Consider the following 47,561-nt stretch of genomic DNA (forward strand, 5'->3'; position numbering starts at 1 on the left):
GCACCCCGAAATGAGGGCTCGCGAACAGCGGTGTCCACTCCGTGCCGGTCAGGAACTCGACCGGGCTGACCCGGGTGAAGAACTGCACCGTGGGCACGGCCAGCGCCACCACGATCCCGATGGTGGTGGCCACCGACAGCAGCGCCGCCGCCATCAGCACCCGCCGGACCAGTCCCTCCCGCAGCCGCCGGGAGGACCAGCCGATCCCGGTCGCCATGGAGACGTCGAAGTCGTGCGGGTCCGCGGCCATGTCAGGACCGCCCCGGTGCCGGTGTGGACGGCCGGCCCGACGCGACCACGTCGGCGAGGGCCTTCTGGTTGACGGCGACCTGCGCCGACGTCAGCGGGATGAACAGCGCCTGTCGCGCGATCGCGGTCGAGTTCTCGACGTAGTAGTCCACGAAGTCGACGAGCGCCGGCCGCGCGAGCGACGTCCTTTTGACGTAGATGAACAGGGGCCGCGCCAGTGGCCGGTAGCTGCCGTCCTGCACGGACCCGACGCTCGGCGCCACGCATCCGTCTCCGTCGTCGACCGCGAGAGCTCTCAGCCGATCGGTGTTCTCCTCGAAGTAGCCGTACCCGATGTACCCGAGCCCGCCCCGGCTGCCCTCCACCCCGGCGATGATCACGTTGTCGTCCTCGGATGCCTGGTAGTCCGTGCGGCTCCTGCCACCCTTGCCGTTGATCGCGCTCGTGAAGTAGTCGAACGTGCCGGAGTCGGTGCCCGGGCCGAAGAGCAGCAGCGGTTCGTCCGGAAACTTCGGGTCGACCTGGTTCCAGTTCTCGATCGGCGAGCGCACGTCCCAGATCCGCCGCAGCTGCGCGGCCGTGAGGCACGTCGCCCAGGCGTTCTCCTTGTTCACGATGACCGTGACCGCGTCGTTCGCCACCTGGAAGTCGACGTAGTCGATGCCGGCGCGCGTGCAGGCCTCCCGCTCCGCCTGCGTGATCGACCTGGACGCGTCGGAGATGTCGGTCTCGCCCCGGCAGAACTTCTCGAACCCTCCTCCGGTGCCAGAGGTCCCAACCGTGATCTGGATGCCCGGGTTGTGCTCGCGGAAGAGGTCGGCCGCCGCCTCGGTCAGCGGCGCGACCGTGCTGGAGCCGTCGATGCCGATGCTCTTGGCGGTCTGACCCGACCCACCGCACCCGCCGCCGGTCGACACGGCGGTGACGACGACCGCGACGACAGCCGTGCTCAGGCGGGACTGGCTACTCGCGCGGGACCGCCCCGCCGGCCGACCCGGGAGCAGGATCATCGTGGCTCCCCCGCCCTGTCACGGGAGGGCGCCGAACCATCCGCCGCCGACCGCCCTGGCGAGGACACCTCCGGCGAGAGCGGTCCCGGCGGGAGCGGTCCCGACGAGGACGGCGCGGCACAGCACGCGCCGCGGGCCACGGCGGGCGCGACGCCGCGGCCCGGCTGCCCGCCCCCAGGGCGCCGCCGCCTCGTCCGAAGCGCCCGCGCCACCCGCACCGCCCACCGGCCGAGCCGGACAAGCACATAGATCATCCCGGCCGCCGGCAACGCGACCAGCACCATGCCGACGGCCCCAGCGAGCGCCGTGACCAGTTCCCCGCCAGCCAGGGCCCGACTCGCCCGGCCGAACTGGTCGCGCACCGCCACGGCCGTCCGGGGCAGCACGAAAGGCGCGTAGACCACCAACATGACGATGTTCACGGCAAGCATCGGCGCGGCGCACAGCGCCCACGCAGTCACCATGAGCCGGGCCCGCCGGGTCAACCCGGCCAGCCGCGGATCCAGCGCCGATCCCGTGTCCACCCGAGCCCGCCGCCGAGACGGGAACACCAGCGCCGCCGCACGCCCGGCCGACCGCACAGCCGGACCCATGCGACTGAACAGGTCCGGCACCCCAACGAGATCACTGACAATGTAGTAGCCGTCAAACCGGACGAACGGCGCGAGCTGCCGCAACGCGTCCACGTGGACGAGGACCACCGCCGTCACCAACACCTCGGCCCGGGTGAAAGCAAAGGTCCCGATCACCAGCAGCGCGAACAGCCCATTGAAGTAGATCCCCCCCAGGTCGGTGCGCAGCCGCCCCCAACGGCTCAACCGATAGGAGTCAGTGACATCAGTGAAGAAGGCCGGCCAGACGAGATACATACCGACACCGATCACCCCCGGCCGCGCGCCGCCGTAACGGCAGGCCGCCGCATGACCACACTCATGAACCAGCGCACCGACGAGCGTGAGGCCGACTAGCACCAGGATCATCGACGGAGTGGCCAGCACCATCGCGGCGCTGTCCCGCACGCTGTGCCGACCAAACAACCAGACATCGGCGGCCAGCAACACAGCCAGCAACACAGCCACGACCACTGGCCGGAAGAACACCGCGAACACCCCGCTGATCCGGTGCACGACCGACGCGGGCAGCAGAGTACGCCGACCAGCGAGCGTGAACAGCGACCCCGCCCGCGGCGCCGGCGTCACACCAGTCGGGGCAGCGATCAGGCCGAGCGGCATGAGCTGATGAGTCAACAGATATACGACGTCGGCGCCGCTCACCACGCGGCCGCAGCGCCGCCCGACGTAGTCAGCGATCGCGGCGACATCGCGGGTACCGTCCGCGGCCTCGACGATCCCCGCAAGCAGCTCGGTGAGTGCCGCGACCTGACCATCAGCACGACGCGCCAAAAAAACAGGACGCGCCAAACCCGACCCGGCGAACTCGCCGAGCAACGCCAAGCCGTCAGCCCGGCTGGGGCGGACGGGCAGCTCGACGCCACTCGGCTCGACGGCGCCCGGCCCAGCACCACGTGGCTCAACGCGGGCCAACGCGACGCGGCCGGGCGCCCCGGTATCGTCCGGCAACTGGATGGGACTAGGGGCGGGGGCCTGAGGGGCCTGCGTCCGCACTGGCCACGCGGGCTCCGTCATCGAACGTCCCCTCCCTTTCGGCGCCTCCTCTCGGGGGCCTCATCGATCTACCTGGCCAGCCGCCCCGCAGAGCCGGCCGCCCCGCCGAGGGCAGGCGTACCGCGTGCGCCGCACCTGGCTGGCATGCCGCCTCGGCGTCAGGCCGCCAAGATCCTGGATCATCACGCCGATCCACATGGGACTGGCGCATCCACCCGGCACATCCATGCCGCGGCGGGCTCGACGCCGGCCCGCGGCGGCCCTAGCCCTTGTCGAGCCCATCGCCGACCTTTGGGTCGGCCGTCGACCCATCGTCGGCGTGGTGCCCAAAGCCGAGAAAGTCGAGAAAGTCGAGGTCTGACTTCTGGACTATGATGTTGATACTCGGTGCCAGCGTGAGCACGATCGGCATGAAGCCGCCATTGACCTGTGATTCTGCATGGGCGTCGATCGCCCCGTTGCTCGACCACGGAGAGCCGACCGGGAAGTTAGTGGGGTCGAACTCCTTCCGGCCGATCTCGACCGCTGCCAGGGTGGTCCGATCAGGAAGGAGCTCCACCCTTTCCTGGACAGTTCCGGTCGCTCGTCCCGTCACTTCGCGCTGGCGTCGCTCATTTTCCATCTCCCAGTTCGGTGCTTCCACGACCTCTTTCAGCGTGGATGCTAGCCGTACTGGGAGGCGGCTCAGAGTATTTCCGCGGGGGCGTCGCCGCGGCCAGAAAAAACGTCGGTCCCATTCGATGCGCAGCCCTGGAACGAAAGATCCGGCCGGCCGGCGGACGAATTCAGCCCGCCCGGTCCACGACTCGGGGATCCCTCGAAGAATGTCGGGAAACGCGGCCGACGACGGCTGGAAAAGCGGCTCGAGCGGGCGGAGCGACAGACGGAGGAAGCCTGCGCCCGCCGCGGTTCCGCCCGCCCGATGGTTACCACTTGTCGATGAAGCTCTGGCTGTTGACGATCGACTGGATGAGCGAACCATTGCCATTGACCGTCTGCGACTCCGCGTGGTTGTCGAGAGCGGCGTTGTTACTACCCGGCGAGTTGACCGCGTAGTTCTGCGGGTCGAACTCCTGCCGGTTGTACTCGATCGCCGCCAGCGTCATGCGTTCGGGCAGCAGCTCGGCCTGCTCCGCCGCCAGCCCGGCGATATCTATTCCTGGGCGAGCCGTTCCCACCAGGTCAATTCCCACACCATCCCCCATGGCTCGTTCCCGTTTCCGTCTCCCGGACGCCACCCGCGATGACGTATCCTCGGGATACCAGTCGGTGGCTTACGAAGGGTTGTGACACGCGAACATTCGGCCGGCGGTGCAGGCTTCACGGCTGAGGCCAGCTGAGTCAGTTCAGTACCGAGCGGGACCTTCATCGCCCGCCGCATCCGGTAGGTACATCTGAACCCTAGGACGGTCCATGACGGACCGCAACGCGATGTTGACCGTCGCGATAGTGCGATGTTGACCGTCGCGATATCGAACGCCTCGGCAGGCGTATCAGGCGCCGCTCGGCTGCGCCCGGAATGCGAGCACCGTCGCGACCAGCGTGGCGGCGGCGGCTATGGTCCAGCCGACCGGCCCAAGCGGCGTACAGCCGAAGAACTGGCTGATCCCCGGCGTCTGGACAACCACGGCCAGGACGACCACGGAGGCGGCCGTCGTCAGCAGCAGCCCCCCGCGGAGACGGCCGACCAACAGGGTCTGGCTGAGCTGCGAGCCGACGAGGGCGACAAGGCCGACCGTGTCCGCGTGCCGGCGCCGGCCGGTCAGCCGCGCGGCGAGCCACCCGGCGCCAGCCGCGCCGGCCGTGGCGGTCGCCCGGACCGCGATCTCCCGGTTCAGCGCGGCGCCGAGGGAACGTTCGGGACCTTCCCGCAGGAGTCCGCCAGCTTCCGCCCGGTCCGGTTCGCGCAGCGCGACGGCCAACGCCGGCGCGAGATCGGTGAGCAGGTTCACCAGCAACAGCTGACGCGCCGACAGCGGAGAACGTCCCGTCGCGACCGAACCGAGCAGTGTGAAGGCGATCTCGCCGAGGTTCCCGCCCACCAGGATGCCCATCGCCTTGCGGACAGACCCCCACATCGACCTGCCTTCGATGAGCACCTCGATGATCGTCTCGATGCGGTCGTCGGTCACGACGACGTCGGCGGCCGCGCGGGCCGCCGGGGTGCCCCGCTTTCCCAGCGCGATCCCCACGTCGGCGAGTCGGATCGCGGGCGCGTCGTTGGCCCCGTCCCCCGTCATCGCGACCGTCTTTCCCAGTCGCTGGTACGCCTCCACCACCCGCGTCTTGTGCGCGGGGGTGCCGCGCGCGACGACGGTCACCCGGGGCAGCAGCGCGTCGAGCTCCCCGTCGTCGAACTCGTCCAGCTCCGCGCCGGTCACCAGGATCTCGTCGCCACCGAGCAGGCCCAGCTCGGTGGCGACGGCCCCGGCGGTGGCGGGATGATCACCGGTGATCATGAGTATCTGGACGCCGGCCGCCCGCAGCTGGTCGAGCGACGCCCCGGCGGTGGACCGCAGCGGGTCGGCCAACGCGAGAAAGCCCAGGAAGGTCAGGTCGGCGACGTGGTCGTCGGTCAGCTCCCCCGGCCCCGGAGCCGACACCGGGTCCAGCTCCCGCTCGGCGACCGCCAGGATGCGAAAACCCTGCCCGGCCAGCCCGCCGTACTCCTTGGTGAGCCGCGCCAGGTCGCGCTCGTCGAGGGCGAGCACCCCCTCGGGGGCCCGGCGGCGTACGCACCTGGGCAGCACGACCTCGGGCGCTCCCTTGACGTTCACCAGCACTGCGCCGGGTGCCCCCTGTCCGTCCGCCCCGGCCGGTGCGCCCGTCCCGCCCACCGTCGCGTGGTACGCCCGGCCAGGTTCGAACGGGAGCCTGGCGACCAGCGACCACGACGCGACGCCGTGCTCACGGGTCACCCCCGCCGCGGCGGCGCCCTTGTGCACCGCACGATCGGTCGGGTGCGGCAACTTGCGCCCCCGCCGGCGCGGCGTGGCGCGCAGCCCGGCGGCGAGCACGTACCGGTGCGGCCCGTCGAGCTCGTCGGCGGCGGCGGTGCGCAGGCCGTCGGAGACGGCGCGCAGGCGGATGCGGCCCTCGGTGAGCGTGCCGGTCTTGTCGAAGCAGAGCACGTCGACGCGGCCGAGCGTCTCGATCGTGCGGGGGTTGCGTACCAGCGCGCCCTTCGCGGACAGTCGCCGGGCGGCGGCGAGCTGGGCCGCGGTGGCGAGGAAGGGCAGTCCCTCGGGCACAGCGGCGACGGCGAGCGCCACGCCGGCGCTGAGGGTGTCCGCAAGGGGCCGGTTGTGCAGCACTCCGGACAACAGCAGTGCGCCTGAGGCACCCAGGGTGACAGGAAGGGTGAGACTGGTGATGTCCGCGAGTCGGGCCTGGACCCCTACCAGCCGGGTGGGACCGACGGTAGCCGCCATCGTGCGGCCCGCCTCGGTCGCCGTCCCGGTGGCCACCACCAGCCCGACGCCCCGCCCGCCGGCCACGGTCGTACCCTCGTAGATCATCGATGTCCGCTCCGCCAGGTAGGCGGCGGCGACGGGTTCCGGCGACTTCGCGACCGGCAGCGACTCGCCGGTCAGCGAGGACTCGTCGACCTCGAGCGACTCGGCCGCCAGCAGCCGGCAGTCGGCCGGGACGACGTCCCCGGCCGCGAGCGTGATCACGTCACCGGGCACCAGGTCGTCGGCGGTCAGCTTCAGCTCCTCGCCGTCCCGGCGCACCCGGGCCGGGACCGCCGAGGCAGCGAACAGCCGGGCGAGCGACCGGTCGACACGGCCCCGCTGCGCGGCGCCGAGGACCGCCGACCCGAGCGACACGCTCAGGATCAGAGCGGCGTCCACCACCGAGCCAGCGGCCACCGACAGCGCCGCGCCTCCGAGCAGAATCGGCGTGAGCGGGTTCGCGAGCTCGACCGCCACCGCCCGGACGAAGCCGGGCGCGGCCATCCGGCCCGGGGGCGCCTCGCCGCGCCGCTGGACGGCCTGCTCGCCGGTCAACCCGCTCGGGGCGCTGCCGAGCCGCTCCAGGCAGGTCTCCGCGGGCAGCACATGCCAGGGGGTGCGTGGGACGGCCGGCGGCGGTGGCCTGCGGCCCAGCTCGCCGGCCCGCCAGATCCCGTCGCAGAGGGCCGCGACGGCCGCCCCGTTGACCATGACCAGGCCACGCGCGGCCGTCCGCGCGCCCGCGCCGCCGAGCGCCGTGAGCGCGCCGGCGGCCGAGCCGATCTCCGCCAGCCGGACGGCGTCCCGGCTGGCCCGGACCGCCTCGGGGACCGCCTCGACGACCAGGGCGGCGGTGGCCAGCTCATGGCCGACCAGGATGTGCGCCCCCCACGCGGGTGAGCCGTCAGGACCGTCCACGCCGACGCCGACGTCCGCCGCGCCCATCGCGGCCCGCCGCGCGGACACCACCAGCACGCCGCCGCGGTCCTCCGCCTGCAACTGCCGGACGGTCGCGGCCAGTCCGTTCCCCCCGGGGACAGGAGTGAAGCCGGGGGCCGGGTTGACACCGACATCCGCGGTCGACGGACCGAGGTCGCCCGCGGCCGCGGGCTCACCGGCCAGGAACAGGGCGCAGCCGGCCCGCCGGCAGGCCGCGAGCAGGAGCTCGGCCCCCTGGGCGGGCTCGGGCGCGACAGACACGACGGCCATCAGCCGGCTGCCGCGGGCGAGACCGAGAACGGGGCCGGTGCTGGAACGAGCGAGCTCGCGCCGTTCCCGGGCGCCCGTCCGGCCCCGAAGTGCGAGGCGTTCCACCGGACCGAGGGTCCAGCCGTCCACGGTGACCAGGGCGGCGCAGTCCCGCGCGCGGAACAGGGCGTTCGCCCGAACCGCGACCTCGCCCGGGTCGGCGCCGGTCAACGGCACCACGTCGGCGAGCAGGTACTGGTCGCCACGCAGCACGTCGGCGTCGAGGACGATCGTGTCGATCCTGTCGAGCAGCCGCAGCGCCGCGAGATCCAGCACATGCGCGCCGCGACGGGCCAGGACACGGGTGAGCTGGGCGGCGAAGCCCTCCCGGCCGAGTCGCGCCGGCCGGGGCAGCGCGGCGACGGCCACCCCGGCGGCGCGCCGCGGCGCACCGGTCAACGCGGTCAGACCCACGAACCCGCCGAGCCCCGCCGCCAGGGACCGATCGGCGTGCCGCTCGACCGGCCCGGGCGGCAACGGCCGCGGGCGGCTGGAGGCGAGGAACTCGGCGACCACTCGCTCGTTCTCCCAGTCGCGCCGAGGGCGGCCGGCCAGGTCGTCCCGAGCGGCCTCGAAGGCCGCCCGACGGGTCAGCGCCTCGGCCAGCCCGGCCGACCGGTGGAGGGCGTCCACCGCGATCCCGGTGTTGCCCTGCGCCAGCGCGAGCGCACCGGCGTTGGCCAGCGCCAGCACAAGGTCCGCCCTGCCGGCGCCGAGCGCGCGTTCCAGCTGACGGCGCAGCCGTGGTTGGGTGTCGACGAGCGTGACCAGCGAGGCGACCTCGATCGGCACCGGGACCAGGCGGGCGAGCCGCCCCGCGGAGGCGAGGGTGAGCGCGACCCCGTCGGCGGCCAGCGCCACGCCCGCCCGTCGGATCGGCGCCGCGAAAGCGGCGGGCAGCCAGCGGTCCGGTCCAGGCAGGGGCGCCGCGGTCGGCGGTGCCGTCGCCGGCCGCGCCTTGGTCGACCGCGCTGTGGTCGACCGCGCTGTGGTCGACCGCGCTGTGGTCGACCGCGGCGCGGTTGGCGCCGCCGTGGTCGGCGGCCGCGTGGTCGACCGAGCCGCGGCTGCCTGCCGTGTCCCGGCGGAACGCGGGCGACGATCCGAGCGGGCGGGACCGACACCGGGCAGGGGAAGTAGGTCCAGACCGGCCGCCATGGGCGCGACGAGCGTCCCGACGAGCGCGGCGGGGATCCGACAGACCGCGTGGACTCCCGTCAGGCGCATCGGCCGATCTCCTCCGCGTCTACCGCAGGCGTGGATATCGCGACAGGTCATTGACCGCGACAGCGCACAGTAACCCACCTTGACGTAGCGTGCCTCTGTGCTCACTATCCGGTGAGTACGGTCGCCATGATCCCGCCGCGGGTCCTGACCCGGCTAAACGCGGACCCCGCGTTCGACTCAGGGCCACTCGCCATCGTGATCGAGGATCCGCCGCCCATCGCGATCTACATGAGGCGGCGCAGCTCCTCACGTCGTGAGGCCCAGCCGCCGACAACCGCGGCCGACCGGGACCGGAGCGGTCGGCGCGGCCTGACGCACATCCGGTCAGGAGAGCGGCAACGCGGTCGGCCGCCCGACAGTCCCATACCAATCCCGACGAGCCACCGACAGCGACCGCGGTTCGGCCGTCCGCGGATCGATCATGAACCTGGGGCGCCGGGACGTCACGGGACGATTACAATTGGTAGTCAACTGCAGGCTTCTCGTGTCCGAGGAGGGATCCACGATGCCGCCGACAGCGCGCTCAAGCACGACAACCACCAGGCAGCGGCAGACCGAGGTGCGTTCCCCGGCCCAGGCCGACCGGTCGCAGCCGGTGGCAGCCAAGGAGGACGCGGACCGGTCGCGAACCCGGACGGCCACGGTCCGACTGCCGTTCCTCTCCGCCCGGTTCGAAGTGCCCGCTCCGCCCACCGGTGAGGGCTGGCGGATGGGCCCGGTGAGCTTCCCTTCACCCGCCAAGACCGCCTACTACCTGGGCCTCGGGACACTTGCCGTGGTGGACGTCGTCGAATGGCCGGTGGCCCTGGCGATCGCCGCGGGTACCTTCGTGGGCCAGCACACCCGCGGCCAGGCGACCGCCATCCCGCAAACGGGGTCAGCTCACCACGACGGGCACCAGCGGCCTTCCTCCGGCAGCTGACACCGGTGCCGCAGCTGCCGGTCGTCGGACGACCGCGTCAGACCGCGGGGTTTCCGGTGGGCACGCCGATCCAGCGGCGCAGTAGCGCCGCCACCAGCATGACGACGACCGCACCGGCCACCTCGACCAGGACGGCACCCAGCAGACTGGCCATGGCGCGACCCCCGTTCCTTGCTCGTACCGGCTGGACGTCCTCACATTCCGAGCCGAAGGTTAACGTTGCGCATCTACAGACCGTCGGTCATGCGTCCGCCTGGTAACGGATGTGGAGCCGGGTGAGGTGAGCCGGGAGACATGGCACGGCGGCGTGTCTTCGAGCCAGACCGTCTGCCAGATCCCCGACCGGGCGAACGCGCAGAACGTCGCGCTGCTCGACGAGTTCGACGCGGCCATGCGCAAGGACCGAAGGCCCGGCCGACCGTTGCCGAGCTCTACAGCCTGCTGCCCGGCGCGTCCGTGCCCGTCGCGCTGTCCGGCGTCCTCGCCGACACTGCGCCATACACCTCCTAGCGGTCGCGGATGGTCATGCCGTCGGGGTTCCAGGGAAGCGCCCAGCCGTAGTGGGCGGCGGCCTCGGCCTGGGTGCCGTCGAAGAACGCGTTCTCGCGGCGGATTACTAGGTCGTCCTGCGCCACGTGGAACGAAGCGATGACGCAGGTCCGCGCGGTCGGCGGGGCGTCTCCGAGAGGGATGTCGAGGTGCTCGCCTGTGCGCGCGCCGACCGTGAGCTCCCCGCGCAGCAGATTCCACTGCGGGGCGCTGCGCAGGCCGTAGGCGAAGACGAAGAAGCGCTTGAACGTCTCCAGCGCCCGCAGGTCGACGAAGATCTTCTGCCCTTCGTGCTCGTCGCGGGGAGCAAGCGCCAGGACCTGCCGGCCCGCGCCGCGGCCGGGGGCGCTCGTCGCGCCGCCGAGCGTCTGCAGGACTCCGGCCGACCCGTCGAGCGCCTGCCAGAGGCAGCCGAGGTACAGGTCGCTCGGCCGCGGCAGCCCGGTCCTGGTGGTCAACGGAGCCCAGGTCAGCGTGATCGTCATCGAGCCGGAGCCGCGCTTTTCGGCGGTCCAGGCGGTGGCCGGATGGTCGTCGTCCAGCTCGGTGACGTGCTCCAGACGCTGCCGGTACCGCGACGACCGTTCGCCGAAGAGCGCCGGGCCGGCCGGCCGGCGACCAGCGTCACCGGCCGCCCCGTCCGCGGGCCGAGCCGGCGCGGACGCAGACACGGTGCTGGGAGACGCAGTGCCGGGAGACGCGGTGCTGGGAGACGCGGTGCTGGGAGACGCGGTGCTGGGAGCCACTGCGCCGGGTGGCGCGGCGGGCGGCGGCGCCAGGTGGCGCGGCGCGGCGCCGGGCGACTCGTCGGCATCGAGGTCGAGCGGCGAGCGCCCCGCCCGCGGGGCGGCGGGAGCGGCGGGCGCGCCGTCGTGGTCGTCCAGGTCCAGGGGAGAGCGCGCCCCGGTCGGCTTCCCTGGCGTCGGCGAGGCCGCCGCGGTGGGCGGCGGCGCCGCTACGCGTGCCGGCGGCTCGTGGGAGTCACCGCTCAGGTCGAGTGGCGAACGCGCCGCGGGTCTCGCCGGCGCGGGTGGCGCGGGTGGCGCCGGCGGCATCGGCGCGGGAGGCACCGGCCGAGACGGCGCGGCGGGTGGCCTTGGCGGTGTGGCGGGTGGCCTTGGCGGCGTGGTCGGGCCCGGCGGCGACGGGCGGGTGGGAGCCGCGGGCGATCGTGGTGTGACCGGCGGCCGGGACGGCGCCGGACTCCGCTGTGCCGGCCGGGAGGGCGCCGCGGGCTGGCCACCCGCGGGCGGCGGTGATGCCCCCGGGCGTGCCACCCCCGCCGCGGCGCGCGGCGGGTGCAGATGGTCGACGACCTTGCGCCGCGACCGGGTGGGCGACGTGCGGGTGAGGAAACCGACGACGTCGGCGGGGCGGGCGGGCACCGGGTCGTGCCCGTCCCCGTCGGTGAACCCGGCGAGGCCCTGGGCGTAGCCCTGGCCGACGGCTCGGAACTTCCAGCCCGCCGGGTGGCGGTAGAGCTCACCGAAGACGAGGGCGGTCTCCTGCCCGGTCTCCGCCCGCGCGTCGTAGCGGGCGAGCTCGACGCCGTCCGCGTCGTTGAGCACGCGGATGTACGCACCGCGTACCGACCCGAAGGCCTGCGCGCGGCTGGGCGCGTCGACGATCACCGCGCCGATCTGCAGCCGGCCCACCTCGGCCGGAACGGCGGCCAACGTGACGACGATCGTCTCGACGTCGCGGGCCCCGGTGCGCGGCGGAGCGTGCGGCGTGGCTGGCCCTTCGGTCGGGTTCGGCACCTGGTGAGCGAGAAGCACCTCGGTGGACGTCGCGGACTCGCCAGCCCCCCCACGGCTGACGCTCACAACGCTCACAACGCCGTCCAGCTCAGGCGTGGCCGCGAAGCCAGCGGCACCGGCGGCGGGACCGGCTGGCGGGACGTCCCAACCGAGCGCGACGCGGAGTCGCTCGATGCCAGGTGCCACGGCGGACAGCAGCACGTTGCCGCCCTTGGGCAGGGTGACGCTCATGCGGCGCGGGTCGGGCCACTGGCGGTGGCCACGGCGGCGGTGGTGGCGGTGATGGCGGTGATGGTCATGAGGTGGTCGTCAACGTCCCGGTCAGGTCAGGTGGGCCGCTTGGCCCAGGTCAAGCCGGTTCCGAACGGCTGGTTCGCGTGGGCCCGATCGTGTCAGTCGGTCCAGGTCGTGTCACTCCAGGTCGTGTCACTCCAGGTCGGGTCACTCCAGGTCGAGGTCGGATCGGCGAAACTTGGTGTCCAGGAAGCGAGCCTGGATCGCGAGCTTCGCGGCGTCGCCGCTGTAGACGAGATCCTGCAGCTCGCTCACGCCCTCGTCGAGCAGGACCAGCTGGCGGATCAGGTCGTCGGCCGGGGACGTGCCAGTGACGCCGGGGCGTTCGGCGTACCGCGGCGGCAGCGCCAGGTAGTCCTTGAGCGCCTGGGGCAGGTACTCGGAGATGATCGCTGTGAGGCTCCGCAGCTCCTCGCCGTTCGGCGGCCGGACCCGCAGGTACTCCAGCAACGGCCGAAGCGCGTCGTCGAGGTCGCGCACGATCGGAACCACCCCCGGCGGCAGCCGCCCACCGTCCGCGTTCGCCTGCCCGACGATCGTGGCGAGCTCCCGCCACAGCTGCCCCACCTGGCCGGTGTTCCCGGCCTCGTCCTGCCGCGGGCCATCCGCGCCGTCGGCCCGCCTGGCCTCCGGGTCGGCCTCTCCGGCAGCGTCGTCTGCACGGCGTCGGCGGAACAACGCTCCTCCTGTCGCTACCACTCGCTACCAGGGCAACGAACGGCCCGCGCCAACCGCGTACCGGCGCCGGGCCCGCGCCCCGGGTCCGCGCCCACCGGCGCCGACCGGCCAGGACCTGATCAACGCTCGTTCGCGCGGGCCCGCTCCAGGTACGTCTTCGATCGTCCTACCTGGGTCTCCAGCGCCGCGACCGTCGTCGCCATGCTTTCGACCGCCTTCGAGCGGTAGGAGTCGATTTCGTCCATCGTCGCGAAGATGTTGTCGAACGCGGTCTGCAGTGCCTCGACGCTGACCATGGACGACGACGCCTGTGCCTGGATCTGCCCCGACTGCTGGCGCAGAAGCTCGCTGGTCTGCACGATCATGTTGTTCGTCGTCGCGTTCAGCGCGTTGATCTGGTCAAGCACCAGCTTCTGGTTCGCCAGCGCCTGCGCGACGATCACCGCCGTGCGCAGCGCGGCCACCGTGGTCGTCTGGGCCCGGTCGACGCCCTTGATGAGCTCGATGTTGTTCTTGCGCACCAGGTCGAGCGCGAGGTAGCCCTGGACACTGACGGCGAGCTGGGTGAGCAGGTCCTGCTGGCGCTGGCGGATGGGGAACAGCGCATCCGAGGTGAACGCGTCGGCCGCGGCGGGGTCGGTGTACCGCAGCTGCTCGACCTTGGCCGAGACCGCGCCGTCCAGCGCCTTCGCGAGGGTGGCGTACTCGGTGAGCTTGCCCATCGCCGCCCACAGGTTGGCCTTCTCCTGCTCGATCGCGGCGTTGTCCTTGCGCAGCTCGTCCTGGCCTGAGCCCAGGGAGGTGATGATGGCGTCGAGCTGTTTCTGCGCCGACTGGTACCGCTGGAAATAGCTGGCGATCTTGTTACCGAACGGCACGACGCCGAGAATCTTGCGGGCACCCTTCAGGTCGGCCCGGCCAGGGTCCAGGTCGGTGACGGTGCGGCGCAGCTCGACAAGCGTGCCGGCCACCCTCGTCTGGGCATCGGCCGCCGGCCCGCCCCGGCCGCGGCTCGCGCGCATTGCCGCCGCCGGGCGGTCCAGCATCCGGTTGGACACCCGAGCGCTCGCGACGATCTCCCGCTCCCCCATGCGGGCGATGTCGTTGATCTTCTCCTGGAAGACTGGGCTGCGCGGGTCCTGCGCGGCGAGGTCCTCGGCGAAGGCGGCGGCCCGCTGGCGCAGCTGGGCCCTGGTCGCCTCGTCGATCGGCACCATGCTGTCGACCTGGTCGTCCGGGACGACCGGGACGGGCGCCGGGGGCGAGAGCACGAGGGCGCCGGCCTCCGGGGGCTTCGTCGTCACGACGGCAGGCGGCGCCAGGGGCGCACCCAGGTTCAGCGAATCCGACATGTCGGTCCTCTCCGCACCGCAAACCCGATCGCCCGACCCAGGCCGAGATCCCGGGGTATCCAGCCTCCTTGAGGCTACGCCGACTTATCTAACAGATCGGCCGCCGCGCGATGGTCGGCTAAAGGACAGTACGGACGGATTGGACGGATTGCCCCGCTCCCGGGGCCCGGAAGACATCCCGCGGGACGGTTACCAGCGCGGGGGCACCCGGACGCGTCTGGACGCATGACGTCGGCGCGGCCTGACGCAGGGTGGTCGCCACCTGCGGTTCCTCGCCGCCCGACGACCCGGCACCATCGGCCCGGCAGGCGAAGTAACGTCCCCCGAGGTTCTCCGCCGATGCAGGCAGCGTTTACCGGAGAACGATCGCACAGGTTGGCACGGGTATTTCTGTTGACGTGTGGAAGCTGATGAAGGACGTGCCCGCCAAGGGGACGGTCCGTGCGACGACCTCGCCGGCTGGACGTTCCTCAGGATCGTCGAGCCCGGTGGGCGGGGGAAGGTCGTCGCGAGGGCCGGTCCCGGACGGCGCCGCCAGGCCACGCGCCGGCCCGCTGGCCGCCGACGCGTGGTCGACGAGAACCCGCACGCGGCATCTGGCCCGTCGGTCGCACCTGGCCCGTCGGTCGCCCTGGCCGGCACGGCACTGGGCCCGGGTGGCCGCCTACGCGGTGTCCGCCCGGGCCCAGTGCCGTGGCCGTCAGGTCAGGTGGCCGTCAGGTCACGTCGTCAGGTCACGCCGTCAGCTGGTGATCGGTCCGACGTAGAGCTGCTGCACCTTCGGGTTGATGCAGGCGTTGTCGGCCAGCTTCACGAACCGCGGCCAGCCGCCGGTGGGCGGAGAGATCCTCAGGCCGGCCGCGGGCGTGTAGGTCTTCGCCGTGTCGCAGCCGGCCGGAATTCCGGCGTGGACCTCGCGAACGACGAACTTCGCCTTACCACCGGGGGCGAGCGTCACCGGCTTGACGGTGCCCGCCATCCACGCCGCCGGCGCGCCGATCCGCGATCCGCGCGCGTTGACGAACACCACATGCGGATAGCCCTTCACCACGCAGCGATGCCGTCCGATGTTCGTGTAGGAGAGCGTCACGTACGTGCTGCCCGCGGCGCCCTCTCCTCCCACGATGGCCGGGCGCAGCTGGGACGACCGGCAGGGCGGGAACCAGCGCTGCGTCGAGGGTGCGGGCTGCGGGCTTGGCGGTCCGCTCATCGACGGGACGGGCCGCGGGCCTGCCGACCCGGTCGCCGACGCACCGACGGCCGTGGCACCGACGACGCTGGCCGAGACGGCAGCGGCAACGACGGCCCGACTGATCCTTCGCATGGCGATCCCCCTTCGCGACGGTCGCAGCGCCTTTCGACGTCGCGGCCCGGAGTTCACGTCCGATCAGATGGCTCGGTAGACCGAGTCCGCCTGCGCCAGGGGTCCTGCCCTACCGACTCCACTCCGGAACACGGAGAGTGACTACCCATCGACAAACACGTTGCCAATCCCCCTTCACCGGGTGAGTTCGGCGGTGCCGATCCGGTCCCGCCGCCGGCACCCGTGGTGGGTGGCAGCCGGACCGACCGACGTCTGGCCGGCCGCGACCCGCGACCCGCGGCGCCGAGCGCCGAGCGGCGAGCGGCGAGCGGCTGGAGGCGGCCTTCCTCGCCGTCGGTCCGCTGGTGGCGCCACGTCCACCTGACGTGGAATCGTGTCCCCATCCCGCCGGAACGGCATTCTTGGGGCGGCATGGGGAGACGCGACGTCGGCGGCACCGCCCCACCTGGGGCGCGGCGCTCGCCACGGCCGCCGGGTATCGGCTCTCCCCTCGCCCCGCCCGGCGGACGTGGGGTCTCAGCCGGGTCTGTGAGGGGTGGCGGGGTGAAGGTCGACGGCACGCTCGGGGCGCTGGAGGTCGCGGCGGGGCAGGCGGGCGACGCCGAGGCGGCGGGCTACGACGGCGTCTGGACGGGCGAGGTCAGCCAGGACCCGTTCCTGCCGCTCGCGCTCGCGGCCCAGGCGACCGGCCGCGTCACGGTGGGTACGTCGATCGCCGTCGCGTTGTCCCGGTCCCCCATGTCGCTCGCCTACACGGCGAACGACCTGCAGCGGTTCTCCGGGGGCCGGTTCTCCCTGGGCCTCGGCTCGCAGGTCAAGGCGCACATAACCCGCCGGTTCTCGATGCCGTGGGGCCGCCCCGCCGCCCAGATGCGGGAGTTCGTGCTGGCCATGCGGGCGGTCTGGTCGAGCTGGGCGGACGGCACACCGCTCGCGTTCGAGGGCGAGTACTACGCGCACACGTTGATGCCGCCGGCGTTCGTGCCCACGCCGCACGCGTTCGGCCCGCCGCGGGTCCTGCTCGCCGGCGTCGGCGACGTGATGACCCGGGTGGCTGGCGAGGTCGCGGACGGCTTCTTCTGCCACTGGTTCACGACCCCGCGCTGGATCCGGGAGCACACGATCCCCGCGCTCGCCGAGGGCCGCCGCCGCGCCGGGGCGACCTTCGACGGCTTCGACATCGTGGTCGGCGGCTTCGTCGCGACCGGCACCGACGCGGAGGTCGCCGCGGGCGTCGCCCGGATGCGCTCGCAGATAGCGTTCTACGGCTCGACCCCGGCGTACCGCGGCGTGCTCGAGCTGCACGGCTGGGGTGACCTCGGCGCCGAGCTGACGGCGCTGTCGAAGCAGAACCGCTGGGCGGAGATGGCCACCCTCATCGACGACGACATGGTCGACGCGTTCGGCATCGTCGCCGCGCCCGCCGAGCTGCCCGCGCGCGTCGCCGAGCGGTTCGGCGGCCTCGCCACCCGGATCACCCTTTCCCCGCCGGCGTCCTTCACTCCCGACCAGACGCGGGAGACCATCGCCGCCATCCAGGCCCTCCCCGGAGCCAGGATCGCTCCGGCCGCTCTCACGGCCGAGGCGGCCCAGGTGCCCTGACCGGCCGCCGCCGAGCCGGGTGCGATCAGACGGTCGGGGCGGGATCGAGGCCGAGCGCCTGGGCGGCTTCGGCGAGCACGGCCTGCTCGACCGGGGGGAAGGCGCCGTCGATGCGGCCGATCACCTCGCCGAGCCGCAGCACCGCCGTGGCTTCGGCGGGACGCCCGCGGACCCTGCCGACGTCGGCGAGGATCGCGCGTCTGCCCGTGTCGGCGTCGGCCGCCAGCGCCGCCACATGCGCGTCGAAGGCCTGCTCCAGCTCGTCCGCCGGAAAGTTCGCCATGACCGGGTCGGTCGCGAGGAAGGCCCGCAGGCCGTCGCGCTCGGCCGGGTCGATCCGGCCGTCGGCGGCGGCCACCAGGGCGCATATCGCCACCGCCGCGTCCCGGAACCGCCGGCCCCTCAGCTGGTCGCGGCGGGCGGCGAGCTGGCCGCGCAGCGTCGCCACCGGCGGCTGGGAGCCGTACCAGGCGGCGCGGGCCGCGCCGGGCGCGAGCGACCGCCACACCGGATAGCCCTGGGCGAGCCAGCGACGCGTGGCCCAGGCGACCGGCAGCGGGGCGAGCCGTGTCACCACCAGGTCGTCGGGCCGGACGGCGCTGACCTCGCGGCCTCGCCACGACGAGGGCACCGCCACGCCTTCCGGCCAGTCGGCCGCGAAGAGCAGGGTGAGGACATGCTCCGTTCCGGGTGTCCCATGCGCCCAGGACTCGTCGGCCGGATCCGCGTCGCGGGCGTCGCCCGCGTCCCCGGTGTGCTCGACGGCTCCGACGAATCGCCAGGTCGGTGCCGAGGCCCGGAACCTGGCCGCCGATGGTCCCGGCGAGGCTCCGGTCACGGCGATTCCGACGCCATCGCGCGCCCGCGCGCTGGTGAGGGGGCCGGCGAGCTCGCCGAGGTGCTGCGTGAGCGAGCGTTGGGTGCCCTCGTCGGGGTCCACCGGGCCGCCCGGCAGCGCGTGCCAGAGCTGCCCCGGTTCCCTGGTCAGCAGCACCCGGCCGGCTGTCCGCGCGACCATCCGCGCGTCGAGCCGGATGGCGGGAAGCACGGCCATTCCAGATCCCTTCGGTCGTGGCAGGCGCCGGTCAGACGGTGGGCAGGGTGGTGCGCCAGAGAGGCGGACGTCCCGCGGCCCAACGCTGGATCATGTCCTTGAGAGGGGCCGGCCGTAGTTCCAGGTCGGCAAGGTCTTCGATCGCGATGGAGGCCAGGTGTACGCCCGGGTCGTTGCTGATGATCTGGGCAGCCCACGGTAGCGGCGCGGTGAACACCGTGGTCAGCGCGTGGATGGCGACGCTGTCCTCGGTGTAGGCCTGCTCGATGCAGCCGACGAAGTCGAACGCGCCCACGTCCAGGCCGGCCTGGCTGTCGATCTCGCGGCGCAGCGCGTCCTCGACGGTCTCGCCGGGCCGCACCCGCCCGCCGGGCAGGAAGTACCACGCCTGCCCACGATGGCTCGCCAGCAGGACCCGGTTCTCGTACAGGACGAGCAGCCGGGCGTCGATCTCGGACCGGGCGAGGGCCATCCGCACTCCGTGACGATGAGGGGCGACAACGACGAGGCCACGACAGGGGACGGCGGTGGGCGAGCAGTCACGAGAACAAGCCGTCGATGCACCGTGCGTGCCCATGCTAGGCGCCGAAAGCTCCGTGGACGACCATATTGTCACCGGCCGCGAGGCCGGGCAGGTAAGCGGGGACAACCGGTGTGGTCGGTCAGTGGGGCGCGGTCAGGTGGAGCTGAGGCGGCTCGCGGCCGGGGGCGGCGGTGACCTGGCCGGTGGACGCGACGACGGTGACGTCTCCGTCGGCGGCGGCGACGGTCGGGGCCAGCTGGCGGTCGACGAACTGTTCCTTGCCGGTGTCCGCCGGGGTTACGTAGAGCGCGAGCGCCAGGGTCCGGTTGCCTGGCTTGAGCTGCCGGGCCGGAGCCTCGCGGGTGACCTTCGGGTCGCCGGCGAGGCCGGTCGCCGGGGTCAGGCCGCGCAGCGTCGCGCCGTCGGCGTCCACGACGAGCCGGGCGGTGACCGGGCGGGACGGGTCGATCGGGTAGGAGACGTCCCCGGCGTTGGTGGTGAGGACGAGGCGTGCCGCCTTTGCCGGCTCGTACGCCGGGTCGACGGTCACGTCCAGCGTGACGGCATCGCCGGTGCGCGTGGCCAGCCGCTCCAGGCGGGTCCCGGACGGGGAGCCGGGCGTCCGGTTGTAGGCGGGTGGGATCCGCAGCAGGTAGGCGGGCCGGGCCGGGTGCTGGGCGAGGACCGCGAGGTCCGCGGTGCCGCCGCGGGTGACGGCCCACAGCACCCGGCCGTCGAGCTCGGGCGGGTTCGCGGCGAGCGACGTCGGGTGCATCAGGTACAGCGGGTCGACCGACAGGAACACCAACGGGTCGCCGGGCAGCCCGTCGATCGCCGCGTCGAGGTCGCGGTCGTGGCGGGTGAGTGTCAGGTTGGCCGGAATCGCCGTGGCCAGCACCAGGCAGGTGAGCCCCGCGGCGACGGCCACCGCGGCCTGGGCGAGCCGGGGCCGCCAGGCAGCCAGGTCCACCAGGCCGCGGGCCCCGAGCTGGACGAGCACGGCCAGCACCGGAAGCATGTAGAACGGCCCGATGTAGCGGATACCGCCCCACAGGTAGGCAGCGTTCCACGCGCCCCAGAACGCGACATAGCCGCCGAGGAACACCAGCACACCGGCGCCGAGCGCGAGCCCGGCGCCGCCGACCCGGCGGCGTGCGACCGCGCCGATCGCGCACGCCAGCAGGACGACCCCGCCGCACGCCCACCCTCCCAGCAGGAACAGGTGGTCGCCAACCGAGGCAAGCCCGTCGAGGAAGCCGAAATGGTGGGCCCGGTCCGTCGGGTAGAGCCGGCGTACCCCGAAGCCCATCTTGTCCTCGGACTCCAGGTAGCTGAACGGTAGCCGCAGCGCCGAGCCGGTCGCGGCGGCGTTGAACGCGAGCAGCAGCCCGGCCGGCGCCGCCAGGCCCGCACACACCCATCCGATCAGCCAGGCCCGCCGGCCACGCGCCGTCACCACCGCCCAGCCCGCCAGCGGCGCCAGCAGTGTCAGCACGTCGAACGGCCGCACCGCCACCGCGGTCCCCGCCGCGACGCCGGCACCGACCAGCGCCCACCGGCTCCCGTCCCGCCAGCCGCCCCGGCCGCCCGACAGGCCGCCTGGGCCGCCCCCGTCGACAGGCGTGGCCCCGCCCGCGCGCAGGCCTCGCAGCAGGCCGAGCACCGCCAGCTCGACCATCACCAGCACCGGGAGGTAGGCCAGCAGCATGCCGTCGAGCAGCACCACCAGCGGGGACGCGGTGAACAGCGTCGCCGCCACGGCGGCGACCCGCCGGTCGCCGAACAGCGCGAGCCCGAGGCGGTAGGTGACGGCGACGGCGGCGGCGGCGACGGCCGCGAGCCCCAGGCCGAAGCCGCCGGTGACGAGCAGGCTCAACGCGAACAGCGCCGGCACGAACGGGGTGTACTTCAGCACGTAGTGCCCGTGGCTGGGCACCGCGAGCCAGGGCGCGTAGGAGGTGGCTGGGTCACCGGCGACCGGGAACAGCCTGCCGGCGGCCAGGGTCTGCGCCTGTAGCCGGTACAGCGCCTCGTCGTTGTTGATCGACAGGTAGGGGAACAGCAGGTACTTGACCACCAGCGCGAGCGCGGCCGCGACGAAGGCGAGCACCGCCACGTAGCGCCCTGCCGGACTGACGGCGGCGAGGCGCCCGGCGACGGCGGCCAGCGCGCGCCGGCCTGGGCTGGCCGTGGCCCGCGTCGGGGGCTGGGGCGCCGGCTCGCGGCCCTCGGGCGCGGGCAGGAGAGCGCCGGGCTGGGGTGGGGGGGCGTCGGGGCCGCCGTCGGCGTCCCCGGCCGGGGGGACGGTCGTTCGAGGTGCCGCTGCCTGGCCGGGAACGGCGGCCGCGGCGGCTGGCCGTTCCCGGTCGTCGCGCACGCTGGTCACCGGGGTGAGCGTATCCGTCGAGGGGGACCGCTCTAGATCGAGGTACGGCACCATCGGTCACATCCACTCCCCCGGGGCGCGCCCCACGACCGCCGACGTGGCGCCGCCGTCCGGCCATGGGCTCGGGGCATGAACTATGGGGTCACGCAGGCGTTTTTCGCCACCACAGCCCATGCCACAGTCGGGCCACACCTCGCGGTGCCTTGCCCCGCGGGTCGTGTATCGAGGCGCCGTGTCCATCGGCGGCCGGCGCACGATGCCCCGTTGGCGGGACACCGGGTAGAAGGCGGACGCGGCCGGTGGCGTCAGAGCGGCCTGCTCAGGCTCAGCGCACGTCGGCGGTGTCAGAGTCAGCGGTGTCAGACCAGTCGGGCCGGACCTCGCCGAGGACCCCGCCGGGGAGCTCGTCGGCCGGTGCCGCGCCGGCGTGGGTGAAGGAATCTCCGTCGAGGTCACCGTCTGCCCAGGGCGTGGTCTCGTCGAGCGGCGAGGCCGGCCCGGCCTGCGCATCGTCGCCGTACTCGCCGTTGGCGACCGGACCGGTCTCGACGGCGGTGCCGGGAGGGACACCGGTCTGGCCGGCAGGGCGCTCGCCGGCGCCGCCGCGGCTCGCGCGCATGACGCGGGCGGGGCGCCAGGCAAGCTCGGGGCCGATGGCGTCCGCCTCGATCTCGTAGCGTCGGCGCCGCTCGCCCTGCGCGTTGTCGAACTCGCGCAGCCGGAGCCGGCCGATGATCAGCGCACGGTCGCCCTTGTTCAGGCTGGCGGCGACGTTCTCAGCCAGCCTGCGCCAACAGGTGACCTCGATGAACAGCGACGATCCGTCGACCCAGCGGTTCTCCTTGCGGTCATAGCGACGCGCCGTCGAGGCGATGCGGAAGGAACAGAGGTAGGTGCCGTTGGGAGTCACCTTCAGGTTGGGGTTCTCGATGACGTTGCCGACGAGGCTGATGGTGGCGTCGAGCATGCTGGCCTTCCGGGGCATGGGGCCGCTGGGCTGGTGGGAGCGGCTGACGTGCGCTGACGGAGGTCGGGAGCGCGGGCCGGCGGGTCGCCGGCGGCACCATCAGGATCGCCGCCGACCGCCGAGGTGAGAAGCGCGCAGGCGCTGCCTGTGGATGAGGGCGCCCCGTCCACAGGCTGGCCAGGGGCCTGTGAATGATCTCGTGGTGCTGGGAACACTGCCCGCTGGGGCGCGGTTGCCAGCGACGGACGGCCCGGAACAAAGACCAGGACGGGCAGCGGGCACCGGTCAGGCGTGAACTGGCCGACGCCGGCGGGTGGCGCGAGCCGGCGGGAGGCCGGCGGCGAGCCCGGGCGGTGCGGCCCAGCCGCCGGCAGCTGAGCCCGCGCTCCCCGGTCCCGCGCCGCCATGGCCGGTGACAGGCCATCGCGGTGGTTCCGCGGCGGCCGGCGTAACCAGGTGCCTGGCAGGGGCCGTGGGAGGCCACGGGGCGCGGGCCGCGAGCACGACCTACAGGGACGACGAGGAGACGAACATGTCGAGTGCGACGGGCACGGCACAGCCGACGGCCAGCGCCAGCGGGACCTTCACGATCGGAGGCGACCTGCCGGTGCGCCGGCTCGGCTACGGCGCCATGCAGATCACCGGGCCCGGTGTATGGGGCCCGCCGGCCGACCCGGAGGGTGCCATCCGGGTACTGCGGCACGCCGTCGAGCTGGGTGTGAACTTCATTGACACCGCGGACTCGTACGGGCCGTACGTGAGCGAGGAGCTGATCGCCGAGGCGCTCTATCCGTACCCGGACGACCTGGTGATCGCCACCAAGGCCGGCTTCGTCAGGACCGGTCCGTCCGTGTGGGTCCCGGTCGGCCACCCGGCGTACCTGCGCCAGGAGGTGGAAATGTCGCTGCGCCGGCTGAAGCTGGAGCGCATCGACCTGCTCCAGCTGCACCGCATCGACCCGGACACCCCCGCCGAGGACTCCCTCGGCGAGCTGAAGGCGATGCAGCAGGAAGGGAAGATCCGCCATATCGGCCTGTCCGAGGTGAGCGTCGACCAGCTCGCGCACGCCCGCACGATCGTCGACATCGTGAGCGTGCAGAACCGCTACAACCTGGCCGACCGCGCCTCCGAGGACGTCCTCGACTACGCGGAGCGGGAAGGGCTTGGCTTCATTCCGTGGTTCCCGGTGGGCACCGGCAGGCTCGCCCGGCCGGGCGGCCCGCTGGACGCCGCGGCGGCGGCCCACAACGCGACGCCCGCCCAGCTCGCCCTCGCCTGGCTGCTGCGCCGCTCGCCGGTGATGCTCCCGATTCCTGGCACCAAGTCCGTCGACCACCTCGAGGAGAACATCGCCGCGGCCGGCCTCACCCTCACCGACGACGAGTTCGCGGCGCTGGAGGCCGCCGGCCGCTGACAGGGACTCCGTCACGGTGGGATCCTCCGTGCGTCAGGCCGGAGGATCCCACCGAGTCGTGTCCCGAGTCCTCGCCGGAAGCCGGCGGGTCCGGTGGGTCATGCCTTGGCTGCCCGCCAAGAACGAGACCGAGTGCCCTGACGGGGTCGGAGAGGCGTTCCAACCCGAGGTCCCGGACACGGTGAAGCGTGATGTGGTGACCGATATCGCCCCACCAACGGCGCGTCGGGACCTTTAGCCTGTGGCGAAAGGCTCCCGGCACGGGCATTATCGGCGTGGCCCGCGCGAGGGAGATCGGAGCTGACGCTCTGACCGCCTTCGTCCTTCCCGACAGCCGTCATCGGCCGCGCCTCAGCGGCCGGACACGCCGCGCTGTCGACGACGCGGGCCGTCTCGTCCCACCGCGCGGCCAACACCAGGCCGCACAATGGAAGCAGAGCGCCCGTAGCTCAGCGGATAGAGCGAGTGCCTTCTAAGCACTGGGTCGCAGGTTCGATCCCTGCCGGGCGCGCAGACCCTTGCCTTGCGGCGCCTCTGGACATCCCCTGATCAAGGTAGACCGTCAGCCGCGGGCGAGCCGGCGGCCCTGGCGAAAGAAGTCGACGGCGTCGGCGACCGAGTGGACCTTGTCCCAGGTGAGGTAGGCCCCGAAGGATGCGTTCCAGAACCCGTCCGGAGAGGTCGGCGGTGGCGCCGGCGGGCCGACGTAGAGGTAGGGCTGCGCGATGTATTCGTCGCCCGGTGAGGCGCCGTAGTTGATGTCAGCGGCGCGGATGGCGACGTCGGCGTGCTCGGGCCACAGCGTGACACCGCTCGGCTCGTCGCCGGGGATCTCGGCCCGCCACCGGCGCAGCGCCGCGTCACCGAGTGCGTACCAGTCGGCAAGCAGGCGGGCCGCGTCCACGTCGACAGCCAGCGGCGCATCCGGGTCGCAGGACGTGTTCAGGTGGTAGACCTCGGCGGGGCCGCCGGGCGCGGGTAGCCCGGCGAGCGTCGCGGCGGCCGCCAACGTACGCAGCGGAGCCCGCGTCACCTCCACGCCGGACGCCCCGTCGCCCGGACCCACGCTGACCACCAGGTCCGTGCCGTCGACGGCGATGGTCCTGCGTTCGTCGCCGAACGGCGGTGTACCGAACCCGCCCGGAGTGACGGCCAGGCCGATACGGCCGGTGGCGCGGTGGCGCGCGGCGGCCAGCACGTGTTCGGCGACGGCGTGCAGGGCGGTGCGAGTGCGCACGAAGGTGTCGTCGACACCGGTGCTCTGGTTCACGAAGCCTCCCGGCCGGGTCCGCGCGAGGGTGCGGCTCCCAGCAGAGGACATGATGGCCCGGCTTCGGCGTCAGCTCGGCACAAGGGCGACCGGGCCCAGCCCGACCACCTGGCGGGGCCGTCCGGCGCCGCAGGGGCGGGGAGTGGTCTGGCAGGCATGGCCGGTCACCGGCCCCGGCAGATCTCCGGGGGCGGTGACCGGCCACCGCCGGCCCCCCGTGCCGCGACCCGAGGTTATCGGCCCGGCACGCTGCGGCAACGCCTCTCTGGGCAACACGGCGTCCTGGCTGTCCCGTCCCGTCCTGTTTCGCCGGCCGGGCTGGAAGAATCACCCCGACAGGCATTCCCTGTGCCGGTCTGGTGTACGCACGGCAACCGGCCGGCGAGCGCGAGACCACGCCCGCCGAGGGCACGCCGGTCGGACATGACGCGAAGGAGCGCGACCTGATGACGGAGCCGGGGATGGAGCCGGTGCCCGACCCAGCGTCGGTCTCGACCGAGGACGAACTGCGTGTCGCCATGCTCGGCCTGCTGGGCGACTCCTACGACCGTGCCGTGGAGCGACGGACCGGGCTGTCCAAGACGACGGTCAACGACCTGCGCAACGGGCGCAGACGGTTGACCGCCAAGACCCTCACCCTGATCGTGGAGGCCTACGACCCGCGCCGACGGGAGGCGTGGCTCTCGGCCTGGCGGCGGGTCCGCCCACGGCCCGCCCGATCCGACCGGCTCTCGGTCGCCGACGACGACGGCCCCGAAACCGACCTGGATCCCCGTCTCGAGGACTCCGGCTCCGATGCGGATGCGGACCTGGCAGCGCATGTGGACGCGGCTCTGAACATGGTCGCGGCCACGGAGGTGGGTACGAGCGCGGGCAGGCCCAGGGATTCGAGACGAATCCCCGCGCGAAGCGACCGCCTGGCCGCCGCCGTGACGGGCCGGGACGCGGCACGGCCAACGCGGCCGGAACGGTCGCGGACCGTTCCTGGGCGGATGGTCTCCCTGGCGGTCGGCACGGCGCTGGTGGCGAGCACCATCGCGACTCTGATCACCTTTTTCGCGGTACGCGGCGGCGAGGGACCGACCACGGGGCCGGGCGGCGGACCCGGAGGCCAGCCCCCGGGTGGGGCCGGACCGGTCGGCGGCCCGGGCCCGCCGCGCGCCGACATGAGCCCAACATCCGATGAAGCGGCGTCCGCGCCCCGGGGCTGCTATCTCCTGCCGTTGCAGACCCAGGCAGACGTCGTGGCTCAGCCTGGCGCCGAGGTCGCCGGTGTGCGTCTCACCGAGATGCGCCACACCTATTATCCGTCCTGGCATCCGTCGTTGGCTGTCGGTGGTCGGCTCAGCGGGCCGGTGCCGGACGGTTGGCGGCTGGTCCTGGCCGCCTGGGCCGACCCCGCCACGACCGACTCGACTGCCGCCCACAATCCGGGCAACGGCCGGTTCTATCCCGGCGACGAGTTGGTGCCGAGCGACCAGAACTGCTTCACGGTCCAGCCGTACAACCTGGGCTACGGCGGATACGGGGGAATCACGACCCGCGTCTACGTCATCCTTGTGGGCGCGGCGAAGGTCCTGCCCTTTCTCCGATCAGCCGGTCAGCTCGGCGGCCTCGGCGAAGCCGACCTCGCGCACTGGGACGTCCGCATGCTCGGCTACGCCGTCGTCCCGTCCCACCCCGAGTGACAGGCGGGGGCATGCGAATACACGTGGGGTGCGCGATGTGGACCCACAGGTCGTGGCAGGGGCGTTTCCTTGCCCATCCTCTGCCGGCGCACGAGCGCCTGCGGCACTATGCCAGCTGGTGTAACGCCGTCGAGGGGAACACGACGTTCTACGCGACGCCGAGCAGGGACACCGCCGAGTCCTGGGCACGCCAGACCGACCCCGGCTTCCGTTTCCTGCCCAAGCTGCCCAAGCTGATCACGCACGAGCGCTGCCTCACCGACGTCGATGAGCCGCTGCACGCCTTCCTGGACGCCGTCGAGCCGCTCGGCCCCCGGGCGCACACCCTCTGGATCCAGTTGCCGGGGGCGTTCGGGCCAGCAGATGTCTCCCTGCTCGCCCGCTTCCTCGGCCGGCTCACCACGTCCCACCGGTACGCCGTCGAGGTCCGCCACCCGGCCTTCTTCGACGACCCGCGCGCGGCGCGGCTTCTCGAGGAAGTGCTCGCGACCGTCGACGCCGAATGGATCCCCTTTGACACCACCACGTTCTTCGCGAGCCCTCCCGCCAGCGACGCCGAGCGGGACGCCTGGGCCAAGAAGCCCCGCGTGCCGTTCCGGCCGGTCGCGCTGACCGACCGGCCGATCGTCCGCTACCTTGGCCGCGACGATTCCGCGCGGACGGTCGAGGGCTGGCAACGGTGGGTCGACATCGTCGTCGAGTGGCTGCGTGAGGGCCGCTCACCGACCGTCTTCGTCCACACCCCGGACAACGCCGAGGCGCCGCTGCTCGCCCGCCGTTTCCATGAGGACGTCCGGGCCCGCGTGCCCGATCTCGACCCGCTGCCGCGGGAGCTCCTGCCGGCGGAGCCCCAGACGCTGTTCTGAAGGCCCGCCGTCACCATCCCGCCGCCACCCGCCGCCGCAACCGCCCGCCGCCGCGGTCGGCCGCGAGGGCGGGCGGCCGCGGCGGCGGTGGACGGCCGGCTGGTGCCGTGGACGCTAGCCGAGGACGGCGTCGAGATCGGCGCGGATCTCCTCCGGGGTCACCGGCGGCTCATAGCGGCGGATCACTTCTCCGTCGCGGCCGACGAGGAACTTCGTGAAGTTCCACTTGATCTCGTCGGTGCCGACCCGGTCCGGGAAGGTCTTCGCGATGAAGTCGTACAGGAATCCGGACTGCGGGCCGAAGTCGCCAGGCGCCTCGGAACGCAGGTAACCATAGAGCGGGGCGGTGTCCGGCCCGTTGACATCGACCTTGCTGAATACCGGGAATGTAACGTCGTACGACGCCTTGCAGAACTCCTGGATCTCGGCGTCCGTCCCCGGCTCCTGCTCCATGAACTGGTTGCAGGGAAAGCCGAGGATCTCCAGGCCACGGCCGTTCAGCTCGCGGTAGAGCGCCTCCAGGCCTTCGTACTGCGGCGTCAGGCCGCACTTGCTCGCGACGTTGACGATCAGCAGCGCCTGACCCGCGTAGTCACCGAGTGACCGCGAGCCGCCGTCAGCGGTCGCCACATTGAAGTCGTGCACACCCATGATCGGTCCAACTCTCCTGATGAATCATCCGAAGACTGACATACCTGACGTTACTGGCCGGTCCGTGATTCGTCGTCAAAGAAGTAGACAAGGACAGGTGACCAGCAACCGGCGAGGTCACCCACCTCCGCGCACCCACCTCCGCGCATCCGACGCGGCCGCCGGACGTGCGGCGGCGCGCGGCCGCGGCGCAGGTCGGCCTCGCGCCCGACGGGACCACCGGCTCCGCGCCTCGCCGCGCCCGAGCGCCGAACGTCGGCACCGGCGAGTACGCGGCCAGTGGGCCGGTGTCATCTGACGGGCTGACGGGCTGACGGGCTACCTCGCGGCCGCGAGCAGTTCGGTCCACAACGAGGGGTCCGCGTCGTAGGCGCTGTACAGCGTGATGCGCTGGTAGGTCTTGCCGACCTTCTCGACCAGCTTCGGTCCGACCTCCGCGGGCGTCCCGACGACGGAGAACTCGTCCAGCATCTCGTCGGTGATCAGGTCCGCCATCTCGTCCCAGCGGCCCTGCTTGGACAGGGTGTTGAGCTCGTCCTGCGCGTCACCCCAGCCATGCGCCTCCAGCACCGCCCGGTAGGAGGGCGTCGAACCGTAGAACGCGATGCGCTTCTTCGTGCCGAAGACGGCCGCGGCCATCTCCTCCTCCGTGCGCCCGACAGTGACGAACGACGGCCCGTTGACGACGAAGCCGTCGAGGTTGTCCTTGCCTGCCTTGGCCCGCCCGCGCAGCAACGCCGGGATGGTGACCTGCTCCAGATAACGGTTGGTCGTGAACGGGTGGACGAAGAACCCATCCGCGACCTCGCCCGCGACCTCGGTCATCAGCTCACCGACGCCCGCGAGGAAGAGCGGCGGCGGACCGTACTCGTGCGGCTCAGGGGTGAAGAACGGAGTCATCAGGGTGTGGGTGTAGAAGTCACCGCGGAAGTCCAGCTTCGCGCCCTCGTGCCAGGTCGCCCAGATCGCCCGGGTGGCCAGGATCAGCTCGCGCATCCGCGCGGCGGGCCGGGACCAGGGCATGGAGAACCGGCGCTCGATGTGCGGCTTGATCTGCGAGCCGAGGCCGAGGACGAAGCGGCCTCGGGAGTAGCCGGCCAGGTCGTAGCCGATGTTCGCGAGCGTCATCGGGGTCCGCGCGAAGCCGATCGCGATCGCCGTGCCGATGCTGATGGTCTCGGTCGCCATCGCGGCCTGCAGGCACTGCAGGAACGGGTCGTGCTTGGTCTCGGAGGCCCACGCCCCCGCATAGCCGGCACCCTCGATCTTCGCGGCCTCCGCCTGCGTCGCCCCGATGTCGTCGGACAGGCTCGCGTCGATCTTCATCCGGTCTCCTCTGCTGGCCGCGTGGCAGCGCCACTGCGCTGGGGCTACTGAGCTGACTACGGGGGCTGGCGCTCCGAGCCGACCTCGCCTGGACGCGCCGGACCCAGGGCGGGGTCAACCGGCCCGGCTGATGACCCTGGGACACGCTCCCGCCAGGCGGCCGGCTGGAGCAACCGTTCGGGTTCCTGGTGTGACGCCTTTGACGTCCGCGTGATGTCTCCGCCGTGGCGACCGGCACGGGACCTGGCCGCGCACCAGGTCTCGCTGGCGCGGCATGGGGGCGGGCGAGCGGATGCGGACCGAACGCGGCACTCCTACCGGGTCACGGCGAAGCGCGGGGTGTCGCTCTCGAACCGCCGGACATCCGCTACGTAGAGCAATCACTGGTTACTCTCTGCTTATGGTCCGGGTGTTAGCCGACCGCTTCGGGCCATTGGGGTGGCGTCAAGAGTCATCCGGCCCGGTACGAAGGGATGGCTCAGTGCCCCTGGGAAACTCCCCTCTGGGAACCGGACCCTGGAAACCGACCGAAGACCCGGCCGAAGCCACAAGCGAGGCCGTCGGCAGACCCACCTCCACCCAGCAGCACAAACCGCCAGCGTCCGCCGGCCGGCACCGCCGTCCCGCCCGCGGACCCTTCGGCCCGGCCCGACAGCGCCCGGCGCCGCGGCGGCCAGTCGGCCAGCCCGGCCAGGCGGCGTCCCCCGAACCGCCCGAGCACGGCGGACCACCGGGCCGGACCCGGCCAGGCCACCGCGCCGGACGCCGGCTCCGGGCCGGCCGGCGATGGTCCGCCGGCGGCCCACGCCGGCCGATCTTCCTGGTGGTCGCGCTACTGCTCGGCGCGCTGGTCGTTCCGGGCGCCACCGCCACCGCCTCCGCCGACGCGTCGACGCTGCCCCTCGCCGACGTCGACCCGAGCACCCTGCCGGGCGTCCTGCACACCACGGTCCAGCCGCCGGCCGCCGAGGGAATCAGCCAGTTCCCGGTCCTCACCACCGCTTCGCCGGCCAGCGAGCCACTCGCCACCGACGCACTGCGGCAGACCATGGTCCGGGTCGGCGAGGTCACTCCGCTCGCCGCGGCCACCACTGTCATCGAGGACACCGCGACCGGCACAGGGACAGGCAAGGTCAGCTACGGCGGTACCTGGACCCTCTGCGGCGGCTGCGCCCCCGACACTCCGAACCACTCGTTCCGTTACTCCTTGCAGGCCGGCGCGACCGCCAGCGTCCCGTTCAGCGGCACCCAGATCAAGATCTACGGTGTCAAGGAGCGCGCCGGCGGCATCGCCACCGTGCGGGTCGACAGCGGGCCGACGACCACCATCGACACCTACGCGCCCACCTCGAGCAGCGCGCTCATCTACGACTCCGGCACACTCGCGAACGGCGCCCACACCGCGGTCCTGACCAACCTCGGCCAGCGCAACGCCGCGTCGGCGGCGTTCGCCGTCATCTTCGACCGCGCCGAGGTCTTCACCGACACGACCCCGGGCGGCGGTGGCGGGACGGACCCGCCGCCCACCGGCACGCCCAACACCATCGAGGACACCTCGATCGGTACCGGCAACGGCCAGGTCACCTACAACGGGAACTGGGTCCAGTGCGGTGGCTGCCAGCCGACGACGCCGAACAAGTCGTTCCGCTACTCGCTCATGGCGGGCGCCACCACCACGATCCGCTGGACGGGCACCCGGATCGTGATCTACGGCGTGAAGGAGAAGGCAGGCGGCCTGCTGACCGTCCGCGTCGACGGCCGGACGCCGACCACCGTCGACACCTACGCGCCCAGCGCCAGCAGCGCGCTCATCTACGACTCCGGCCAGCTCACCTTCGGTGACCATGCCGCCGTCGTCACGAACATCGGCCAGCGCAACGCCGCGTCGGCGGCGTTCGCGGTCTCCTTCGACCGCGCCGAGACCTACACCAGCGGCGGCTCGGGCCCGCCGACCGGCAACCGCTCCGGCGAGCCGTGGCTGTCCGGCGCGAACGGCGACCCGCTGATCACCCCGACCGACGTGGACGCGTTCTGCGCGTTCCGCGGCAACCTGTGCGACGTGGCGCAGGTGTACGTCGCGCGTGACAGCTGGCAGTCGATCGTCGGGCAGTCGTTCATCTACGGGAACTTCGCCGGTTGGCCCGGCAAGCTCGTGATCAGCGTGCCGCCGTTCCCGGAGACGGGCGCGTCGCTGCAGACCTGCGCCACCGGCGCCTACGACGGCAACTGGCGCCAGTTCGGCCAGACGCTGAACGCGGCGGGGCGGCAGAACTCGATCGTCCGGCTGGCATGGGAGGCGAACGGCAACTGGTACCCGTGGTCGGGCACCGATGCGACCGCTTTCATCAACTGCTACCGCCACGTCGTGGACGCGATCCGTTCGACCGCGAACCCGGACCCGCAGTTCGACTGGACGATCAACTCGCACTTCTCGCAGAACCCGCCGAGCCACCACCCGCTCGACCTGTACCCGGGCGACCAGTGGGTGGACATCGTGTCGATCGACGCGTACGACCAGTACCCGCCGTCGTACACCCTGGACCAGTTCAACGCGCAGGCGAACGCGGAGGGCGGCATCACCTGGCTGTACAACTTCGCGCGGGCGCACGGGAAGCTGTTCGGCGTCCCCGAGTGGGGGGTCGCGTCCGGGTCCGGCGAGCACGGCGGCGGCGACAACGCCAACTACATCCAGTTCATGCGCGACTGGATGGTCGCCCGCGCCGGCAAGGGCATGTACTACGAGTCGTACTTCAACAACTGCGAGATGCAGAACCTCGGCTCGAACATCTACCGACCGACGGGGCCTCACTGCCTGTACCAGAACACGGCTGCGGCAGCTCGCTACGCGCAGCTGTGGTGAGGTGGCCGGCGGCCGCGAGGTAGCAGCGCGCGACCGTGAGCAGTGCGTCGGCGCGTCGCTGGGCCGGGACGCGGGCGTCAGCCGGACCGGCTGTCGCCCGCGCCGCCAGCCGCAGCGCGTCCAGCAGGGTCGTGGCGTCGTCGACCGGGACCGAGCCGGCGATCGTCACACAGCCGCCCGGGTGCGCCTCCGCGCACCCGGGCGGCACCGGTACCAGCGACAGCGAGCGGACGCGCCCGGCGGCGGCGGCGTCCCGCTCGACGCCGGCCGGGTCCGCGTCGCGCAGCCAGTGGGTGACGGCGGCGCGGACCTGGTCCGGCCCGGCCCGGCGCGCGAGAGCGGTCAGCTCCGTCTCCACCGGGCCGGCGACCGCGACCAGGCGCGGCGGACTGGTCAGCGGCGCCGTCAGGGCGAGCACATGATCGAGGCTCACCTCGCCTCGCCGGAACGCCTCCGCCAGCACCGGCAGACCGGCCAGGGCCCGCGCGGCGACGAGCAACGCGGCGGCCGCCGCGACGGTCAGCCGCGCTCGCCCGGCAATCCAGCCGGCGGGCGTCGGACGCCCGTCCTCTCCGCCGGGCCCGGCCTGGCCACCGTCCCCGTCGGGCCCAGCCGAGCAGCGGACCGCACAGGTGTCGGCCGCCCCGGCCGGCCCACTCGCTCCCGCGGTGCCCCGGAGGCCGGACCGGCCCCACACACCCGCCAGCTCCGCCGCCCCCACCGCCCGCACCAGCGCGGCCTGCGCGGCCGCGATGACCCCGCCGAGCTGGCTCAGCAGGTCGACGACGGCGCCGTCCGGGAGCGACGCGGGCTCGATCTCAGCCAGCGCATGGCGCAGCGCCTCCAGCACCGCCACCCCGTCACCGTCCATCCAGCCTCCCCCCGGAGCTGCGCGGCTGTCCGCCGCCTTCGAGGACAGCGCCGACCCGTGGCGGCCGCTGCCGGTCCCGGGGCATGACGCCGCTCCCGGGACCGGCCGCGACGCGGACATGCGGCGCGCCGGCCACAACCGCCGCCCCGCCACGTCGCCGGTGATCACGGCCGGCGGAGCCCTGGGCCATGCCGCCTCAGCCGCCACGCCTCGGTGGTGCTGCCGTCAGGGCCAGCCAACCGCCGCCCTCTTCGAACTCATGTTCGACCATACGCCCAGCTCAGAGCCCCTTCAACCAGCGGCGCCGCTCGGTGGGCCCTGCCTGTCGACGAGAAGCTCGACCAGGTGCTCCAGCTCCGCGGCCGGGTCTCCGGTCACCCCGGTGTGCACCGGGGAGGTCTGCACGATCGTGCTGCGCGGCGCGGTGAGCCAGCGGAACCGCTCACCGGGCGACAGCACGCCCGCCGCCCCCGCCGCGGGGCCGCCGACGCACACCCGATGCAGCGCGTCGAGGTGGATGCGCACGGCCGCGAGGTCGAGGTACGGGTCGAGCGCCGCGAGGCGCTCGCCGTCCAGCACGCAGCGCAGGTCGAGATAGCCGGCGCCCTGGCACCACAGCAGCACGCCGACGTTCATGCACTCGCCCCGCTCGACGCGGGGCACGACGCGCACCAGGGCGTACTCGAACAGCTCAGCCACACCGGTTCTCCCGCGTCCGCTGGCCGCGCGCCAGGCGCAGCCAGGCCGGCGGCCCCTCGCCGTGGCCGGCCTCCTCCCGCGAGGCCGCGATCCGCGCCGGCCGCGCCTTCACCATCGGCTCCAGCCACGGGCGTCGGCCACCGGCGCGCCCGGCGAGCCAGCCGACATACCGCTCCGGGTCGACGTCGAGCCAGTCCGCCGGCACCAGGGCAACGACGGATCGCACCAGCTCGGCGTCGACCCGCGGCGCGAGCTCGGCGTCCGCGGCGCGAAGCGCCCCGCCCGGGTCGGCGCCGAGCGCGGGCAGGAGCACGTGCTCCTCCCACCGGGGCAGTGCCCGCTCGTCGAGCGGAGCCGGAGCCGGGTCCGCGGGCGGCGACTGCGCCTCGGCCGGCCGGGCCGGCCAGCCGTGGTGCGGGTAGAGGGCGGCGCCGTGGTCGATCAGCCACAATCGCCCGCCCCAGACCAGCATGTTCGGGTTCCGCCAAGACCGGTCGACGTTGAGCGTCAGCGCGTCCAGCCACACCACCCGCGCGGCGAGTCCCGGATCCACCTCGAAGGCAAGCGGGTCGTAGGTGATCGAGCCGGGAAGGTAGTCCATCCCCAGATTGGCGCCCGCGCTGGCCTTGAGCAGGTCCTGGATCTCCTGGTCGGGCTCGACGCGTCCAAGCCGAGGATCCACGTCGATGACGACAAGCTCCGGCACGGGCAGCCCAAGCGCCCTGGCGAGCTCGCCGACGACCACCTCGGCGACCAGCGACCGCGGCCCCTGCCCCGCCCCCCGGAACTTGACCACCCAGGTCCCCAGGTCGTCGCCCTCCATCAGTCCCGGCAGACTGCCGCCCTCCCGCAACGGCGTGGCATACCGAGTCGCCCGCACCAGCCGGAGCACCGCGACCTCCCGCCCTCCCCGGGCACCACTCCGGTGCCGCCGCGCAGGAAACCTAGTCGCGCTCCGGGAACGGCCCGCACAGGGGCGTCAGGTCGAGGAAAGTCCCGCGGCGGTCAGCAGCGCGGCCATGTCAAGAATCGCGACCCGCCGGTACCCGGTCTCGATGACCTTGTCTCGGCGCAGCACCCGCAACGCCTTGTGAACGGTGGGGTCGTGCGCGCCGACCAGAGCGGCCAGCTCCTGCTGGGCGAGCGGCACTCCCAGCGCCCGCCCGCCCTGCGACCGGTCGATTCCGTAGGCCCTGTCCAGCTCCACCAGCACCCGCGCCACTCGCACGGCCACCGGGCAGCCGGCGAACTCGACGCGCCGCCGGATGCTGAACCGCGTCTTCGCCACGATGCTCCGACTGATCGCGGCGGCGGCGACTGGATCTCTGGCCAGGTATCCGGCGAACTCCTCTTTCCTGATCACCTTTGCCAGCGCACTCCCGACGGCGGTGACCGTCGCCGACCGCGGCTGGGAGTCCAGCCCCGCGAACTCGCCGATGACGTCACCGCCGTGCCGCACGGCCAGCAGTGCCACACCCCCGGTCTCCGTCAGCGCCGTCACCTTGGTCCACCCGCGCAACAGCACCGCCACGAACGTCGTCCGATCCCCCTCCCGCACGATCGGCATACCGCTCGCGAATTCTCGAAACCCTCCCAGCTCCAGCAGCTCCGTCCGCGACCGGTCCGGCAGCCGCCCCAACAACGTCTGTTCCGGCCACCGGGCGCGCCGTAGCCACTCGCCGCGTCCCGCCTCGTTGTCCGGCGGCTCTCCCGAACCCGGCCTGACCATGGCGCCCCCGCATCCATGCCGATCCCGACGTGACCAAGAAGTCATCAACAGGATCCAGCGATCTGACCGAGCTCGGCAAGCCACCGCCGGGGAGACACACCACTCATCCCCGCCTCCGCGATCCCGCCAGCGCCCCTCACCGCAAACGCGACCATCCCCAGACCCATCGAAAACGGCGCGTTACCCCTACCGGAACCCCTATGTCCCAGCCCGATCCGCCAGCACCAACACTCACGACGGCATTGCGACCACCACCAAAGGCAACGAGAAGAGGCCGGTCACGAAGCAGCACCCACCGGGCGCCCCCGCAGAGGCCGACAATCCCAAAGCCCGCATCAAACCACGAATCCGCAGCCCAGGACGCCAAGCCACCGACCAGGTGAGACCCCACGTCGCCCCAGCACCTACCACCGAACAGCGATACCGACCGCAATCGCGCCGACTACCGACCAGGGCACACCCCTAGCGGCGCGTCACACAGAAAAGAAGACCATCCCCCAGAGCCGATGCCCCCACAGCCGCCAGCCCACCTGACACCCAAACGCAACAGCCAACATCTCGCAGAAAGAGACCATCACCCAAAAGTGCCACCGCGGCTGACCGCCACCCCCGGCAACCCAGCGCAACAGCCACCACATCACAAAAAGGAGACCATCACCAATGGCGACACCGCCACAGGCGGCAAGCCCAGCGGGCGCGTCGGACGCCCCAGGCCCCATCCCAGGGATTCCAGCAGACACAGCGGCAAAGGGGAAGCAACCCAAAGGGCAGGAAACACGACTCCCCAGCTCGGCAACGCCGCCACAGGCGGCAAGTCCGGCGGGGGTGTCGGGGGCCGCAGGCCCCCGACCCGGGGGTTCCAGGGGGTCGCCCCCCTGGGCAGACATAGCGGCAAACGGGAAGCCGCCCAAAGGGCGGCGAACACGACTCCCCAGCTCGGGTGAGTGACGGGATTCGAACCCGCGACCCCCGGGACCACAACCCGGTGCTCTGCCAACTGAGCTACACCCACCATGCCGGGCCGGGGGCGCGACCTGCTTGCCATGATCTCTTGCCGTGATCTGGCCTATGGGACGTGCCCCTTACCGGGCTTCGCCATCCTACCGGTCGGACTGGCGGCTGCGACAACAAGGTTTTGGGTCGGCCTACCTGTCATCGCGCCAGCTACACAGGGTAGCCGGCCGGGCCGTCACCGCGGATCAGCGGCGGCGCCGACGGTCCGGGGGCCGGGTGGGGAGGTGGGCCGGGCCGCGGTTGCCCCTGGGACGCTGACGTCCCCGCAGCCGGCTGATGCCCAGAATGCGTTCCTGGATGATCCGCTCTTGCCTTGAGCATCGGCGATCCACGACCCCGAAGGTAGCGTTCCGTGGAGCAATCGGTGTCCATCGTCACACGGTGTTTACCAAAGTCCCGGCGCGTCATGGGCGACGCGGGCGGCTCCATCACTCTCATTGCTCATCTGAGAATTAGCCCGTCGGGGCTCTGGCAAACTCCACCCGATCATGCGTAGCGGCCGCGCGACGCGCCGACCGCCGGCGCCACCCACCCGGCGGCGACCGAGCCAAGCACCGCTCACGGCAGCCCGCGGCGCGGGAAGGTTGACGCGGCGGCCGCGGTTACACTGGCCGCTAGTTGCACATGCAACCAAGGAGGTTGGTCTCATGCCCGCCGTAACCGCCGACACCGTCACCCTTCCGCGGCTGGCCGAGCCCGGCCTCGGCGACACCCCCCGCCCGGTCAGGAAGGTCACCACGGCTCCGCTCGGCTACGAGGGCGAGGGCTTCCCGGTACGGCGCGCCTTCGCCGGCGTGAGCAAGGCGGACCTCGACCCGTTCGTACACATGGACCAGATGGGCGAGGTGGAGTACGCCCCAGGCGAGCCCAAGGGCACGCCATGGCACCCGCACCGCGGCTTCGAGACGGTCACCTACATGATCGACGGCACCTTCCAGCACCAGGACTCGCACGGCGGCGGCGGCCTGATCACTGACGGCGCCACCCAGTGGATGACGGCCGGCTCCGGCATTCTGCACATCGAGACACCACCGGCGGCGCTCGTCGAGAGCGGCGGCCTGTTCCACGGCATCCAGCTGTGGGTCAACCTGCCGGCCAAGGACAAGCTCTCCCCGCCCCGGTACCAGAACCTCGAGGGCCAGCAGGTCTCGCTGGTCGCGTCCGCCGACGGCGGCGCGCTGCTGCGCATCATCGCCGGCGAGGTCGGCGAGCACCGCGGCCCCGGCTCGACGCACACCCCGATCACGCTGGTCCACGTCACGGTCAGCCCCGGTGCCCAGGTGGATCTCCCGTGGAACCCCGAGTTCAACGCGCTCGCCTACGTCCTCGCCGGGGCCGGCACGGTCGGTCCCGCGGCCACGGCGGTCGAGACTGGTCAGCTCGCGGTGCTGGGCGCCGGCGACCGGGTGGTGCTGGCCGCGTCCGAGCGGCAGGAGTCGCGCTCTCCGAACCTGGAGGTGCTGCTGCTCGGCGGCCGACCCATCCGCGAGCCGGTGGCGCAGTACGGCCCGTTCGTGATGAACACCCGCCAAGAGCTTCAGCAGGCGATCGATGACTTCCAGGCCGGGCGCCTCGGGGTGATCCCGGCCAACGCGCTGATGCCCCACCGGGTCTGACGCTGCCGCGGCCCCATCCTCAGAGCGGAGGACAACCGGAGCAGCGGCGTCCACGCCGCGCCAGAGGGCGGTGTTCAGGGGAACCGGGCTCTCTGGAGCGGCGGCATCGCGGGACGCCGCCGCTCTGGACGATCTCCGCTCCGGTCAGACGTTGGGGGCGGGCTGCGTCGTGTCGGTGATCTCAGCCGTGGCCGGATCCAGGGATGGCTGGTCCGCGGCGCCGCTGCCCGATGACGCGGGCTGGGCCGCGGCGTCGGTCTCGGCGCGGATCTCGACGGAAGCCGCCCGTGCCTCGTCGGTCGTCGGGCCGGGCTGCGGGACGAAGACGGTCCGGCGGTAGTACCGCAGTTCTTCGATGCTCTCGCGGATGTCCGCTAGGGCGCGGTGACCGCCGTGCTTGACCGGGGCGGCGTAGTAGGCGCGCGGGTACCAGCGGCGGGCCAGTTCCTTCACCGACGAGACGTCGATCATGCGGTAGTGCAGGTAGCCGTCCAGTTCAGGCATGTAACGCGCCAGGAAGGAGCGGTCCGTGGCGATCGAGTTGCCGCATAGCGGGGCGCGGCGGTTCTCCGGGACGAGTGAGCGCACATAGGCGAGGATCTGCCGCTCGGCCTCGGCGACGCTCAGCGTGGACGCGCGAACTGCGGCGGTCAGGCCGGAGGTCTCGTGCATGTCCTTGACAACGGGCACCATCGCGTCGAGGGCCGCCTCGGGAGCCGCGATCACCAGGTCCGTCCCGTCACCCACGACGTTGAGCTCGCCGTCGGTCACCAGGCAGGCGACCTCAAGCAGCACGTCGGAGGCCGGGTCGAGGCCTGTCATCTCGCAGTCGATCCAAACTAGGCGGTCCATCCATCTGACATTAGGGTTTCCCGGTCGCAGCGTCACGCCCGCCCTTGGGCGAACCGGGCGTCCGATGGCCCGGATGGGTCAGTTCTGGACGCGGAAGCTGACGGACCGCGAGCTGATCCGGGTGTTGACCGGCGTCGCCGTCAACGTGTACTGCCCGTCGGGCACTGCCGTCGTCTGCCAGCCCACCGGATGGGGCGCGAACAGGTACGGGGGGCTCAGCGCGAGCCACGGGGTGGGGTAGCCGGACAGCGTGTAGTTGACCACGCCAATGTCACCCACAGTGAGCAAGGTGATCTGGACGTCGCCCTTCAGAGTCTGGCCGTCCTCGACTCCCTGGAAGCCGACGATCGGCGAGGTGGCGCCGAGAGTGGCGGGGGCCGTGAAGGTGGGCGTCGCGGAGGCCTTCGGCGCGAGCGTCCCGCCATCCGTGGGGCTGGCTGGGTCTGGCGTGGTGTCGGCGACATCAGCTGACACGCGGTCGTCGGCCTTCGCCTCGGTCTGCCGGTGGTAGTCGACGATCAGCAACGGCATGAGCACAAGTGCGGCTATGAAGAGCATCAGGCCGAGATAGCCACGCCTGACCGCGTCCACCGCACCCGCACCTTTCCGCCCGCACCCGCCGGCTCGCCCGAGATGACCCCTTGGGGGTGTCACTGTAGCCGCAGGCATCTCCCGCCCTGGCGCGGTGGCACGACCGGGTATGGCACGAGCGTCCCGGCCCACGCCGCCCGACGGCCGCGGCCGCGGAACGGGCGGACGGTGACTGCCCCGCGCTAGCGAGAATGCAGGACGCAGTCCTCACACAGCGCGCTCCGGGAGGGAGCACGACGGGTGCGGTCGCCGTCGGCACCGGGAACGAGACGGTAGATGAGGCAGCAGCTGCGGCGGCCGAACCGGGCCGGGGCAACCCGCGCGCCGGTGCCGCGCAGCGGGCCGTCGCCCGCGCACAGCGCGTCGACGACGCCCCAGGCGGGCGCGGCCAGGGCCGGCGCGGCCAGGCCGATCATCTTGGCGGCGCCCGCGACACCGGACGCCACATTCCCCCAGAGGATCTTCGATGACACCGGGTGGTGACGCTCGATCGCCGAGACGATCGGCGCGACCACCGGGAGCAGCACCCCGTCCACGAATCCCCGGCCGAGCCGGCCCGGCGATCCCGTGCCGGCGGCGGCCTCGCCCGTCGGCACCGGCGGCCCGCCGAGCGCGAGGGGGAACGGCCCGCCGAGCCTGTCCCGCCAGTAGAGCAGCCGTGGGCTGAGCTCTGGCGAACGGCCAGTGGCGACGGTCAGCGCGAGCGCGGGGGCGACCAGCCGCGCGCACACCCCGAGTTGCGCGACGGAGACCGCCACCCGCTCGTCGACCGCGTCGGCCGCGAGCCCGCTCCCGGCGGCGAGCGCCGCCCGCACCGCGCCTGCCCGACGCGCGAACGCACCGGTGAGTGGGTCGGAAAGGTCGGCGACCGCCGCCCAGCCGGCCGGCGGCCCGGCGGCCCGGCTGATGCCGTCAGCGCGGGGAGGGGCCAGGACTTCCAGCTCGAAGTACGGCCCGAACCGGGCGCGGAGCTCCGACGGGGCGAGTTCCCCGTAGCCGCCACCCGCCGTGCCCAGCACGCGCCCATGCTAGGCCGAGTCCCGCTCAGCGACTCGGGCCTGCCTGCTGTGCCGCACCAGCGGGGCGACCACGCGGGACTGCCCGGCTGCCGGCCGGTCCTTCTCCGCGCCGGGAGTCCCGCCCCGATGTCAGGAGTTCAGGTGTCAGGAGTTCAGGTGTCAGGAGCTCGGGCTGCCGGTGATCGGCGGGGAGAGGATCTCCAGGCGGGAGCGGACCTCGGTGAGCACCTCGGCCCACGCGTCGCGCAGGTCGTCGGAGCCGTCTGGGCACAGGTCGTCGACGGCGAGCATCACGACGCAGCCGCCGCCGGCCGCCGGCAGGATCTCCCAGGTGATGATGACCGTGGCGTCCTCGCCGTCGGGACGGGGCGCGCCGAGCGTGTACGTCAGCCGGTAGGGAGCCGCGGCCCGCAGCACGGTGCCGTAGACGGCCATGCCGGCGGCGACCAGCCGGACCGGGGAGCCGGGCCGCCAGTCGGAGATCAGCTGGCGGTCCGCCAGCATCGCGCCCGGCGCCTCGATGCCCGGCTCGGCGTCGCCGGCGAGCACCCACCATGCCTCTTCCGGCACCGCCGTGACGGACGTGGACAGGAAGCTCGTCCGGAACGGCTCACGCATGGTTCTCATCCCCTCGGTCGCTGCGCGCAACGATGCGCACGACGACCATGCTGCCGGCCCGAGAACCTCGCGAAGCCGCGCTGTCAGGCCGCGGACGTGTAACGGCGGGGACAGCGCCGACACCCGTCCGCTACCGGTCAGCCAGCCGTCGGCCACCTCCGTGTCACCGACGGTCTACCCACCTCGCCGTCAGGCATCGCTGGCGCCGGCGTCGTCGGTGGCGTTCTTGTCGGTCACGCCGGCGCTGTCAAAGGTGGCGACCTCGGCGAGAACACGGGCAGCGGCCTGGAGGACACCCACCGCGAGTACTCCGCCCGAGCCCTCGCCGAGCCGCATGCCGAGGTCGAGCAGCGGGACGAGGCCGAGGGCGGCGAGCGCGGCCGAGGCGCCCGGCTCGACCGACCGATGCCCCGCGAACATCGCCGCGCGCGCGTCCGGCATGAGCGCCGCCGCGACCAGCGCCGACGAACAGGCGATCACCCCGTCGAGCAGCACCGGCACGCGAGCGGCGGCGGCCGCGAGCACGAAGCCGACCGTCGCCGCATGCTCCAGGCCCCCGACCGACGCGAGCACTCCGAGCGGGTCGTCCGCGCCGACGCCGTCGCCCGCCGCCCGCGCGACCGCGCGGCGCACGACCTCGACCTTGCGCGCCAGGGTGGCGTCGTCGACACCGGTGCCACGGCCGGTCACCTCCGCGGCGTCCACGCCCAGCAACGCGGCGACCAGGGCCGCCGAGGGGGTCGTGTTCGCGATGCCCATGTCACCGGTGACGAGCAGGTCGTGGCCGGCGCGGAGCAGGCCGTCGGCCACCGCCGCGCCGGCGGCGATGGCGGCCAGCGCCTCATCCCTGGTCATCGCGGCCTCGACGGTGATGTCGCCGGTGCCGGCGCGCACCCGGCGGCGGTCCAGCCCCGGCGCCGCGCCGACGACCGACGAGGCCTCGACCGACATGCCCACGTCCACCACCGCCACCGCGGCGCCGGCCTGCCGGGCGAGCGCGTTGACGACCGCCCCGCCGGCCAGGAAGTTCGCGACCATCTGGCCGGTGACCTCCCGCGGCCACGGCGAGACGCCCTGAGCGTGCACGCCGTGGTCGCCGACGAACACCGCGACCGCCGGCGATGCCGGCACCGGCGCGGGCACCCGGCCCGCGAGGGCGGCGAGCCGGACCGACACGTCCTCCAGCTGGCCGAGCGAGCCGCGCGGCTTGGTCAGCCGGTCCTGGTGCTCGCGGGCGGCCCGCGCGACGGCCGGATCCACCGGCCGGATGCTCGAGGTGAGGCGATCGAGGGTGGACATGTCCGACGGTTCAGGGCTCATGGATGGCTCTCCTCTCGGTCCGGGGCGGACGTTACAGAACGTCATCGGCCCCCGGAGCCCGAACGTGACAGACATCGGCCCGCGGGCGGGTCACAACAGCCCGCCCCAGACGACCACGGCGGTGAGGGCCAGCAGGGTGACGGTGGTGGTGATCTCGATGACGGCGCCGAACACGTCGCCGGTGATGCCGTCGAGCCTGCGGACCACGTGCCAGGTGACCAGCCGCCCGGCGGCGAGACCGACGAGAACGGCGAACGGCAGCCACAGCGCCGCCACGAGGCTCGTCGCGGTGAGCGCGAGCAGGAGCCATCCGAGGACGAGCGTCACGGCGATCGCGACCGCCCTGACGGTGGTGGACGCGGTCCCGGCGACGACGGCGCCGAAACCGCCGGGGCGGGCCGGCGGCACCGCCGGACGGGCGGCGTCGAGCGCGGCCAGCCGACCCGCCACGACGACCACGACGAGCAGCACCAGCCCCTGGGCCCGGCTCGCGCCGCCCAGCAGGGTGGACACCGCGGCGACCTGCAGCAGCACCGCGCCGACGGCCGCCGCCACCCCAAAGGGACCGATGTCGGACTGGCGCATGATCACCAGGGCTTCCGCCGCCGGCCTGCGGCTGCCCAGCCCGTCGGCGACGTCGGCCAGGCCATCCAGGTGCATGCCACGGGTGAGCAGCGCCAGGACGCCGATCCACACCACCGCGCCGAGGAAGGCCGCGCCGCCGCCGTGGCCACGCCAGAAGACCAGCGACAGCGCCCAGGCGACGAAGCCGAGCAGCGCGCCGAGCAGCGGCAGCCAACGCAGCGCCCAGGCGCCGAGCCCCGGCTCGGTCGCGTCGTCGGCCGACCGGCTCGCCGGCAGCGGCAGGACGGTGAACATCCCCACGGCCATCGGCAACGCCCGCAGCGCCGCGGGATCGAGCGCCGCTGACCGGCGTCGGCTGTGCGCCGGCGTCTCGGCTCGCCGCGCCCGCAGCGCGGTCATCCCACCAGCCGCCCGGTCGCGCACCCAGCCGACGCTCTGGCCGACGCCCTGCGTCACACCGTGGCCCACCCTGCGGCCGAAGGCCCCCGCGCCCGGCGGGGGCTGCGTAGGTCCTGGCACGGGCCGGGTCGACGTGGTCCGCGGCTCACCGCCGGCCCCGGCCCTCGGCTCGGTGGGCGCGCCGGCGCGGCGCGGGTCTGGCACGCCGCGCCGTCCGCGGCGCGGTCGGCGTGGCTCTCTCCCGTAGGGCTCGCTGTTCGCCAGCAGGTCGTCCATCCCGACGTCCTGGACGCCGCCTGGCGTGGCCTGGCGGCCATAGGAGGGGTCGGGTGGCGCGTCGCCGGGCCGCCCTGGGCGGCGCCGGTCGTAGGGACCGCCGACGTTTCCCGGCCGCGGCGGCGCGTGCCCGGCCTGGGGCCGCCCGGAAGCTCCGGGCTGCGCGGGGCCGGCCGCCGCGTCCGGAGCCCCAGGGAAGGGCGCCGGGGTCTCGTCGGCGTAGCCGTGCCCTGCGTAGCCGGGATCGGTGTAGCTGGGGTCGGCGTAGTCGGGATCCGCGTAGTCGGGATCGGCATAGTTGGGATCGGCGTAGCCGCGTCCTGCGTAGCCGGAGGTGTCGTAGCCCTGCTCGGCGTAGCCGGGATCGTCGTAGTCACGTTCGCCGAAACCGCCATCGCCGTGGCGGCCTTCGCCGCTGGCACCGCCGCCCGGTGTCGTCATGGCCGGATCCTCCTTTGTCGCCCGTTTCTTCGACGGTTGTCGACGTTCAAAGGGTTCCCGCGTACTCACGCAGGCTCCGCGCCAGGTATCGCTCTGATCATCCTGCCTCATCCACGGTAGGTACCCAAGACCGACACTCCCGAAGAAGGGGGTGAAGTCAGCGGATGCGCTGCCCGATGCCGGCCGTGCAGAGCCAGACCTCGTCGGCCACGGCGGCCAGCCGGGCGTTGAGCCGGCCCAGCTCGTCGCGGAACCGGCGGCCGGCGGCCGTCGGTGGCACGACCCCCGAGCCGACCTCGTTGGTCACGGCGACGACGTGCCCCTCGGTCGCCGTCCAGGCCTCCACCAGGGCATCCACCGCCCGCGCGAGCGCCGCGTCGGCGGTGCGGCGGGCCCGCGCGCCGGTCGCCGTCGCGTCCCCGTAGACGTCCGTGTCCTCGTCCAGGACCCAGATCCCAGCGGCATCCATGGCCGCCGTGAGCCAGGTACCGACGCAGTCGAACAGGACGGCGGGCACTTCGCCGGCCGCCGCGGCCTCGTCTGGTAAGGCGCCAGTCCGCCCGAGTGTGACCGAGGGCACGCCCGGTGGCCTGGCCGGCGACCCGCTCCCCGGGCCTCCGGACGATGTGCCGGCCGAGACCTCCTGACCGGCTGACGAGGCGGCGGGCGTGGGCCGGCCGGCGGACATGAGGACCGCGGCGGCGTCCGCGGTCTCGACCGTCGACCAGCCTGCCGGTCGCCTGCGGCGGTGCTGGGCGACCCGCGCCGACCATTCGGTGTCGTCCGGCGACGGGGCCCCGCCGGTCGCCAGGTAGACGGCTCGCTCGCGGCCGGCGAGCATCCGCTCGGCCAGCTCCGACTTTCCCGACCGGGCGCCGCCAGTGACCAGGACCCGCCGCCCAGCCGCCGGCGGCGCGAGCACCGTGACGCCGGCCAGCTGGTCGCGCACCATCGGCGCCAGCGGAATGGTGAGGATCACCCGCGAGGGCAGCGCGGCGACGGTGCCCGCGGGCAGCGGCCCGGAGGCCGGGCAGTGCAGCAGCACGCCGCGGCTCGTCTCCACCAGCAGCACGACCTCGCCGCCGCCCGCCGGGAGCATCCGCACGCCCGGCGGCGCCGTCTCCGGGTGGTCGAGCACCACCTCGGCGGGGAGGCTCGGGTCCAACCGGTCCGGACCGTGACCGGTGGGCAGCACTCGCGCCCCGGCGAGGGAGACCCCGGCGAACGCGGCCCTGGTGGCTACTCCGGCGCCGCAGTCGAGGAGCAGCCGGCCGCACCGCGGGTCGTCCACCAGGACGCCCACCGGGCCTCGCGGCCCGCCGGCACCGTCCTCCCCGTCCCGGTCGGCCGGGACGGCGGCGCGGCCGTCGGCCAGCACGACGATGGCCATCAGCCTCGCCACCGGCGGCCGACCAGGGGCGACGTACCCGGCGAGGGAGCCTCGCCGTTCGGGAGGAGCCCGCCTATGGCCGAAGGGATCCCGCCGGTAACCGGGCCCGTCTCACCCGTGACCGAGACGGGGCGGCCTTCCGGCCGGAAGCTCAGAACGCGTCGCGTGACACTCACGGCTGTCCAGGATGCCGGCTGCCTGGGGTACCGCGCGGCCTCGGGCCCGGGCCCGAGCCGCGAGCGCGGCCGAGGCGATGGCCGTGGTCGCCGCCGCCATCGTGGTCGTCGCCGCGTTTGCGGCGTTCGCCGCGGTGACGGACACGACATCCGCCGCTGCCGCCGCTGCCGCCGACGAGGCGGACACCGCCGCGGCCGACGCCGCGGAGGCGGCGCCCGAGGCGACGACCGCCGCGATCCTGGCGGTCGCCACGACTGCCGCGGCGGATCCCACGACGGCCGCCGCCGTCACGACCGACAGCGCCGTGGTCGCCGTCGACACGGCCGTCCTGGTCGCTCCCGCCGCCCGCCGCGCCCGGGCCACGTTCACCGCACCACCTCCAGCCCGGCGCGGTCCCGTCGCCGACGGTCCCGCTCTCATCGCCTTCCGCATCGTGGCACGCTCGGCCGCCGGGCGACACCCCACGCGACCTACCGCCCACACCGCCAGAAACATCGAGAAACGACGGAACGGCAGCGATCAATGAGTAAACCCGGCAGCGACGTCCCTCACCGGTCTTGGTCTGGAGGACTGGGTTCGCGGCGAGGCGGTCCGCGCCTCGCCGCGAACCCGCCCGATTCGATATCGAAGAGGCCGTGACGGACGGCGTACATCACGGCCTCCATGCGGGAGTGCAGCTGGAGTTTGTCCAGGATGTTACGCACGTGATTCTTCACGGTGTTCTCACTGATGAAGAGCTTGCGAGCGATCTCCCGGTTCGCCCTGCCCTCGGCGACGAGCTTGAGCACTTCCAGCTCACGCGCGGTCAGGTGGGGCGTGTGCAGGCGCGGTCGGTCCTCGGTGCCGCGCGCAATGCTCGCGAACTCGGCCATGAGCTTGGAGGCCATCGACGGGCTGATGAGGCTCTGCCCGTGGTGTACCGCGCGGACGGCGTCGGCGACCTCGTGCGGCGGGATCGACTTGAGCAGGTAACCGACGGCGCCGGCCTTGATCGCCTCGAAGAGGTCGTTCTCCTCGTCGGAGACGGTCAGCATCACGATCTTCACGCCAGGGACGGCCCGCTTGACCGCGCCCGTCGCCGCGATCCCGTCCCGCAGCGGCATCCGGACGTCCATGAGCACGATGTCCGGCGTCGTGCCAGTGGCCAGGGAAACCGCTTCCTGCCCATCGCCGGCGCGGCCGACGACACTGATGTCGTCCTCTATCTCCAGAACGGTCTGCAGGCCCTGTAGGAACAGCTCATGGTCGTCCACCACGAGGACCCGGATCGGAGTCGTGTCCCGGATCGGGTCGGTCGCGGCAGCGGCCGACGGCGGAACGACACTGGCCGTCATCACACACCCGGAAATCTATGAACGGATCGTTCGGAAGTAACTAATAGGACTACCGGCGAATAGCGGTTCAGGTACCCGCCCACTCTACGTGATGAGGCACGTACTAGCGGTCGCATCGAGCCTCGCGCCGCGCGGCGCCGGGAGACCGAAGGCCGATCCCTGACGAGGCCCGACGAACCCGACATGCCCGAATGATACCCCCGTCAAGGTTCATTTTTGGCGCAAGAGTGAACAGATGGGACGCGCATCAAATTGCCGGCGACGAGGCCGCGACGAGGCCTCGTCGCCGCCGCGCGGCGGCCAAGCACAACCCCCGGCCACCCGGGAACC

The 47,561-nt window shown here is 72.9% G+C and carries 37 protein-coding genes, 2 tRNA genes and 1 pseudogene (1 of these 40 cut by a window edge); 9 read left to right on the top strand and 31 right to left on the bottom strand.

What is annotated here, in order from left to right:
- From pstC to QOZ89_RS13185, 6 genes are all read right to left on the bottom strand, one after another.
- Positions 1–250, bottom strand: the beginning of a protein-coding gene (pstC, locus tag QOZ89_RS13160; RefSeq protein ID WP_071051716.1) for a phosphate ABC transporter permease subunit PstC. Its footprint begins 698 nt before the window's first position; the window shows 250 of its 948 coding nt (coding positions 1–250); it begins with the start codon at positions 248–250; its stop codon lies off the left edge, out of view.
- Between the two features lies 1 nt (position 251).
- Positions 252–1,259, bottom strand: a complete 1,008-nt coding sequence (locus QOZ89_RS13165; protein ID WP_083419400.1) for a PstS family phosphate ABC transporter substrate-binding protein — start codon at positions 1,257–1,259, stop codon at positions 252–254.
- Positions 1,256–2,662 carry a zinc metalloprotease gene (locus QOZ89_RS13170; RefSeq protein WP_312623902.1) on the bottom strand — a complete coding sequence of 469 codons (1,407 nt, stop codon included), beginning with the start codon at positions 2,660–2,662 and terminating at the stop codon, positions 1,256–1,258. The genes QOZ89_RS13165 and QOZ89_RS13170 overlap by 4 nt, the downstream gene beginning before the upstream one ends.
- A 484-nt stretch (positions 2,663–3,146) precedes the next feature.
- Positions 3,147–3,527 (bottom strand): hypothetical protein, encoded by a 381-nt coding sequence (locus tag QOZ89_RS13175; protein ID WP_312623903.1) that lies wholly within the window; start codon positions 3,525–3,527, stop codon positions 3,147–3,149.
- Positions 3,528–3,810: 283 nt separating this feature from the next.
- Positions 3,811–4,089, bottom strand: coding sequence for a hypothetical protein (locus tag QOZ89_RS13180; RefSeq protein WP_083419399.1), 279 nt, complete (start codon positions 4,087–4,089; stop codon positions 3,811–3,813).
- A 288-nt stretch (positions 4,090–4,377) separates the two neighbouring features.
- Entirely contained in the window at positions 4,378–8,448 is a 4,071-nt protein-coding gene (locus tag QOZ89_RS13185; protein WP_312623904.1) for a cation-translocating P-type ATPase, read from the bottom strand.
- Between the two features lie 871 nt (positions 8,449–9,319).
- Here QOZ89_RS13185 and QOZ89_RS13190 point away from each other — a divergent pair.
- Positions 9,320–9,736 carry a hypothetical protein gene (locus QOZ89_RS13190; protein WP_198543451.1) on the top strand — a complete coding sequence of 139 codons (417 nt, stop codon included), beginning with the start codon at positions 9,320–9,322 and terminating at the stop codon, positions 9,734–9,736.
- A gap of 506 nt (positions 9,737–10,242) precedes the next feature.
- Here QOZ89_RS13190 and QOZ89_RS13195 read toward each other — a convergent pair.
- From QOZ89_RS13195 to QOZ89_RS13210, 4 genes are all read right to left on the bottom strand, one after another.
- Entirely contained in the window at positions 10,243–12,276 is a 2,034-nt protein-coding gene (locus QOZ89_RS13195) for a TerD family protein (RefSeq protein ID WP_312623905.1), read from the bottom strand.
- A 210-nt stretch (positions 12,277–12,486) separates the two neighbouring features.
- On the bottom strand, positions 12,487–13,017 hold the full coding sequence (locus QOZ89_RS13200) for a hypothetical protein (protein ID WP_071051713.1): 531 nt from the start codon (positions 13,015–13,017) through the stop codon (positions 12,487–12,489).
- A 119-nt stretch (positions 13,018–13,136) separates the two neighbouring features.
- A complete protein-coding gene (locus QOZ89_RS13205; RefSeq protein WP_071051712.1) occupies positions 13,137–14,369 on the bottom strand; it encodes a toxic anion resistance protein in 1,233 nt (410 codons plus the stop codon).
- 742 nt (positions 14,370–15,111) lie between these two features.
- A complete protein-coding gene (locus tag QOZ89_RS13210; protein WP_071051711.1) occupies positions 15,112–15,693 on the bottom strand; it encodes a DUF4232 domain-containing protein in 582 nt (193 codons plus the stop codon).
- A gap of 543 nt (positions 15,694–16,236) precedes the next feature.
- Here QOZ89_RS13210 and QOZ89_RS13215 point away from each other — a divergent pair.
- On the top strand, positions 16,237–17,295 hold the full coding sequence (locus QOZ89_RS13215) for an LLM class F420-dependent oxidoreductase (protein ID WP_071051789.1): 1,059 nt from the start codon (positions 16,237–16,239) through the stop codon (positions 17,293–17,295).
- Between the two features lie 25 nt (positions 17,296–17,320).
- Here the strand turns inward: QOZ89_RS13215 and QOZ89_RS13220 are convergent, their stop codons facing one another.
- From QOZ89_RS13220 to ssb, 4 genes are all read right to left on the bottom strand, one after another.
- Positions 17,321–18,349: a tellurite resistance TerB family protein gene (locus tag QOZ89_RS13220; protein WP_071051709.1), complete on the bottom strand. Its 1,029-nt coding sequence runs from the start codon at positions 18,347–18,349 to the stop codon at positions 17,321–17,323.
- A gap of 31 nt (positions 18,350–18,380) precedes the next feature.
- Complete coding sequence (locus QOZ89_RS13225) at positions 18,381–18,821, bottom strand: NUDIX domain-containing protein (protein WP_071051708.1); 441 nt, start codon at positions 18,819–18,821, stop codon at positions 18,381–18,383.
- A gap of 190 nt (positions 18,822–19,011) precedes the next feature.
- Positions 19,012–21,312 (bottom strand): DUF7846 domain-containing protein, encoded by a 2,301-nt coding sequence (locus tag QOZ89_RS13230; RefSeq protein WP_241842089.1) that lies wholly within the window; start codon positions 21,310–21,312, stop codon positions 19,012–19,014.
- 271 nt (positions 21,313–21,583) lie between these two features.
- On the bottom strand, positions 21,584–22,225 hold the full coding sequence (gene ssb / locus QOZ89_RS13235; RefSeq protein WP_083419423.1) for a single-stranded DNA-binding protein: 642 nt from the start codon (positions 22,223–22,225) through the stop codon (positions 21,584–21,586).
- A gap of 532 nt (positions 22,226–22,757) precedes the next feature.
- On the opposite strand from ssb, the gene QOZ89_RS13240 reads away from it, so the two are divergent.
- Entirely contained in the window at positions 22,758–23,639 is an 882-nt protein-coding gene (locus QOZ89_RS13240) for an aldo/keto reductase (RefSeq protein ID WP_071051788.1), read from the top strand.
- Positions 23,640–24,077: 438 nt separating this feature from the next.
- A tRNA-Arg gene (locus QOZ89_RS13245) sits at positions 24,078–24,150 on the top strand.
- Between the two features lie 51 nt (positions 24,151–24,201).
- On the opposite strand, the gene QOZ89_RS13250 is transcribed toward QOZ89_RS13245, so the two are convergent.
- Positions 24,202–24,909 carry a hypothetical protein gene (locus QOZ89_RS13250; protein ID WP_241842088.1) on the bottom strand — a complete coding sequence of 236 codons (708 nt, stop codon included), beginning with the start codon at positions 24,907–24,909 and terminating at the stop codon, positions 24,202–24,204.
- A gap of 446 nt (positions 24,910–25,355) precedes the next feature.
- Between QOZ89_RS13250 and QOZ89_RS13255 the strand changes: the two genes are divergently transcribed.
- Together QOZ89_RS13255 and QOZ89_RS13260 are read left to right on the top strand one after the other, a co-directional pair.
- Positions 25,356–26,597 carry a helix-turn-helix domain-containing protein gene (locus tag QOZ89_RS13255; RefSeq protein ID WP_312623906.1) on the top strand — a complete coding sequence of 414 codons (1,242 nt, stop codon included), beginning with the start codon at positions 25,356–25,358 and terminating at the stop codon, positions 26,595–26,597.
- Between the two features lie 11 nt (positions 26,598–26,608).
- Positions 26,609–27,463 carry a DUF72 domain-containing protein gene (locus QOZ89_RS13260; RefSeq protein ID WP_312623907.1) on the top strand — a complete coding sequence of 285 codons (855 nt, stop codon included), beginning with the start codon at positions 26,609–26,611 and terminating at the stop codon, positions 27,461–27,463.
- A 114-nt stretch (positions 27,464–27,577) separates the two neighbouring features.
- On the opposite strand, the gene QOZ89_RS13265 is transcribed toward QOZ89_RS13260, so the two are convergent.
- The gene (locus QOZ89_RS13265; protein ID WP_071051700.1) at positions 27,578–28,114 is read right to left on the bottom strand and encodes a glutathione peroxidase; all 537 of its coding nucleotides are present in this window, start codon (positions 28,112–28,114) and stop codon (positions 27,578–27,580) included.
- A gap of 318 nt (positions 28,115–28,432) precedes the next feature.
- A complete protein-coding gene (locus tag QOZ89_RS13270; RefSeq protein ID WP_071051699.1) occupies positions 28,433–29,440 on the bottom strand; it encodes an LLM class F420-dependent oxidoreductase in 1,008 nt (335 codons plus the stop codon).
- Between the two features lie 823 nt (positions 29,441–30,263).
- Between QOZ89_RS13270 and QOZ89_RS13275 the strand changes: the two genes are divergently transcribed.
- Positions 30,264–32,300, top strand: a complete 2,037-nt coding sequence (locus tag QOZ89_RS13275; protein ID WP_083419394.1) for a glycoside hydrolase family 26 protein — start codon at positions 30,264–30,266, stop codon at positions 32,298–32,300.
- Here QOZ89_RS13275 and QOZ89_RS13280 read toward each other — a convergent pair.
- The 5 genes from QOZ89_RS13280 to QOZ89_RS13300 all read right to left on the bottom strand — a co-directional run bounded on the left by QOZ89_RS13280 (position 32,191) and on the right by QOZ89_RS13300 (position 36,611).
- The gene (locus tag QOZ89_RS13280; RefSeq protein WP_071051698.1) at positions 32,191–33,171 is read right to left on the bottom strand and encodes a DUF222 domain-containing protein; all 981 of its coding nucleotides are present in this window, start codon (positions 33,169–33,171) and stop codon (positions 32,191–32,193) included. The two genes, QOZ89_RS13275 and QOZ89_RS13280, sit on opposite strands and share 110 nt — an antisense overlap.
- Positions 33,172–33,462: 291 nt before the next feature.
- On the bottom strand, positions 33,463–33,870 hold the full coding sequence (locus QOZ89_RS13285) for a DUF3037 domain-containing protein (RefSeq protein WP_071051697.1): 408 nt from the start codon (positions 33,868–33,870) through the stop codon (positions 33,463–33,465).
- Complete coding sequence (locus QOZ89_RS13290; protein ID WP_312623910.1) at positions 33,863–34,762, bottom strand: HipA family kinase; 900 nt, start codon at positions 34,760–34,762, stop codon at positions 33,863–33,865. Before QOZ89_RS13290 ends, QOZ89_RS13285 begins: the two co-directional genes overlap by 8 nt.
- A gap of 87 nt (positions 34,763–34,849) precedes the next feature.
- The gene (locus QOZ89_RS13295) at positions 34,850–35,599 is read right to left on the bottom strand and encodes a Crp/Fnr family transcriptional regulator (RefSeq protein WP_071051695.1); all 750 of its coding nucleotides are present in this window, start codon (positions 35,597–35,599) and stop codon (positions 34,850–34,852) included.
- Between the two features lie 939 nt (positions 35,600–36,538).
- Positions 36,539–36,611, bottom strand: a tRNA-His gene (locus QOZ89_RS13300).
- 649 nt (positions 36,612–37,260) lie between these two features.
- Between QOZ89_RS13300 and QOZ89_RS13305 the strand changes: the two genes are divergently transcribed.
- Positions 37,261–38,229, top strand: a complete 969-nt coding sequence (locus QOZ89_RS13305; protein ID WP_071051694.1) for a pirin family protein — start codon at positions 37,261–37,263, stop codon at positions 38,227–38,229.
- 144 nt (positions 38,230–38,373) lie between these two features.
- On the opposite strand, the gene orn is transcribed toward QOZ89_RS13305, so the two are convergent.
- The 8 genes and pseudogenes from orn to QOZ89_RS13340 all read right to left on the bottom strand — a co-directional run bounded on the left by orn (position 38,374) and on the right by QOZ89_RS13340 (position 45,720).
- Complete coding sequence (gene orn, locus QOZ89_RS13310) at positions 38,374–39,081, bottom strand: oligoribonuclease (protein ID WP_071051693.1); 708 nt, start codon at positions 39,079–39,081, stop codon at positions 38,374–38,376.
- A gap of 78 nt (positions 39,082–39,159) precedes the next feature.
- Positions 39,160–39,672: a hypothetical protein gene (locus QOZ89_RS13315; protein WP_071051692.1), complete on the bottom strand. Its 513-nt coding sequence runs from the start codon at positions 39,670–39,672 to the stop codon at positions 39,160–39,162.
- A gap of 182 nt (positions 39,673–39,854) precedes the next feature.
- Complete coding sequence (locus QOZ89_RS13320) at positions 39,855–40,691, bottom strand: ferric iron reductase (RefSeq protein ID WP_083419393.1); 837 nt, start codon at positions 40,689–40,691, stop codon at positions 39,855–39,857.
- A 159-nt stretch (positions 40,692–40,850) separates the two neighbouring features.
- Entirely contained in the window at positions 40,851–41,309 is a 459-nt protein-coding gene (locus tag QOZ89_RS13325; RefSeq protein WP_071051691.1) for an SRPBCC family protein, read from the bottom strand.
- A 189-nt stretch (positions 41,310–41,498) separates the two neighbouring features.
- Complete coding sequence (cobT, locus tag QOZ89_RS13330) at positions 41,499–42,629, bottom strand: nicotinate-nucleotide--dimethylbenzimidazole phosphoribosyltransferase (protein WP_083419392.1); 1,131 nt, start codon at positions 42,627–42,629, stop codon at positions 41,499–41,501.
- 90 nt (positions 42,630–42,719) lie between these two features.
- Complete coding sequence (locus tag QOZ89_RS47315; protein WP_397428745.1) at positions 42,720–43,613, bottom strand: adenosylcobinamide-GDP ribazoletransferase; 894 nt, start codon at positions 43,611–43,613, stop codon at positions 42,720–42,722.
- A 145-nt stretch (positions 43,614–43,758) separates the two neighbouring features.
- Positions 43,759–44,163, bottom strand: a pseudogene (locus QOZ89_RS47320) (hypothetical protein); the annotation flags it as partial.
- A 324-nt stretch (positions 44,164–44,487) separates the two neighbouring features.
- Positions 44,488–45,720 carry a bifunctional adenosylcobinamide kinase/adenosylcobinamide-phosphate guanylyltransferase gene (locus tag QOZ89_RS13340; RefSeq protein ID WP_241842087.1) on the bottom strand — a complete coding sequence of 411 codons (1,233 nt, stop codon included), beginning with the start codon at positions 45,718–45,720 and terminating at the stop codon, positions 44,488–44,490.
- Positions 45,721–45,907: 187 nt separating this feature from the next.
- On the opposite strand from QOZ89_RS13340, the gene QOZ89_RS13345 reads away from it, so the two are divergent.
- A complete protein-coding gene (locus QOZ89_RS13345; protein WP_157910583.1) occupies positions 45,908–46,423 on the top strand; it encodes a hypothetical protein in 516 nt (171 codons plus the stop codon).
- A gap of 22 nt (positions 46,424–46,445) precedes the next feature.
- Here QOZ89_RS13345 and QOZ89_RS13350 read toward each other — a convergent pair whose 3' ends face one another.
- Positions 46,446–47,231, bottom strand: coding sequence for a response regulator (locus QOZ89_RS13350; protein WP_491723652.1), 786 nt, complete (start codon positions 47,229–47,231; stop codon positions 46,446–46,448).
- Positions 47,232–47,561: the final 330 nt, after the last annotated feature.

Source organism: Pseudofrankia coriaricola (assembly GCF_032027725.1).
Classification (GTDB): Bacteria; Actinomycetota; Actinomycetes; order Frankiales; family Frankiaceae; genus Pseudofrankia.

What these genes read in the sequence shown, in the direction of transcription:
- QOZ89_RS13165 (WP_083419400.1), bottom strand. Translation starts at nt 1,259, where the DNA reads ATGATCCTGCTCCCGGGTCGGCCGGCGGGGCGGTCCCGCGCGAGTAGC.
- QOZ89_RS13180 (WP_083419399.1), bottom strand. Translation starts at nt 4,089, where the DNA reads ATGGGGGATGGTGTGGGAATTGACCTGGTGGGAACGGCTCGCCCAGGA.
- QOZ89_RS13190 (WP_198543451.1), top strand. Translation starts at nt 9,320, where the DNA reads ATGCCGCCGACAGCGCGCTCAAGCACGACAACCACCAGGCAGCGGCAG.
- QOZ89_RS13195 (WP_312623905.1), bottom strand. Translation starts at nt 12,276, where the DNA reads ATGAGCGTCACCCTGCCCAAGGGCGGCAACGTGCTGCTGTCCGCCGTG.
- QOZ89_RS13205 (WP_071051712.1), bottom strand. Translation starts at nt 14,369, where the DNA reads ATGTCGGATTCGCTGAACCTGGGTGCGCCCCTGGCGCCGCCTGCCGTC.
- QOZ89_RS13210 (WP_071051711.1), bottom strand. Translation starts at nt 15,693, where the DNA reads ATGCGAAGGATCAGTCGGGCCGTCGTTGCCGCTGCCGTCTCGGCCAGC.
- QOZ89_RS13220 (WP_071051709.1), bottom strand. Translation starts at nt 18,349, where the DNA reads ATGGCCGTGCTTCCCGCCATCCGGCTCGACGCGCGGATGGTCGCGCGG.
- QOZ89_RS13225 (WP_071051708.1), bottom strand. Translation starts at nt 18,821, where the DNA reads ATGGCCCTCGCCCGGTCCGAGATCGACGCCCGGCTGCTCGTCCTGTAC.
- QOZ89_RS13230 (WP_241842089.1), bottom strand. Translation starts at nt 21,312, where the DNA reads ATGGTGCCGTACCTCGATCTAGAGCGGTCCCCCTCGACGGATACGCTC.
- ssb (WP_083419423.1), bottom strand. Translation starts at nt 22,225, where the DNA reads ATGCTCGACGCCACCATCAGCCTCGTCGGCAACGTCATCGAGAACCCC.
- QOZ89_RS13240 (WP_071051788.1), top strand. Translation starts at nt 22,758, where the DNA reads ATGTCGAGTGCGACGGGCACGGCACAGCCGACGGCCAGCGCCAGCGGG.
- QOZ89_RS13255 (WP_312623906.1), top strand. Translation starts at nt 25,356, where the DNA reads ATGACGGAGCCGGGGATGGAGCCGGTGCCCGACCCAGCGTCGGTCTCG.
- QOZ89_RS13260 (WP_312623907.1), top strand. Translation starts at nt 26,609, where the DNA reads ATGCGAATACACGTGGGGTGCGCGATGTGGACCCACAGGTCGTGGCAG.
- QOZ89_RS13265 (WP_071051700.1), bottom strand. Translation starts at nt 28,114, where the DNA reads ATGGGTGTGCACGACTTCAATGTGGCGACCGCTGACGGCGGCTCGCGG.
- QOZ89_RS13270 (WP_071051699.1), bottom strand. Translation starts at nt 29,440, where the DNA reads ATGAAGATCGACGCGAGCCTGTCCGACGACATCGGGGCGACGCAGGCG.
- QOZ89_RS13280 (WP_071051698.1), bottom strand. Translation starts at nt 33,171, where the DNA reads ATGGACGGTGACGGGGTGGCGGTGCTGGAGGCGCTGCGCCATGCGCTG.
- QOZ89_RS13295 (WP_071051695.1), bottom strand. Translation starts at nt 35,599, where the DNA reads ATGGTCAGGCCGGGTTCGGGAGAGCCGCCGGACAACGAGGCGGGACGC.
- QOZ89_RS13305 (WP_071051694.1), top strand. Translation starts at nt 37,261, where the DNA reads ATGCCCGCCGTAACCGCCGACACCGTCACCCTTCCGCGGCTGGCCGAG.
- orn (WP_071051693.1), bottom strand. Translation starts at nt 39,081, where the DNA reads ATGGACCGCCTAGTTTGGATCGACTGCGAGATGACAGGCCTCGACCCG.
- QOZ89_RS13325 (WP_071051691.1), bottom strand. Translation starts at nt 41,309, where the DNA reads ATGCGTGAGCCGTTCCGGACGAGCTTCCTGTCCACGTCCGTCACGGCG.
- cobT (WP_083419392.1), bottom strand. Translation starts at nt 42,629, where the DNA reads ATGAGCCCTGAACCGTCGGACATGTCCACCCTCGATCGCCTCACCTCG.
- QOZ89_RS47315 (WP_397428745.1), bottom strand. Translation starts at nt 43,613, where the DNA reads ATGACCGCGCTGCGGGCGCGGCGAGCCGAGACGCCGGCGCACAGCCGA.
- QOZ89_RS13340 (WP_241842087.1), bottom strand. Translation starts at nt 45,720, where the DNA reads ATGGCCATCGTCGTGCTGGCCGACGGCCGCGCCGCCGTCCCGGCCGAC.
- QOZ89_RS13345 (WP_157910583.1), top strand. Translation starts at nt 45,908, where the DNA reads ATGCCGGCTGCCTGGGGTACCGCGCGGCCTCGGGCCCGGGCCCGAGCC.
- QOZ89_RS13350 (WP_491723652.1), bottom strand. Translation starts at nt 47,231, where the DNA reads ATGACGGCCAGTGTCGTTCCGCCGTCGGCCGCTGCCGCGACCGACCCG.